Origin of the sequence: Leptolyngbya sp. AN02str (assembly GCF_050565595.1) — a bacterium.
Taxonomy (GTDB): domain Bacteria; phylum Cyanobacteriota; class Cyanobacteriia; order Elainellales; family Elainellaceae; genus Kaiparowitsia.
This window is the reverse complement of sequence record NZ_JBNXVR010000016.1, coordinates 1-57,671: the sequence shown is the minus strand read 5'-3', so window position 1 is coordinate 57,671 and position 57,671 is coordinate 1. Positions and strand designations below refer to the sequence as shown.

The window sequence follows — 57,671 nt, the reverse complement described above, 5'->3', positions numbered from 1 at the left end:
CTCATGCAAACTCCAAAGCCTTTCGATTCTGCACAAACTGCGTTAGGTGTGAAGTTTTTGGGCCGTGGTGTAACACAATGGCGAACTGCGACACAGAAGAGTACAAGCCACCCCCCCGCTCAGGAGTATGCTCCGTGAATCGCTTTTTGATGAACCGCCCTACCCATCTCGCTACAACTTTTGCGGCAGAGCCGATCTGGCCCAATGCATTACCGTTGAGTCGTCCCGATCAGATTGGTCAATTTGAGAATCTGGTGTTGGTTGATGCGCCCTTCTTATCACCAGGATTGATTGATTTGTTGCAAGATGCTGGGCATGACTGGATTTGTGCGCTACAGCCTGATTGGGCAGTGGAACATCAGCGCTGGTGTCTGTCTTCCCACGCTGTGGTACTGAGCGAGTCATCGATTGGCTCTGGCACAATTCGCGACTATGTGGCGGCGCTGGCACCAGAGCGGTATCAATGGGTACGGATAGAGGGTGCTCAATATTGGGTGCACACCTGCTGCTTGAATGTGATTGGCATGGGGCGGGTGCGTATGGTGGTTGTGGCTGAGGAGGGAGGAGGCGATCGCCATTGCTGGGTACTGGCTACCAATCGTTTGGGCTGGTCTCATCGCCACATTTTGAGCCAATGGCAGCAAATAATGGGGCACTTGGGGCGATCGCCCAGCGAAGCACACCTGAGGATTCCGCCGTCTGCAGCACGCCCTATTCATTCATAAACAGGGCTTACTCAACACAAACACACTAGATTGAAGGACTTGCATCGGTTCTGATCTAATGGGCACGCGATCTGTTCTAAAGATCATCCCGGAATCAGTTTGCGACAGCGTGTAGTAGATAACATTCACGCTTCAACACGTTGTGGCTCTCAGTTTCCCCCAATGGAGGTGCCCATGCAGTCTCATCTTTACACTTCCTCTTCAGCCAAAACGGAACTACCTTTGTTTCTTCAATCTGCGGCTGGTATTGTTGGTTTTTTGGTCTTGGTCTGTTTGATCTAGTTCATCGCCCCACTCTTCTTCGCTTCCAATCCTTTCGACATTTGCATTCCACAGACCACAGGGTCTCCCAAGATCCAGCCGTTCCGTTTCATTAGAACTGACGCACTTCATCCATCATTCAACTACGTAAGTCCTGTCCGTTTTGGATGGGGAACATTATCGGAAAGCGCATTCACAGCTCGTCACGTGAATGCGCTTTCCATTTTTGAAAGAATAGTCTGTGGGCAGGATTATTTTGTTGGAAGTAACTGCAAACTTTTAGCAAGACAATTTACCGATCTCTTTATTGTACTCCCCACTTTAAATAGATGAATTCGGTGTCTAATTTTTTAGGTACTTCCTAGAAATATCTCAATACACATCATTCGTTTTTACGTGGACCCAGGCGATCGCTCAGCAAATTATTTCTTGCATAGGTCTTTATACTGAATGGGCGATCGCACTCATCTTCTATCTTTAACCTTCAAATAAATACAAACTGTTGACAGCATTAAAGTATCCCTTCCCTCACTGATGAGCTTGTTTTACAGGCGTTTCAGCTAATCAGAGCTCCATCTCTAGGTAGATGAATAGACGAAAATGAATCAAGGTAACGATCTCGATTTTTGCTTTCAAGCAATTAAATTAGCTTGAAAAATATCTTAATTTAATATCAATAAATATAATTATTTAAAGTAAATCAAATATTAGCCTTTTCATCTTTGGTTAGACTCAAGTATTTCCTTATTTAAGTCAATGGAGTGATGAAATTATCAACAATAAAATCTAACTTGTATGTAGAGATTTAGATGTGCAAGAGGAAAATGTAATGGCTTTACATAAAATTAAAGACTTCTATCCCGACTATCCAGAGCTGTTTGGAAATCACGACATTCTGGGATACAGCGTATACGCTACACCTGATGATAAGGTGGGTTCTGCTGACAACCTGATGGTGGATGAAGACGGTCGTTTTCGCTACTTAGTGGTTAACACTGGCGTGTGGATCTTTGGAAAGAAGGTGCTGCTGCCTGTGGGTCGTGCCCGCATTGACTATGACGATCGCCGTATTTACGTTGATGGGCTAACCCGCGACCAAGTCGAAAACCTGCCCGAGTTTGATAACGACATGACTGTCGACTATGACTATGAAGAGCGTGTGCGCAATGTCTACCGTCCGGGTGCTGCTACAGGCGTTGGTACTGACCGAAGCATGACAGCTGATAAGAAAGGGGTCACCCGAGATCGCACAGCTTCAACCAGCCAAACCGACACATATGATCGCAACTCTTATCGCTATGACGAAGAGCCAGGATTGTATGGGATCAACGAAGGCTCGCACGGCAGCCTACGTTTGTACGAAGAGCGGTTAGTTGCAGACAAGACTCGTCGCAAAGCGGGTGAAGTTGCTTTGGGCAAACATGTAGAAACCAAGCAAGCCAACGTGTCGGTTCCAGTTGAGAAAGAGCGCGTTGTCATTGAACGTTCTGGTGGCGCTGCCAATCAGGCTGTTACTCCAGGGGCTGATGCTTTCCAAGAAGGCGAAGTTGCCCGTGTTGAGGTTTACGAAGAAACACCCGAAATTCATAAAGAGGCTTTCGTGCGGGAAGACGTTAGCGTTCGTAAAGTGGTTGATCGGGATACCGTTGAAGCCAACGAAACGCTACGCAGAGAAGAATTGGATTTAGACACGCAAGGCAACCCTGTGGTTCGCGATAGCAAAAATCCAGGAGTTGATAAGCGACGAACTGAGCGCCGCTAACTTCTAACTGCTGAGCACTAATTGGCACCAGGCATAGTTTTATGCCTGGTGCTAACCCGCTCTATCTAACGATCGTAAAAAAGAGCGTGAAGTTATTTGAAACTTGAGTACGCATTATATCTACAGAAAGAAAAAGCAAGAGAAAATCAAATTTTTTGGAAGAGATTTACCTGTAGTTTATAACCCATTAAGAACAAGCCATGAGTTCAATTCACTTAAATAAATCAGATGACCATCGAGGTTACATGTTTTCCGATGCAGACCTAACAATTTTAGATGTTTATTCTAGCAATAACGATCGCGTGGGTAGGGTCGTTGAGGAAGTGATTGATCGAGAGAGTCAGTCTCATTATTTGCTAGTTCGTTTAATTAATGGAGCAACGAATAAAGAAGTACTTCTTCCAGTAGAGCAACTGAATGTAAATCTAAATCGGCAACGAGTTGATGTGGAGGGATTAACGACGATCCAGCTCTACCAGTTACCTTCGTCATCTAGCTACAGTCCGGTGAGCGATCGCACTCCTCCTCCAGCCTCTACTCAACAGAGCTATGCTTCTCCTCAGTTATCGACCCAAGCTTTGGAAAACGAGCAACCTTTGGAAAATTCTACGCCGTTAGAAGGGCCGGTTGCCGTAGAGTCGGTTGTGCGGCTTCAGCCATCTACCGTGCTTTACCAAGATTCCCAGGCAGAAAGGGTAATGCCTCAATCTAGGGTGGACTCTACTAATCAATCCACACCAACGGCTGCTCAACTTTCAACCCATGAACCAGCTGTGGCCGAGGAATCTTTGCAAGAGCAAACGATTCAATTATTAGAAGAACGAGTTGTCAGCGATCGCCAACGTCGAAAGGTTGGAGAGGTGGTCATTCGAAAGGCAATTGAAACCAGAATGGTGGAGGTTCCCATTCGCAGAGAGGTGCTAATTGTAGAGCAGGTCAGTCCAGATCGGCACAATTTAGCGACGATAGATCTAGGCTTAGAAGCTCAATCAAGCGATCGCGATCGCCTATTCCAGACGAATGCTAGCGATTCGTTGATGTCAACCACAGGCCAGCCAGACCAAACTCTACAAAACATTCAGTATGTTCCGATCACAGCTGCTCAAAAACTCATAGATAGCGTTATCAGCAAACCAGAAACTCAATCAACCCGAGTAGCGCTCATTTTTGAGGAAGATTCTGTCCAACAAGCCTATGAGCAATGGCTTCAACGTCAAACGAGTCATCAGTAAGTCTCTTTAAAGATGGTAGAGATACCGTAGCCTGTTTACACATTGCTCCCTCGTTGATGAATTGGGTCAACAATTAAAAATGGCGTACTGGAGCCTATGTTATTTATAGGAGCCATACGCCATTTTTGCTAAAAATATTTGAAAGCCTGCGTGCGATCGCCATTTTCTCTGCAATTCATTATCTATTTCTCAATAGATAAAAAATCATCTTAATAAACGGTAGATAAACCACACTCCTGCTGTCGTAAACCGACGACAGGCACCTAATAAAGTATTAAAAATAAAGTAAAAAGATCTAAGATTCTGAGTGCATCAGCAAAGTCAGAAAGCTAATCGCTTTTTTTGTTTGCAGATTTATTAACGTCTATAGCTCTCCCAAAATTACGTGGACTTAAATAAGCAGCCATTAAATCAATCCAAAATCATGCAGAACTTAAGACAGAGCTTTAGGAGTAGCCCAGCAGATGAATCAAATTTTCTGCCTAAAGTGAGATTGGAACAAATCGACGCAATCGCTATGATTAACCCATTACAAGAGCCTGTTTTTACTCCTCTTTAATACAGGCTTTGACGAAATAGTGGTTCTTAAATTTGCCAAAACTGAGTTGGTCTTTTCGTGCTTCATCTTAATAGGCTCACTCCTATTTGTTAGCTGAGCACAACATACAATGACGAACTAATATGGCAAACCAAAATTGACACTAGATTTAACGATAAAGAAGCTGTCAATTCCGTTTTTGCTGAATTGACCACTAGAGATTTGCAGAAACTCAGGAGAAAGTTACCCATGTCATATGCAGATAGACCTGTAGATTACGTCGCTGAGCGTACGGCTACTGTCGCTGTAGCAGATTATCATGACCGAGTTCGTTGGGGTCCAATATTTGCTGGTTTAGTCATTTCATTAAGTACTCAGCTTGTTTTGAGTGCTCTTGGAGTTGCAATTGGGTTAACGACGTTTGCTGGTTCTGCTCAGGCAAATGCTGGAGAAGTTGGCTCAGCAGTGGGCATTTGGTCAATCATTAGCTTGCTTATTTCACTGTTTGTGGGTGGATGGGTAACGGCTCGTGCCTGTGGTCCGATGAACCGCAATACAGCCCTTTTGAACGGGGCTATTCTTTGGGCCACAACGTTGGCGATTAGTGCTTGGTTGCTTTCATCGGGGGTATCGGGTGCTTTTGGGATTGCAGCATCCAATGCTGGTGAAATTCTCAACCAAACTCAGCAAGGTGGCGCTCCGTTACCTGGGGTAGATCCCAATGTGAGTGATGCAGAGGCTCGTAATATTGCTGGCAATGCCGCTACGGTGGGCTGGTCGTTTGCCTTGGGTTCTCTGTTGGGATTAGTTGCTTCGCTCATTGGCGCGTCTGTAGGCGTTCGCCGCCCTCGGACAACCGCTGTCGATGACCGCTACTAGTACGGTTCTCATCTGCTGTTTAGGAGTCAATTCTTACGAGGCTTGCTCCTAAACAGGGTCTTTTAAGTAAATGATGGGATGGACAGAGTAATGTAGAGCAATTTTCGTTTTTCTTTAGCGCTGTTTTACGTTGATGTTTTCTTTCATCTGTAGGGCAAAGCGTTTAGTTACGATTGCTTTGCTACACCCCATTTATTTTTTTGAAAGGTGTATATTTCAGATATTCCCTCTGAATTGCGCTTTATCTCTACACCCCGCTATGGATTAAGAAAAACTAAGGAGTTCTTATGTTTTTACAAGACAAAAAGAGTAGCGTTTTAGTGAAAGTCTTAAACCTGGAAGAGTTGTTTGATCCGATGCAGGAAGAGATTTCGGGTCAAATTCAGGATGGACAAGAGGAACAAGACCCAGCGCCGATGCCCAAACAGCATTTGGTGTTTCCGTCGGGGGAAAGTTTGCCTCAGTGTTGGTTGGATAAAGACTACCGCAGCCATTAAGTGCCTTGTCAACCCGTATGGAGCTAGCTCTCAACTGGTGCGGTTGAGCTAATCACTCTTTGATAAGAGATCTCTCATACGGCATTGAGAGGCCACATCTCAACCTGTGGTTTTCCCGTCATATGTGTTTTACGGTGTGGCCTTTCGTCTCAATCAGCTCCTGATTTTTTTGGAACATAATCAGGCTGCAAGCAGTAGGAAGAGAGATGATTAAAAGCGTGTTTTGGGATGGCTTTGTTGCCAATTCCAAAACACGCTTTTGATGGTTGCATCCGCTCACGCTCTCAGCGATGGGATGCTTCATTAAGCACAAATGTGCTAACAGGTTGACATTAAGCAATCATCGTTGTTAACGATTGGCTTGCAGTTAGTACTTGCTGCCGGGCCCACTGATCAGCTGCAATAATGTCTTGCAGGGTGGGTTGGACGTGGTTGTCGGCTTGATGGCGATCGCACACTGTTTCAATCACCCGTGGGATATCCAAAAATCCAATCTGCTCATTGAGAAATAGCTCCACAGCTTGCTCATTAGCAGCATTGAGAACCGCTGGCATCGAACCTCCGGCACGCCCGGCTGCATAGGCCAGCCGCATACAGGGATACTTTTGGTGGTCGGGTTCGCGGAAGGTGAGCTGAGCACACTCCACCAAGTTTAGGCGCGGCCATTCAGTAGGAATGCGATCGGGATAGGCCATTGCGTACAGAATGGGCAAACGCATATCTGGCAGACCCAACTGCGCCAACACTGACGTATCTTCTAGCTCAATCAGCGAATGGATAATGCTTTGGGGATGAATGACAATTTCGATATGGTCATAGTCCACACCAAACAAGAAGTGAGCTTCAATCACCTCTAGGCCCTTGTTCATAAGGGTGGCGGAGTCGATAGTAATTTTGCGCCCCATCGACCAGTTGGGATGCTTCAACGCATCCGCAACGGTTACAGTGGGTAGTTTTTCAACTGGCAAGTCGCGAAAAGCCCCACCCGAAGCGGTGAGTAAAACCCGTCGCAACCCGCCCGCGGGGACTCCCTGCAAGCATTGAAAAATGGCAGAATGCTCAGAATCGGCTGGCAGCAGCTTGACTCCGTACTGCTCAATCAACGGCAGAACAACTGGAGCGCCAGCGATCAAGGTTTCTTTGTTGGCCAGGGCAATGTTTTTCCCTGCTTCGATGGCGGCGATGGTTGGCAACAAGCCAGCACAGCCAACAATTCCTGTAACGACAACTTCCGAATCACCATAGCGGGCGACTTCAGCAACACCTTCCTCCCCTGCTAGCAAAATCGGAGGCTGATCCAGGTCGGCGATCGCTGCTTGGACAACAGGCAACTGAGTTTCATCGCAAATAGCCGCAATTTGAGGACGAAATTGCCGGATTTGTTGGGCGAGCATGTCGCCATTGCGCCCAGCGGCTAAGCCGACTACCCGAAATCGATCGGGATACTCACTCACAATATCGAGGGTTTGAGTGCCAATAGAGCCCGTTGAACCAAGCAGTGTAATCGCTTTCACAATCGCTTAAGAATTCGGCACCTCCAATTCTATCTTCAATGGTGACAGCGCAAAAGCAACCACAGCCGCAATTCCTAGCCATTCAGCATGAATCACCCATGTTCTATACGCAATGGTTCAAACTATGGGTGATTGAATAGATTCATTCAACGGCTTAGCCGTTAGTACAGCTCATCCTCGGCTTCATCTTTGGTGTTGGTGCGGCGCTCGGGTGTTTCGCGGTTGAACTTCATGTGAATGGAACGGGTTTGCTCGCCATCTGATGCGATCGCCAAAATGGGGAAGTCAATCAGCCCATCCTGGAACGACATTTGAAAGCGGAATGTGCCGTCGGGGTTGAGCGGAACTGGCCGTCCGCCAATGTAAACGGTGGCATCGGGTTCCGTTGCGCCGTACACAATCAGCTCGGCATCGGCCACGAGCCAAAACTTGCGCGATCGCAGTGGTGGCATCGACGCCGAGAATCCAATCCCCGACATCGATAGACCCGACATTGTTGGCAACGCCCACAGCCCCATCCCCGAAGGAAACACAAACGAGCTAATGGATTCTGCTGGAGCAAACTGGGCCGAGCGTTCAACCATTTGAGCTGAACCAAAAATTGACCCTGCAACATGCTGCATCGAACCAAAGAGCGACCCCGCAACCTGCTGCGCTTCTACCGATTGGGCTTGGGCAAACATTTCGTCGTAGATGGGGTTGGCGGCGGCGGCGGCGGCGGCCCGCTTTTCGGGAGGCACCAACTCCAAGAAAGTCTTGCCCCGCAGATCTTCATTCCAGTCGATGGTGAGAAATTGCTCTTCGTACCAATCGGATGGATAGACAGGCGGCACCCGCACCATGTTGGAGCGTGCCAACACAAGCCAACGGCCATCCGCAGCCAAGTAACCAATCTCAACCAGGTAGTCGCGATCGCTCACGGGAATTGGCAAGTACCAGTCTTGCGCCAGCTCATCGCAGTCAAACTGTTGTAGGCTGTGGGGCCGTTGATGGCCCAGATCCACATCTGTGACATCGTATAGCCGCAGCGCCAACCGTTCGCCCCCTTGACGGCGCAACTCTTCCTTGTGCTCGCTGGGGACATCCCAGTAGGTGTAGGCCCACTGCGGATCGCGGGGCATCAGCACAATCCGGCTTTGGCCATAGCCACCGGGCAAATCCGCCAACCCTTCATCCACATCCGCCAACGCCTCAGCAGACAGATCCGATTGGCCCACATCAAACTTCGTTGCCTCGACATTGGACTGCTCTTCCTGTTCCGATAAAGCACCCAATGCACCCAACCCAGTGGCGGCCGCAACGCCACCCACCACCATGCCCAGCCCTAGCATCTCGGTATCCTTGACCGCTGGCGCGTCAACAGCCAGGGTCATTTCCTCTATCACAATCTCTTCTGTTACTACCTCTTCTGCCGGGGGTTGAGGCTCTGGCATCGGTTCTGTTTCACTGGACGCACCTGGAGTTTCCACCACAGATTCTTCAAGGGTCAGCTCTTCCAGAACTGGCTCTTCCAGAACGGTCTCTTCAACAACTGGCTCCTCAACCGAGACCTCTTCCAGAACGATGTCTTTTGAGCTGACAGGCTCTGTCGTATCCTCTGATTCAGGCATGGCATTTGCAGCGAGAGTCGCCGCTGCCAGCATGGCCGATGCTTCAGCGATCGCAGGAGGCGATTCTGGTTCTTCAACAGGTTCCTCAGCTGCGGGTAAGTCCACAGATGGCTCTTCTAGTGCGGGCTCTGCCGCAGGGGGTGCCACTACCGGAGGAACCGCCGCCGCTGGAGCTTCAGGAATGCGAATCTTTTCAGACCGAGCCAGGGGAAGCCAGCGTCCATCTTCGGTGGTGTAGCCAATTTCTGCCAAGTAGTCGCGATCGCTCGCAACAGGAACATGGCGATCGCGCTCGTAGTCTGCAACGGAATACCAAGTCGGCTGAAGGCCGCTCAGCGAGGCATTTTCCGGATCTGCCACATCGGTTACATCATAAATAGCCAGCTTCAGATCCTTACCACCGTCCGCTTTCACAGCTTGCTTGTGGTCATCAGGCGTTTCCCAATAGGCATAACCCAACTGGTGATTGCGCGGTGACAAGACAATTCGACTCTTTGGCTCCGATTGACCCAGGGCACCCAACGCCGCAAGACCGCCAGTTCCCGCTAGCACCCCTCCTACCAACGTCGGATCAACATTAGACCGGGCAGCGCTAGCCGAGCGAGTGGCCCGATCGGACGAAATCACCGATTCCGCACGGGAAGCCAGGGGAGGCTCAGGGGCAGCCGCCGGAGTAGTGGATGTAGGCCCACCAGCCAGCGGAACCGTTGATCCACCATCGGCGATCGCGCCATCTCCTCGTCTGCGGAATAGGGCCATCAGCAGGGGCAATAGGCCCAGGCCAATTAGGGCAATCCAGGGTAGTATCTCAGCAAATGAGCGCGGGGCTGGTGCTGCCGTCGCGGCGGAGTCTGGCTCTGTCGGGCTGGAGTCTACGACAGGGCTGGAATCTACGACAGGAACTGGGTCTACAGCAGGGATAGGAGAAGCATTGGGACTCACCGTAGAAGCAGGGCTGGCCGTTGCGGTTGAGGCTGGTGCTGCCGCAATGGTCGATACGGCCCCGGCCACCGCCGAAATCTGGTCGCCGGATGTATCGGCTAAGCCCACAAAGGCAAGCGCAGCAGGCGGTGCTCCATCCTTATATATGTAATACCGGGGCTGCGAATAGGGATATCTGGGATCATCCGGCAGGGTTTGGTGCATGGAAATGACGCGAACATCAGCGCGATCGCCCACCTGGCTGGTCACCGCATAGCCAATGCCATCCTCTCCCAACGCATCAACCACGGCATCGGTTGTATCCTCATCAATCTGAGCTACCGTTGCTCCAGGTTCAAACCCACCTAGCGTTTCCCAAATGCTGTATTGGCTGACGGCAAGGCGTGTATCACTCTCATCAGGGCGATCGACAAACCGAATTGCCCCTGCCTCATCGCCCAGCTCAGACCAATCGGTAATTTCACCCCGAAAAATGCGGGCAAATTGCTCAAAGGTCAAATTCTCGCTAAAGGCATTGTTAGGGCTGACAAAAATCGCAATTTTTTCGCGCTCAAGTGCGATCTGCTGCAACCCTTGAGCAAGCTCAGCTTGAGTTAACGGGCGACCAATCGCTGCAATCTCAATCTCATCGTCCAGCAGCTTGCGCAAGGCTTCGTCGGTTCCAGTTGTGGCTAGTTCAACCGTCGTCCCCTCATAATCTGCTTCGTACTGGGCCTTGAGCGCTTGGTTCGTCACCGCCATGCTGCTCGATCCATCAATACGAACCACCGAGCCAGCAGGAACCGAGGGGAGTGGCACAGGTGAAGCGGCTGGGGCTTGTGCCAACACGAGCTCGGCAGCAATAGCCCTGGACAGTGGCTGAGCGGATGCCAAAGCTAGGAGCAGTGCCAGAGTCAGAACCGGAGTACTTTTACGTTGCAGCATCATATTTGTTAAAAGGGGTCAGCCTAACTTTCCCTGACTAAAAAATTAACTTTTGCAAAAGACGAGATGATTATAAACACCTTACGATAAATAACAAAGTGTTTCTTCATGCGGAACTGTAAAAAACTGATTTTGCAAAAAATGCCAAAATTGGCTAGATTCTCCCATCCATGGCATTTTTATGCATTTTTAGAGGCTGTGGTTACTATCTTAGGGGGGAAGCTTCGCGCTCAGCTTTAAACCAGTCCCCATACCTGCTGGCAACGGGCCAAGAGTTGTGCTCCACCCCAAAGATTCCAAGTCCTCCCACCTCAACAGGGCCGCACCAACTATTCTCAGTTTTTGTCGTTGGTTTATCCAAGTTCCTGGTTTGCGTGGTCTAAAAACATCAGTGCTTGAAACCGATATGGGAACGAAAGCCCAGCTTTTCTGCTTCCGAGTGGGTGGTGCTATGGAAACGGTGTGATGTGCCAGTTGCACAAAAAAATTACTCCATCAACAACCCCATATTTGAAACGCGATCAAGCGCGATCAAGGGATTGCATCCTGGATCGAAGACATCACGGTGTATAGCTGGGTGACAGCGTATGGCAAGTCCTTTATTCATCTCCAATTCGTTTTGGCTCACCGACGGTGTGCATCACCATCAGCAAACGACCGCTCAGTTGCCTTCTGCCGCTGAAGTTGTGGTGATTGGTGGCGGAATTTCGGGGGTGAGTACCGCCTATTGGCTGAGCCAAATGGGTCTTGAGGTTGTGCTGTTGGAGCAGCGCGGTTTGGCTGGGGGCGCGACAGGCCGCAATGGTGGCCACTTGGCCCTTGGCACCAATCGCTCGTTTGGCAATGCGATCGCCACCTATGGATACGACGCCGCATGGGAAATTTGGCAATTTACTCAACAGGTGGTTGAACAAATTCAGCAGTTCATTCACCAGCATCAGATTCAGTGTGATTTGCGCATGAACTCATTTGCCTCATTAGCCCAAACGGAAGCAGAAGCAGAAGCGTTGCAGCAGTCCTTTGAGTGGATGCAAAAAGCAGGCTTGGATGTGGAGTTTTGGGATGGGAAGCAAGCCGCTGAGCATACACACAGTTCGCGCTTTTTAGCCGGGTGGCACTATCAAGAGCATGGACAAATTTGGCCTGCCAAGCTGGTGGTGGCGATCGCCCAGGTTGCCATGGAGCAGGGTGCCCTCATTCATACTCACACTCCGGTCGAAGCCGTTGAAGCGCATGGAAACGGCTTCAGCGTATACACCCCCCAGAGCACGATTCAGGCTCAGGCGATCGTGCATGCTACCAATGCCCATGCGCGCCGTTTGCGTCCTATTCTTCAGGAAATCATCGTTCCTGTACGAGGACAGGCGCTGGTGACTCAGCCCGTGCCGCGCTTGTGGGAATTTGACTGGATTACTAATTACGGCTATGAGTACGGGTTGCAACGGGTGGATGGCCGAATTGTGTTTGGTGGTATGCGCTGGCGATCGCCCACAATGGAATGGGACATAGAGGACGATAGCCAGATTCATCCCACCATTAGCCAACAGTTGCGTGAGTTTTTGCCCGCGACATTCGATGCCTTACGAGATGTTCAAATTCAACAAGAGTGGACGGGAATTATGGCCTTTAGCCCAGATGACAATCCACTCATTGGTGCGTTGCCTGGGTATCCCAACGAGTTCATCATTGCGGGCTATAGCGGTCATGGCATGACCATTGCCTTTGGAGCCGGCAGGGCGATCGCCCGCATGGTGGCCGGATATCCGCCAGAATTGCCCAGTGCCTTCTTCCCAGATCGGTTTAGCCAGCTACAGCAGCCAATGCCCACGTAGTTTTTCCACGTTCTGGGCTCAGTAGAGTTTCCGCCACGTCATAGACTTTTTGCCCGAATCATTGCGCAGAGCTGCACAACGATTCGGGCTGAAAAGAACCACTCGCTCAGGATATTGAATGATTTGCGCAGGAGGTCTTGTAAATTCAGCCATACAGAAATCGCCCTATGCCAGAGCGTGCTCATGGGCGATAGGGCGATTGAGTGAGTTATTTAGACTGAGTTATTTAGATTGGATGCAGAGCAGATGAGGCAACCAAGTGCGCTCGCCCAGTGTCGTTTAATATAGACCGCGAACCGGGCCAGCGGGTGGAGCCGGAGGCGCAGCCGGAATAGAAGGCACCAACACAGGGCGGTTAAACCCAGCGGGGAATTGGCCTGGTGTGGCTTCTTGATAAGAGGGTAAAAACATGAGAGACGTGCCAAAGGGATTGGCCAAGTCAGCGGTGCGAATGGTAGGGTCGCTGGTGCCTTGGTAGCTCAACGCATTGGCATACACTTCGTGTACATCCTGAGCATCTAAGGAAATGTTGGCTTCGGGGAAGGGGCCAATAATCCACGTTAGGTTGTTGGGAATTTGGCGGTTGCGCCAGTAGGTGCCGCTCAGTCCAAAGTAGGCGTCTTCAAATTCGGATTGCAGCGTTTGCTGTCGCTGGAGTGTTTCGCGATCGCGAGACTCGTCGGCTGGTATTTGTGCGATCGCGCTGCTGGCCAACAGTGCGGACGATGCCACCAGTCCTACAGAGACCCAAAATCCTGTTAGTAAGCTGTTGCTCCTCACGCCCATACCAAAATCCTCAAATTTTGACTTTCATCCTAGCTCATGTTTCTCAAGAGATCTCACTTTTTTTGCCAGCTTGGTTGATTCTACAGACTGAGTTGAATTGAGATTGGTTATGGGTATGCTAGAAGCATTTAAGCAGGAATGTTTACGGAGGTTTCTGCTAGAAAAGATCTCTGTAAGCCAGCCTGCCTCGCCTCTGTTGACAGCGGTGAACCATCGTTCGATGAGTTCGGCCCGATGAGTTGAGCTTGAGATGATGTGATGTTGAGGATATGAGAATCAACAAATTTTCCCCCATGAATTCTGCTTGGGTACTCGGTTTAAATCGCTGGATGAGGCGAGCGCTTTCGGTAGGGTTTGCGATCGCAAGTGGTGTATTTGTCACACAATCGGTGGTGGCGCAGGAATGGAACCTGAGCGACGAATCTTTGTATGAATCGTTTCCCATGGGTGACCTGAGTTCGCCCGCAGAACGAAACTTGCGCATTGAAATTGCCCTGAGCGATCGCCGATTGGTCGTGTACGATGGCGACACCGAGCTGAAAAGCTATCCCGTTGCGGTAGGACGGCAGGGCTGGCAAACCCCCGTTGGGAGCTTCGAGGTCAAGCAAATGATCGTTGATCCGGCGTGGCAACATCCGTTTACCGGCGAAGTGATACCGGGTGGCACTCCCCAAAATCCACTGGGCAACTACTGGATTGGCTTTTGGACAGATGGTACAAATTGGGTGGGCATGCACGGCACCCCAAACCCCGAAACCGTTGGCACAGCAGCCTCCCACGGCTGCATCCGCCTGTACAACGAAGATATTCAAGAACTGTTTAATCTGGTGAGTATGGGCACTCCGGTTGTGGTAGAGCCGTAAGATTTGGGGGAAACCCAACAAACCTCAATCCCCAATGCCCATCGAGCATCTCATCCTGTTTACCCGATATCCTGAGCCGGGTCGCACCAAAACCCGGCTCATTCCGGCATTGGGCGCAGAGGCCGCTGCCAACGTGCAACGAGCCATGACAGCCCATGTCTTGCGGCAGGTACAAGCCTTGCAGCAGGAGCGATCGCTCCAGGTGTCTCTGTGGTTTGCTGGTGGTTCCGTTGCGCAAATGCAGGCTTGGTTGGGGAATGGGTGGCAGCTCAAGCCTCAGCCAGATGGGGATTTGGGCGAGCGCATATTGGTTGCGATTCAATCGGCCTTGGCCAAGGGTGCAGAACGGGTTGTGGTGATTGGGGCCGACTGCCCAACGCTGGATGCCCCTTGTTTAGCGCAAGCGTTCAATGCGCTGCATCATCATGACTTGGTGCTTGGGCCAGCCACCGATGGCGGCTACTACCTGATTGGGCTGACTAAAGCCATTCCCGAACTGTTTCGCTCCATCGATTGGGGGACTGAGCGAGTCTTTGCGCAAACGATGGCGATCGCTCAATCGTTGAACCTGACAGCCTCTACGCTGGTTCCGCTTACGGATGTAGACTACCCTGCCGATCTACCCACTTGGGAGCAGGTTCGGCAGCGCATCGTTTCCGTCATCATTCCAGTGCTGAATGAGTCGGCAACGCTCGCAAATTGCTTAGCCTACTTCCGCTCTGTGCCAGAGATGGAAGTGATTGTGGTGGATGGCGGCAGTGGTGATGACACGGTGGCGATCGCCCAGTCTTTGGGGGTGCAGGTGATGACCTCTCCACCAGGACGCGCCCACCAAATGAATGCTGGAGCGGCGATCGCGACTGGGGATACGCTGCTGTTTTTGCATGCCGATACCCGTTTACCCGCCAACGCTGCTCAGCACATTCGGCAAACGTTGGCCCAACCTGGGGCGATCGCTGGAGCATTTGATCTCAACATTGCGGGTGCAGGTTGGGGATTGCGAATAGTGGAATGGGGGGTGTATTGGCGATCGCGCTTGTTGCAACTTCCCTATGGTGACCAGGCCATTTTTCTGAGCAAGCAAACGTTTGAAAAAATGGGTGGCTTTGTGCCCATACCGCTCATGGAAGACTTTGACCTGGTGCAGCGGTTAAAACAGTGGGGAAGCGTGGCGATCGCCCCTGCTGCCGTCACCACCTCAGCCCGACGCTGGCAAACCCTGGGTACATTGCGCACAACGCTCCTCAACCAAGGGATTGTGCTGGGCTACTATCTGGGCGTTTCTCCCGAAACCTTAGCTCGCTGGTATCGCGATCGCAAAGGTAAACTCAAACCCCAAACCAAAGGGCAAAAATAAGTGAGCACCACATCGCTTTTCAGTCGGCTTCTCAGCTTAAACACTGGCAGAATTCCACTGGAAGACTTTTTTACTGAACTCGTTGCTTATCTTTTCAGCCAGAACAAAGAGATTTTGTATGCTTGGCTTCAAGCGCTCAAATTAATTGATGCAACCGCTTGCTTTGATGCCCATGTGTTCACACAGCAGGAATTTAAACGGCTTGACAATCATGATTCAGAGAGCCGCCCCGACATATTAATCAAACTCATCGGCAAAAGCGGTCAAAGCATGATTTTTGTTGAGAGCAAGATTGGTTCTCACGAAGGCCATGAACAGCTTTCTAGATATGCAGAAATTCTAGATAGCTTTGCAGGCTTCCATCAAAGTGTTCTCATTTACATCACTCGTGATTTTGAACCAAAAAACAAATCAGACATTTTCAAAAATATTCCCGAATCTCCTGTTCAGTTCAAGCAGGCGCGATGGCATCAGTTTTATCAATTTCTCAAACCCTGGAGCAAGACAGCGCTAGTTCCAGAAATTATTGCATTTATGGATGAAAACCGTATGGCACGCAATAACCAATTCTCCTCTATCGACATCATTGCATTAGCAAATCTTAGAAACTCAATTAAGCTTTTGGATGAGGCACTGGGAGAAGAAGTGAGTCAAAAATTTGATCAAGTTTTGAGTATTACTAGACGCAAGAAACAAAAACCAATCATAGACGGACAATTTAATGACCATGGAAGATATGTGATATCTGCGTCCCTCTTGGGCGGCTTTTGGTGTCACATGGGTTTCTTCTTGCAAACACCAAACCTCACAGATTATCCAACCGTCCGGCTTATGCTTGAAGTTGACTCTATCTCTGATTGGAAAAGCGATATTGTCGCTGCCATGAATAAGATTTCTGAACAATATGGCTGGGCTTGTGATGATTTGAATAACTCGGGCGGTTGGCCAAAAGTATTTCGAGAAAGCAGTTTGCGAGATTTCTTATCTGAAGACGATCACATAGCTGCAATCAAACGATTTTTTCTACAAGCTTTAGATGAGTTGAGTGCGATTAAAACGCAATATCCACAGTTACCGTGGGGGGTCGTGCAAGATCAGGATAGTGAAGAGACTTCTCCAAATCCATCGGATATCTATCTGAATAGCCAATTTGAATAGGAATTTCTGAATAGCCTTTTTGTCACCTGCCAATACGGCTATGTTTCATTGCTGTTGGCAACCGCAATATGACGTTTTTTACCAATTCGCCCAAAAACAAATAGCCTCTCCAAGTGGAGAGGCTGTTTGTTTCACAATGCTTTAGCTAGCTGCTAAGCAAGGGGATGAAGTTAGATGAGGCGTAGTTCGGGGTAATTGGCCAACACTTCTTCGGAGGACATGGTTTCGCCTTCGGCTTGAGGAGTCCACAGCACTTCCAAGGCCAACAGGCGATCGCTCGACACAGAGCCCAACTGAGTTAGCGCACGGCGCATATCTGCTTCGCTGTTGATGGCAGGCAATTGCAAATCGCCCTGAGTTGCCACCAGCAACGTCGCCACAATGTACTCTCCAGGCTGGGTTTCGGCCAATGCTTGCTCCCCACCGTCGGAAACGGCGATCGCCGCCCGCTTCACCTGGCTATTCACATTCGACAGCGTTTCGCCGCTGAACTTGCTGCGCTCAGCCAGAGCCAATCGGTTGAACTGAGCTTCGGCAGAGTTGAGCGCGATCTTACTGCTTGTGGAACCACCATAGGCCCAATATTCGGGATGGCGCATCAGTGCCAAAGTTGACTCTTGCAGCACTTGGCTCAAGCCAGCTGCCGTGCTGGTATTGGCCTTTTCGGCAAGGTTGTTGAGGTCGGCTTGCAGCTCACGAGCATCCGCCAACAGCCCAACCTGCACCTTGGCGACCGATACCTTGGGATTGCTGGTGTACCCTAGCTCATCACTCGACTCGGCGGTTGCATTGCGGAAGCTACGTACCAGGAAGCTTGCCAGCGACAAGAACAGCAGAATGGTGAATAGGCCACCAAATCCGCCGCCAATGCCAAAGATCGGCATGATGAAGGGGAACCCAAAGCCACCACCGGGATAGCCATAGCCATACCCGCCGCCATAGCCACCCGGAGACGAAGGCCGAGGCGCAACACGGGTCGGCGCAGGGGCTCTAAAGCTACCACCGCCAATCCGTCCGCCACCGCGTACGGCTGCCATGGCGTTGCTGGCATTGCCCAACACCAGCGTGGCAACCAAAGAGAAAATGACCAACGTTTTGAACAGGGGCTTGATTAAATTCACAAATTTTCTAGGCATAGACTTTTTGCCCATCCAAAGCAACAACCGCTGATGTCTGCTGACCCATGCCATGAGGGATGTGCCAGCCATCACAACAGCTTTACGATAATTCCTCTGTTCAGGTTTTAGCGGCAAACTGGAGAAATGAATCTGCCGAACACTCGACGGTGTGCAGCGTTGCCCTACGCCTTAACCAAACGTTACATCGCAAAGCCTCACTTACTAATCTACCGCTTTCCCGCCGTTGAGGCGAATTGCTACAGGCAGATTTAAGGTGGGATACCCGTACTCATGAGTAGGGGTTTGGGGTCGTGACGGGTCTAAAACATCACCGGGCTTAGGTAAGAATGGCAAACGAGCTTAGCCGCCTCCCACAATGGTGACAATTTCGAGGCGATCGCCCTCTTTCACATAGGTCTCATCCCAGTACTGACGATGCAAGATATCACCGTTATATTCCACCGCAACCAAACGAGGATTCATGCCCAGCGTTTCTAACAGCGTTGGCAGCACCAAGTTGGCTTGGCATTGGCGAGGTTCACCGTTGATGTGCAGATTGATGGTTTGCATGGATGAGATTTGGAAATAGGGAGTAGAGAGTGGGGAGTAGGGAGGAAAAGTATTAAAAGCGGGAGAGAAGGTGTTGGGTGGTGAGGAGGGGGTCGGGGGCGGCCATGATGGCGCGGACGACGGCAACGTGGGTGGCTCCGGCTGCGAGGACATCGGATAGATTATCGGGGTGGATGCCGCCGATCGCATACCAGGGCAGGGTGGCATGTTGGGCGGCGTAGCGTACGTAGTCGAGTCCGGCGGCGGCGCGTCCGGCTTTGGTTGGGGTTTCATAGACGGGGCCAACGCCAATGTAATCGGCTCCTTCGGCGATCGCCCGGTGTAGGTCGTCGGGGCAGTGGGTTGAGCGGCCAATCAGCTTGTGGGTTCCGATGAGGCGACGAGCCACCGCGATGGGCATGTCCTGCTGACCGAGGTGAACCCCATCCGCATCCACGGCGATCGCCAAATCCACCCGGTCATTCACAATAAACAGTGCCTTGTATTGATGGCAAAGCTGTTTTAACTTTTCGGCAAGGGGAAAGCGTTCGTCGTCATTGCGGTTTTTGTCACGATATTGCACCAACGTGAGCCCACCTTGCAGGGCTGCTTCCACCGTTTCAAACAGGCGATCGCTGGGAGATGTGACGAGATAGAGGGGCGATCGCTTCAGCCGTTCCAAAGCCGAGTGATTGGGCTTGAGTAGCTTGCTTTCTAGCGTGTACACGCGATAGCGCAACTGCTTGCAGGCCGTGGCCATCTCTAGCCAGTACAACTTGCCGTACTCCTCCAGCACGCGCAGTGCTTCTTGCACTCGGCACAGGTTCACCAGCAGCACATCGTCTACGCTTGTGCGCTGTTCTTCATCAGGATGGGTCATGCCTGTGCCGACATCACCGGGGGTATTGCGCGCGGCCCGCAGCTCGGCACTATGCCACTGGGCCAGCTCTTGCCGCATGGCCTTGCACTCGGCGGTCAATGCCACATCATCGGCACCAAATCGGCACCATTCTTCCACAATGCGCAATCCTTCGCGGGCGCGATCCAAGTTGGCATCGAGAATGCGATAAATTGCGGTGGTTGTTGTGGGAGATGGAGCCGAGCTGGACTGGATCTGCTGATGCATGGTGGAAACTGTAGATTGCAATTGGAATGAGCGCAGGTTGCCAAACACCAAAACATCACAGCACCCTGTGGATCGGTGGCTGTGATGTTCGCTGTATCCATGATATCGAAGTGTTTGATGGATGTGGCGATCGCATCTAGATGACCCACCGCCATAGCCGCTTGAGGCGACGCCTGCCCAGCATGAGGAAGCTAGGAGCGTTTAGGAACCTTGAGGTTGAAGCAGTCTGAGAAAAAAGTGAAGCATTTTCTGCACGGTTCGCTATGATGATTGGCCAAATGGAATAGCCACCAAAGACAATCATTGAACTCGTATTTTTGAGGTCAAAACTGGTTTAATTTGGCTTCTTTAGAGAGGTTTTTTGGCATGTTGAAGTATGGTTTGGGTCGATATTCAACGCAGCAAGTTGGAGCACGTTTGGCTCGGTTTCTATGTTTAAATCAGGGCCAAACGCGAGTGATAGCTCAGGTAATTTGTACCGGATTGGTGAGTGTGGGAAGTGTGGCCTATGGCTCTATTGCCATAGCATCTGAGGCGGGCGATCGCACGGGGCAACCGATGTCGGGTTCATCCGTTTCAGAACCCGTTTTGGGGCCAACATTGATGGCACAAACCCAAGTTGCTGCCGCCAACCAGCTATTATTTGTCAGTCCGGTAATGGGCAATGATTTAAGTGGCGATGGCAGCCAGCGATCGCCCTTTCGCACCATTACCCGCGCGTTACAAATGGCTCGACCCAATACTGCAATTGTGCTTGGCACAGGCACCTACAGCGCCGAAACCGGAGAACAGTTTCCGCTGCGATTACCCAATGGAGTTGTGCTGATTGAAGACCCAACCACCAACGGGCGGAGTGTGGTGATTCGAGGCGAAGTTCAGGGGCAAGCGGCGATCGCCACACAGCCCAGAGTGAATGCAGGGCCAACAGCGAATGCAGAGCCAACCGTGGCCGTTCCCGCGACGATTGCAGGGGCGGTTCCTGTCCCGTCTGCCGTTCCGGTAATGTCGGCTGTTCCGGCGCGACCTGCCGCTCCTGCCCGCACCTTTGGTTCGCGAACCGCCCAGCCTGTCGAAGTGGCACCCAGCCGTCCGGCAGCACCCCAGCGTACCTTTTCCTCTCGTCGGCGATCGCCCATCTCAACCTACGAAACAACAGCTTCTATCTCTTCAGCAGCAACCCCCGTCCGGCAATCTACCACTGGCACCGCCATCGAAATTCCAGTCCCACCGCCCGAAAGTCCGGGTTGGTCGGTCGCAGCAACGCCCCAGCCTGTGCGATCGCAGCCATCTCAGCCGCCGCAACCTTCCGTGCCGCCACCGCCCTCTGGGTTGCCTCAGCTCTCGGCAGCCCCGACCTTCAATCCTGATCTGTTGCCCGTACCCAGCGCCAACATTCCGACTGGCTATGTGGGCGACACACCGACCATTGGCGTTCCTAGAGTAGTGGCCAATTCTCTGTCGTTTAACAGCGGTGGCCCGGTGGCTAGCCGCGCCCGCGAAGTTGGGTTGCGCTACCGCGTCATTGTGCGAACCCGCAGCGATGCCGAGCAAAGCTTGGTGCGATCGCTCGTACCGGGTGCCTTTGCCACATTTTCGGGGAGCGAGGTGGTCATGCAAACGGGAGCCTTTGGCAACCGCGACAATGCCCAAGCTGCTGCCGATCAGCTCAGCCAGAGCGGGCTCCAGGCCATTGTGGAAGATGTGAATTAGAGACCGTTATCCGTTCCTATTGCGCCGACCCATCTCTGGTTAGATTTTGGGTGCGATCGCGCTATTTGGCTCAAAACCGTCAAAATTTCGGTAGAGTTCGGGATTAAGCTAGAGGTGACAGAAGAGTGTAGAAAGCGGTAATGGCTTTCTGATGTGATGGCTTTCTACAAGGCAACGGTTCTCATTCACCCAAGTCATGACGGATAGAGGTTCTATCACGCGTAGCTTTATGGTGCTGTGCTTTGCCACGGCGGGCCTGTTGCTATGGGCGCAAAACCTAAACCGGGCCGAGTCAGCCGGAGGTGGAGCCGCACCCCCGACTGACTCGGCTACGTTGAACGTTTCGGTAACTCCGGCGCGCTCCTCCACCTCATCCACAGCCGAGGCACTGGATGACTCCAAGGCGACCTCTCCCCTGGCGGGCGGCTGGATGCACCAGCTGTTGTCTCAGGTGCGATCGCCCTTCTCTCCTCCATCCGCAAAAGATACCCACTCCACCCTTCGTCCAGAACCCGACCCCAACGGATTTGTGGCTGCGGTTCCGGGACTCCACACTACCCTTCACACACTGCCCGACTCCGTTGCGCAAATTGTTGTGGATTTGAGCGATCGCCAAGTGTCCTTGTACAAAGGGGCTGAGCGCATTCGCAACTACCCCGTGGCGATCGGGCAAGATGGCTGGGAAACGCCCACAGGCCGCTTTGCCGTCACCGATATGCAGGTCAATCCCCATTGGCAGCACCCTATTACCAAACAAGACATTCCACCCGGCCCGGGCAATCCATTGGGCACCCGCTGGATCGCCTTTTGGTCGGATGGGCAAGGGGTGGTGGGCTTTCACGGCACCTACGATACCGACCTGATCGGGCAGGCTGTTTCCCATGGCTGCATTCGCATGCACAACGACGATGTGGAAGAACTGTACAAGCAGGTGGCGCTAGGTTCACCCGTCATTGTGCAGCCCTAGATCTACGCATGTTTGGTGGATGCCACCCATCCACCAAACATGACCCGATTATGGGGCTGGTCGCATGTCTTCGCCTGTGGCGCATTCGTACACGAGCGTTGCCACCAAGCCGGTCCACCCGGTTTGATGGTTGGCTCCCAGTCCCGTGCCATTATCGCCGTTGATATATTCGTAAAACAGCAGCAAATCGCGCCAGTGCGGATCGGTTTGGAAGCGGGGATAGCGACCGTGAATGGGGCGATCGCCACTGTCCTCATCATGCTCAAAAATGTGAACCAACCGTCGCGCAATCTCCATGGATACCTCCTGGAGGGTGGCCCAATTGCCCGACCCAGTAGGGCACTCCACCCGAAAGTCGTCACCCAAATACCGATGAAACCGCTGCAACGCCTCAATGATGAGGAAGTTCATGGGAAACCAGATGGGGCCGCGCCAGTTGGAGTTGCCGCCAAACATACCGCTGGTGGATTCTGCGGGCTCGTAGGCCACGCGATGCTCCTCACCATTGGTGCGAAACGTGTAGGGATGCTCGGCATGGTGCTTGGACAATGAGCGAATGCCGTAGGGACTAAAGAACTCATGTTCATCAAGCAATCGTCGCAAAATGGCGCGCAGTTTGGTTGGAGAGGCGATCGCCAACAGCCGATTGCGGTTTTCTTCAGTTTCCTTGAGGGAGGCAATATTTTGTTGCAGGAGCGGGCGGTTTTCAATAAACCAGTCCAGTCGCTGCTGAAAGTGCGGAAACTGCTCCAGCGTTTCGGGCTCGATCATTTCTACCGCAAATAGGGGAATCAACCCCACCATCGATCGCACCTTGAGGTGATGCCGCGTATCATCAGGCGCGTGCAGCACATCGTAAAAGAACTCGTCGGCTCCATCCCACAGGCACACATCGCCCACGTAGTTCATCGCATCCGCAATGTAGAGAAAGTGCTCAAAAAATTTGCTGGCAACATCCTCGTACACCGGGTTGAACTTGGCTAACTCCAGGGCGATCGCCATCATATTCAGGCTATACATCCCCATCCAGCTCGTCCCGTCCGACTGTTCTAAATATCCCCCCGTCGGCAATTCCGAGCTACGGTCAAAAATCCCAATATTATCTAGCCCCAAAAAGCCACCCTGAAACACATTGTTGCCGTCCTTGTCCTTGCGGTTGACCCACCAGGTAAAATTCATCAACAACTTTTGAAACACCCGCTCCAAAAAGGCCGTATCCGCTTTGCCATACAGCGACTTTTCGATCTGGTACACCCGCAGCGTCCCCCAGGCATGCACGGGTGGATTCACATCGCTAAACTGCCATTCGTAGGCCGGAATTTGCCCATTGGGATGCATGTACCATTCCCGCGTGAACCGATCCATTTGCCGCTTGGCAAAGTCGGGGTCAATCATCGCTAGGGGAATGACGTGAAACGCCAGATCCCATACCGCATACCAGGGAAACTCCCACTTGTCGGGCATGGAAATAATGTCGTCGTTGAACAGGTGCCGCCATTCGGCATTGCGGCAATAGTCGCGCTGCGGCGCGGGCTGGGCCGGGTCACCCGTGAGCCAATCCTCTATCACGTAGTGGTAGAACTGCTTCGTCCACAGCAAGCCTGCAAATGCCTGGCGCTGCACCTGTTGCTGCTCGGGGTTGGCTGGGGCAAAGCGTTGATAAAACTCGCCAGCTTCCTGTTGCCGCTGCTGAAATACCGCATCAAAGCGATCGCCAAAGGGTTGGCACTGCTCGGGTGGCGTTTCCGTTAGGCGCAGTCGAATCACCCGAGTTTCCCCCGCCTCCAGCATCAGGGAATAGTAGGCTGCCATTTTGGTTCCGTAGCCATCGGGGTTGACAGCCTCGGTTTTGCCCTGCACCACATAATCGTGAAAGCCATCTTTGACATAACAGGTAGAGTTGGTGGTACCAAACAGGCGCTCACGGTTGGTTTCATTTTCGGTAAACAGCAGTGGCGTTTCGGGATGGAGATGGGGGGTGTCGCAATAGAGCCAGCGATCGCCCAACGTGGGATGCATGGCATGTACCACCGGAACATCGGCTCCATCCACCGCCCGAAGCTGAGGAATATCGGTTCCTTCGTACCAAGACCAGGTGTTGCGAAACCACAGCGTGGGCAACAGGTGCAGGGGTTTTGGCGCAGCCGCCCGATTGGTCACGCTAATTTTTACCAATATGTCTTCGTCGGTTTGTTTGGCGTACTCCACCAGCACATCAAAGTATTCATCCCGGTCAAAAATGCCCGTATCCAACAGCTCAAATTCGGGATGGTGAAAGCCAAGCCGCTGGTTTTCCTCAAGCAGCTGAGCGTAAGGAAATGCTGCCTGCGGGTACTTGTACAGGTACTTCATATAGGCGTGGCTGGGCGTATTATCCAGGTAAAAGTAGTACTCCTTCACATCCTCGCCGTGATTGCCCTGTGACCCTGCCAACCCAAACATCCGCTCCTTCAAGATTGGGTCTTGCTCGTTCCATAGGGCGATCGCAAAACATAAGCGCTGGTGGTTGTCGGAAATGCCCGCAATGCCGTCCTCCCCCCAACGATAGGCGCGCGATCGCGCATGGTCATGCGGAAAGTATTCCCAAGCAGAGCCATCGGCACTGTAGTCTTCGCGGACTGTGCCCCACTGTCGCTCACTCAGGTATGGCCCCCAGCGTCGCCAATAGGCTTTGCGTTCTCGATCTTCAGCCAACCGCTTTTCTTCTGCGTTCATGGTTATTAGTCTCCAGTTTGCAATTTTGGATTTCGGATTTCGGAAGCGCAAATTTTGCCGCCCATGGCCCAATCCAAAATCAAAATTCAAAAATCAACGGGGTCTTATAGCAAGTTTTTGAACAACAGGCCAAATCGGCCTTGTGCCTGCTCCCAAATGGGCCGCTGTTGCCATTGCTCGTAAGTAAGGCATTGGCTGCTTTGCAGTGCGGTTGAGAAGAATTGCTCCAAATTTTGTACCAATTCGGGATGGGAGGCTGAAATATTCAGCTCGTCGTTGTGGAAATAGCTGCGCGGATCAAAATTGGCACTGCCAGTGCTGGCCCAATTGCGATCGACCAGGGTCATTTTGGCGTGCATCATGCTGGGTTGGTATTCGCAAATTTGCACCCCTGCCCGCAGCAAGTCTCCATACATTTCGCGCGAGGTGTAATGCACCAGTTCCTTATCCGTTTTCTCGCTCATAGTGAGAATGCGAACATCCACTCCCCGATTCTGCGCATCCATGAGGGCACGGCGCGTATTGGCATCGGGAATGAAGTATGGACTGCTAAGCCATAAGCGCTCGGTGGCGGCCAGGGCGTTGAGTTGGGTGAGCATTCGTACCGATGATTCCCCCAACGAAGCGGAATCGTCGGTAATGTAGAGCGGTTCCACAGCTGCGGTTGCTCCGGTGGTTTCGATCCCGGTTGGGTTTGTATTGCTGGCTTCGACCTGCACGCCAGCTGCGGTTGGGTCTGGCTCTGGGACGAGATTGGTGGAATCAGGGGAATCAGGCTGTGGCGCAGATTGGGTTGAGCCTCTGGGCTGCAACGCTTCTGCCAGGTCAATGGAGCCGCCCTCTTGCACCCAGTTTTGCAAAAACAGCCCCTCTAGTAATTGGGCGATCGCACCCTCATACCGCACTTCAAACTCTAGCCAGGGAGCGCGATCGTCAATTTCAGGATCGCCATCCCACTCATCCGAGACTCCAGCACCGCCAGTCAGCACGGTTTGCCCATCAATAATTAGCAGCTTGCGATGGGTGCGTGAGTTGTAATCGGTGGGTGATCTCCAATCAAACTGGCGAAAGAGACGCACCTCAATGCCTTCATTTTCAAGGGTTTGCCAATACTCATCGGGAATATCGTCGCTACCGTGGTCATCGGCAATAACTTGCACCTTGACTCCAGCTTGCGATCGCTCTATCAATGCAGCAGCAAAGTCATCGGCTCGTTGTCCTGGCTGCATGTAGTAAGTCTCGAACCGGATGGAAAATTGCGCCTCACGAATGGCGGCCAACCGGGCGGCATAAATATCCTCGGCACCCACCCAAAAGCCGGTCATGGCTCCTTCCGAGGCGATCGCATTGCCCAAACTCACCATCGCCAGTGCAAAACGAGGATCTTCCGCAGCAGGCGCATTCTCCAGCTCGTACTCTGCCGAAGTGCGAAACGCACCTCGCATGTACATCACCCCTAAAACGCTCAAACCAGACACAGCCACCCCAAGCGCCACCAACCCCAACAGCGATCGCACCACAGAACCCAATTGAAATCGCTTTTGCTGTTGACGCATGAGAAATCCTATGAGGGTGACGGATGGAAGGTGTAACGGATGAAACAAGTGCAAGTCAAACACGCACGGCTAACAAACCAACGCAAAAACACCCTTGCTCTAAGCCGACCAAGGCTCCTGAAAATCGGCATAGAGCGACAGCCCCCCATCAATAAACAGGGTTTGCCCGGTAATATAGGCTGCTTCGTCCGAAGCCAAAAACACAACCGCTGCGGCCATTTCATCGGAGGTGCCCGCACGACCCATGGGAATGTGGCTTTCAACTTCGGCCTGCTTTTCGGGATCTTCCGTCCAGGCGTCGTTAATGGGGGTAATGGTGGCACCAGGGGCGATCGCATTCACTCGAATCCCCCGGCTGGCATACTCCAGCGCCAGCGTTTTGGTCATTCCCTGCATGCCAAACTTACTCATGGAATAGCTGACATACCTAGGTCGAGGAATCAGCTCATGCACACTCGACACGTTGATAATTACTCCGGGGCGTTGATGGGCCACCCAATGTTGAATCACCTCACGAGCACACAAAAATGAGCCGCGCAGGTTCACATTTAGCACCTGATCCAAATCTTCTGCCGTCAGCTCATGCGAAGGCTTTTCAGATTGAATGCCCGCATTATTAATCAAAATATCCAAGTGGCCAAACGTGCTCACCACTTCATTCACCATATCGACAATGTCAAACTCTTGGGAAATATCTCCCTGTACCGGCAGCGCACGAACCCCGCAAGCGTTGACATCTTCACAAGCTTTTTGCATCACCAGTTCACTAGTTTCGTCGCCCCGTTCTGGATCTTTACGGTAGTTAATGGCAACATTGCAGCCTTCTTGAGCGAGCCGAATGGCGATCGCCTGACCAATGCCCGAGGTTGCTCCGGTCACGAGTGCTGTTTTTCCATCAAGCCGTTTCACGATGACTGCCCTCACTGCTTGTGCCAACTACTGAGATAAACCACAAGCGGGATATACAGAACCCAACCCATTCCAGTACGTTGTTGGAATCTGTTGGAATCGACAACATCCGCATGTACCTCGTCAATGACGCAATATAATCTCCCCAAAAAGATATCAGGCATTACAATTTCATATCCCTACCTATGGGGAGATAAATGAGGCAATATCAACAAACGATAAAAAATTACGTCATTGCATAATTAGGATTTCCTACGGTGCACCCCGATCAAGAAGCCTCACCTTTATGAAAGAGCCACGACTAAAACATTTTTGGGATCAACTCGATAATTCAAAACTCGTCTACTATCTGCTGCTGTTCGCTTTGGGCTGGGCGATCGTGCAGGTGCTCGTGTATTTCGATTCGGTTATTGTCATTTTTACCTTCTCTGCCATTCTTGCGTTTTTGCTCAATTACCCAGTCCGTTGGCTGAGCCGATACATGCCTCGAGGGGTGGCGGTGATTGTCATTTTTTTGATTGCACTGCTGGCCGTTACGGGGCTTGTTGCCACGCTAGGATTTGCACTATTGGCTCAAGCCCAACAGCTTGCTGAGCAGTCTCCTAGGCTGTTGGAGTTTGGGTTTGATTTATTGAATAATTTGCAGCGATCGTTTCAACGGTGGAATATCTCGGTTGACCTCACCACGATAGAAGAGCAAATTCGAGATCAGTTGGTCACAGGCATTGCGGTTGGCCTAGCAACGCTGCAAAACGTGTTGGGTAATTTGCTGAATTTAATTTTTATCTCAGTAATTGCGTTTTTTATGTTACTGGATGGAAATCGACTGTGGCGGTTTTTGTTAAAGCTGGTGGATGAAGACCAGCGCGATCGCGTCACCTCGGCAATTCAGCAAAATTTTCTCGGATTCTTTTGGGGGAGGTTGTTACTCTCTATTTTTTTTGGAGTATCTTCGTTCCTCGTGTTTGTTATTCTTCAAGTTCCCTATGCTTTGTTATTAGCTGTAATTGCAGGTGTGTTCGATCTCATTCCGGGTATTGGTGCAACATTAGGGATTTCGCTTGTTGCCATTATTTTGCTGCCCCAAGGTTTTTGGACAAGCCTCAAGGTCATTGGCATTTGTATTGGGCTTCAGCAAATTGAAGAAAACCTGCTCATGCCGCGTATTATGCAAGGTTCCATTAATATGAACCCGGTGGTGATGTTTTTTGCCCTACTGGTGGGGGCACGAGTTGCCGGTTTGGTTGGGGTCTTTTTATCAATTCCCATCGCTGGGGTTGTCATTAGCCTCCTTCAGCTCAACGAAATGAAAGCCAAAGAAGAGCCGCCCCCGGAAGAAGTTTAACCCCCTGTTCAAGCCTTACCCATCCAGTCAACATCGAGCTTAAAGAGCGATGAACTCTAAGTAACCAGTCATTATTAAACCTAAAATTCTAAGCCCTGTGCCGCCCGCTATGTGGGCAACACAGGGCTTTAGAATCTGATTTTTTTTAATGGTATCGAGATGATATTGAGGTACTTGGCAATTCGATCGGCAATGGGGGGTGTTCTAGGTCTATGCATGCGGGTTGTAGAGAAGAGGTGGAGTCGAGCCTCTACAATCAACATCCCCACGTGTGAAACACAACCTGCCCGTGATTTGTGATTGAACGGGAGTTATGGATAAGCGGAAGCGCCCAATTTTGCGTGCGCGTTGCGCACGCAAAAATGGGCGCTTCTGAGGGTTGCGCGACGCGTAACCCTCAGAAAAGCCTTTAACCGAAACTGGCGTTACTGAGGTAGGGTACGAACAAAAACACTCGTTTGCCTTTCGTGGCGTAATCCTAAATCTGCCAGCTCACGACCGATTCGTTCTCGTTTTGTCCGCTCAAGCTCGACTGGACTGGGTCGGCTTTGTAGCCATGCAAACATGGCTGATGCTGCAATCAGCATTAGCGTGATGAGGGACGCTAATTGCAACATGATGCTATACCGCATAGGTTCTACACCTCATTTAATAAAGTAAATCAATCGGATTGGCTAATTCAGTCTTGGATGGAATTGGGAAAGCTCTATCAAGCTGGTGGACAACGATAGCCGATGGGGATGGATGATCAAGGGAATGGCGATCGCACAACCATCCCAAGCGTTCGCCTAAACCAAGTTGAAATGTTCCATATGAATATTGGTAGCAGGCACATCTAGCTCATGCAGCGCTCGTTCGACAGCATCCATCATGCGTGGTGCAGCACAAATAAAGTACTGCCGGGTGCCTCGCCGCTTGGGAATGTAGCGCTCTAACAGATCGCGATCGACATAGCCCGTTTCGCCCTCCCAGCCATCGGGAGGATGGCGCAGCACATGCACAACCGTCAAATCCATGCGCTGCTGCATCGCCTCCAACTCTTCTCGAAACGTTACATCATCCCAACTACTGCTGGCATAAATCAGCAGGTAGGGGCGTTCGTCGTCGTGGCGTTCGCCATGGGTTTTGAGAATGCTCATGAATGGAGTGATGCCTATGCCCCCAGCAATGAACACAAAGCCCGCTGCATCTTCGTAGCGATCGCTCGTAAACACTCCATAGGGGCCATCCAAGTAGGCTTTGGTCCCTGGTTGTATATCCTTGATTTGCTCGGTAAAGTCACCCAAGGCTTTGATCGTAAATTCCAGTCGCTCGGAATTATCACCATTCGACGACATGGAAAATGGATGCTCACGCATGCGAAACGGCGAAATATCCAGCGTAATCCAGGAAAACTGCCCTGGGTCAAATGTAAAACCCTGGTGCCCGTGGGGGCGCAGAGCCAGGGTCCACGTGTTCCCCCGTTGGGGAGTTACATCCTCAACCAAGTAAGGCTTCTTAGTCATCAGGGCGGGCTTAATGAGCCGCACATAGACCAGCAGCCAGAGAGCCGTAAGCGCGATCGCCGCCCAAAGAACTGTCTTCCAAAACAGCGATAAGTAGTAGTTCACCCCAACCGCATGCGCAATGCCAAACGACAGAGCCAACACCGCCATCGTGCCATGCAACAAGCGCCAGGGTTCATAAGGAATGTGGAGCTGAGTTCGCCAAATGGATGTGACGACTAGCACAATCAGGGCCGAGGTAGCCGTTACAGCAAATCGGGCTCGCCATGGCGCTTCCAGCACATTCAGCAAAGCCAACGTTTCGGGTTGGCGAATAAACAAAATAATGGGATGAATCAGGATAAAGCAAAACGCAACGATGGAAATGTAGCGATGAAATTGCAGAATAATGTCAATTCCATAGGAAGATTCGATGCGGTTGATGCGGGCCGTGAGCGCAAACTGGAGCGCCATCATGGCTAGGCCAATAAAGCCCAAAGCTACCGAAAACTCAATCCAAAACCCGCGCTCTATGTTGGGGGCGGGTGGATAGAGCAACAACACAAACAGCGGAAACAGTGTTAGGCACAGGTAAATTCCAATCCAAAACACTGCGATCGCAATAGGACTGCGCATCAACAGGCTTCTCATAAACCCCAGGTGAACTAAATGGTGCAGTCTCACCTTAGGTAGGTTAGAAGGGATTGTCATCTCTCTGAAAGAAGAATACAGAATCAGGAAACGCAAACGAATGTTGGAAAGTGTGCTCTGGGTTTTGTTGGTTGGCTTTTTTGCGGGGCAACTCGCTCGGCGCGTGAAGCTGCCAGAACTCGTTGGCATGATTGCGGCTGGAATCCTGTTAGGGCCACAGGTTGCCAATCGTCTGGGGCCAGAGATGCTAGAAGCTGCCAGCGGACTGCGTACGATCGCCGTGATGGTCATTCTCATGAAGGCTGGGCTGGGGCTCGATCGCGACAAACTGGCACAACAGGGGACGGTTGCCCTCCGCCTCGGATTTTTGCCCGCCATTGGAGAAGCGATCGCCACTGCATTGCTATCCATGGTGCTGTTTCAGTTTGATCTTGCAACCGGGCTCATGTTGGGCTGCATTATTGGAGCCGAGTCTCCTGCTGTGATTGTGCCGGGAATGCTGCGGCTCAAAAGTTTGGGCTGGGGCGTTGAGAAGGGAATTCCCGATGCAATTTTGACGGGCAGCGCTTTGTCGGATGTGCTGTTGCTGCTGGTGTTTAGCCTGCTGTTGGCTTTTTTGACCCAGAGTACCTCAGGGCTGAGTCTGCCCGGAGGTGTCACGCTCAGCCCTGTGCAGCTACTTCCTCTGCAAGTGGTGTCGCAAATTGCGTTGGGGTTGCTGTTGGGATGGCTAGTGGCACGGCTGGTGGTGCGCCTACTGGCCAACCAAAACTGGACTCAAAATGCGGTACAAGATGCGATCGTGGCTGCCAGCATTGCCCTACTGTTGGTCGTGGTGGCCGAGGTGGTGCCCATTTACTCGGGTTATTTAGCGGTCATGGCAACTGGTTTTTTCGTGATTGAACTGGATGGCCCCCTGGCGCGGCGATTGCGCAGCGGATTCGACAGTTTGTGGGTGGTGGCGCAGCTGTTTTTGTTTGTGCTGCTGGGGGCGAGCATTCAGCTCAATGTGCTAGAGGGGGTGCTGCTGCCGGGTTTACTGTTGCTGGTGCTGGGTACCCTGGTTGGGCGGGGCATTGGCTGGTATCTCTCTACGCTGGGCAGTAATTGGAACTGGAAGGAGCGGCTGTTTTTGCTGCCGGGAAACTCAGCCAAGGCGACGGTGCAAGCGGCGATTGGGGCGATTCCCCTGGCTCAGGGAATTGCGGGTGGAGACACGATGCTGGCGATCGCCGCTCTCTCCATTTTGGTTACTGCGCCTTTGGGTGCCTGGGCTATTCCCACCTTTGCCCCCAAACTGTTGACCCGGGGCGATGTTGACCCAACCAAAGTTTCTGTATCCAAAACGTTGGTGTTGCTGGCGGCTGTGGATACCTCACCGCTCGCAGTTGCGGTACTGACCAAAACTGCCGAACTCGCTCGCCGTAGCGATGCCAGCGTGATTGTGCTGCATGTGGAACGTGCTGAAGATCGCGATCGCACCCTCGATCTACAAGCCACGGCTCAACGGCTTCTGGCGGATATTCGCCACCAGTTTTTGGTTGTCAATGGTTCTATGCCCGAAGCGATCGTGACGACGGCCCTGCATCACAACGTGGCCGAAATTGTGATGGGCAAACGGGGCGATCGCTCACAAGATGGGCGATCGCATACTTTGGATAGAGTGCTTATGGGGTCGGTTTCGCAAGCTGTCCTGGAGACCAGTCCAATTCCAGTAGTGGTGGTGGAAGAGGGGCAGTAAGGGGGAGTCGGGAGTCGGGAATAGGGATGGATGGAACAACGAACACGGGTTTTGATTTTAGGGGGAACGGCGGAAGCGGCTGAACTGGCGCAGCGGTTGGAGGCTTTGAGCCATGTTGATGTGATTACGTCGCTGGCAGGAGTAACGTCGCAGCCGAAGCCATTGCCAGGAACACTGATTCGCGGAGGATTTGGCGGGGTGGATGGATTGGTGGATTACCTCAAGGCGGAGGCGATCGCTCTCCTCATTGATGCGACTCATCCATTTGCGGCTCAGATCTCGCACGCGGCGGCAGCGGCGGCAGAGCGGTGCAAGATTCCCCGACTGATGGTGGTGCGGCCTGCGTGGAAGCCAGAAGCGGGCGATCGCTGGATTGAAGTTCCAACAATTCAAGCGGCGGTGGAGGCAGTGTCCTGTTTGGGGCGGCGCGTATTTTTGACCATTGGCCGAAAGGAGCTATCTCGATTTGCAGACCTGACCTCGTGTTGGTGTTTGATGCGGTTGCTTGAATCACCTCTGGCCGATCGTCCAATGCCTTTGGGCACAGCGGTTTATGACCGTCCGCCCTATACCGTGGAGGGCGATCGCCAGCTCATGGTTGAGCATCGCATTGATACCGTGCTGACCAAAAATAGCGGTGGCGCGGCTACTGTGTCAAAGCTGGTGGCCGCACGCGAGTTGAATTTGCCGATGGTGATGGTTCAGCGACCGTCTTTGCCAGATGGAGTGCAGGTATCGGATGTGGAGAGGGCTGTGGCGTGGGTGCAACGGTTGGGTGAGTCTGCATAGTCGGCTCCAGCGAGAGGTGTTGTGCAACCGTGCTGCGTAACATTCTTGCTGCCATAGGACTTACGCAGTTGAATGATTTTGGGAGCGTTTAGCACTCCCAAAATCATTCAACCCCCTGTTTTTTTGTCTGAAGTGCGTCAGTCCTATGTACAAGCCGTTGGAGCAGGAGCGATGAATCGGCTAATGGCGCACTAGCTGATGGTCGAACTAGCTGATGGTCGAACTAGCTGATTGTTGAACTGACTGATAGAAGAGCCGACTGAGTGTTACTGGAGCAAACTTGTCACCCAGCGTTCGTCTCCGGTTTCTGTCCGCTTGAGTTGGGCGAGTCGCCACACTTTGCTTTCGAGTTGCTGCTGCACATACACCTCAAATGGATTTTTGCGCTGAACAACGCGATGGTCGGGGTAAGCGATCGCAACGTCGTAGGTGCCGCGCACTCGATAGGATTTCAGGTCGGAAATGGTGAGGGGTTGACGTTCCGAAATTTTAACGTGGCTTACAGAAAAATTTGGCGGAACCATGTTAGGCTCTGCCAGCTCTGCCTCAAGCTCTGCCTGAGTTTGGCTCAGTTGTAGTGCGATCGCCTTTTCAACCACATTTGGGTTAGGCAGGGCGCTACAGGCCGTTAACAGCACGGCCAACATTCCAATTAAGATCGCTCGCCACATGGCTCTTGGTGTTGTGTTCATCACCTATGATTGTGCCATCTCTTTCAACGACCACGGCAATTGCCAATTCACCTCAACCAGTTGGACTATGAGTAGCAAAAGTTTAGGGCTGAGCGAAGGTTTGCACAATTATCTGCTGTCGGTATCGCTGCGCGATGCGGATGTGCTGCGGGAACTGCGCCAGGAGACGGCACAGCATGCGATGAGCATGATGCAGGTAACGCCGGATGAAGGCCAGTTTCTAGCGTTTTTGGTGCAGCTCATTCAGGCTAAAAAGACGCTTGAGGTTGGGGTGTTTACGGGCTACAGCGCTTTGTCGGTGGCGCTGGCGTTGCCGGATGATGGGCAAATTGTGGCGTGTGATATCAGCGAAGAGTATACGGCGATCGCCCGTCGCTATTGGCAAATGGCTGGGGTTGCTCACAAAATTGATTTGCGCATTGCCCCCGCGCTGGAAACGCTGGATCGGCTCATTGCTGAGGGTCAAGCGGGTCGTTTTGATTTTGCGTTTATCGATGCGGATAAGACGAATTACTGGAATTACTATGAGCGATCGCTTCAGTTAGTTCGTCCGGGTGGGTTGATTGTGGTGGATAACGTGTTGTGGTCGGGGCAGGTTGCGGATGCGAGTGATCGCAGTGACAGCACTCAGGCGATTCGTGAATTCAATCAACGGCTGCATCATGATGAGCGCATTACGTTGAGTATGATCCCGGTCTCCGATGGGTTGACTCTCGCGATTCGGCGCTAATTTAACTCCAGGCATGGAAGATAAGGCTTGTGCTTGGGGGTGCGTCACCCCCTACCCCCTTGACTGGGAGGGACAGCAGCCCGTCTTCCCAGACCCCCCTCGGCAAATGGGTTGTCGGTGAGCGGTGTTGAGCCGCTTCGCATCGGTGGGGTTTGGATCAGGTGTGGGCTTGGGTGGAGTGGTGGCTGGAAGGTAGGGGTTGGTGAGGTGGGTTGGTCAACGTCAGTTTCGGTTAAGAGCTTTTCTGAGGGCGGCGCGACGCGCAACCCTCAGGTTGTTTAGGGTTGGGGGGTGTTTTCGACTGGGTTTTCTTGGGCTAGGTCGTCCGAGGCGATGGCTTCTGCCGTGTCTGCGGGGGTTGCTCGTTCTAGCAGCAGGCTTCCGCCTAGGGCTGGGTCATCGTCTTGCAGTTGGGGATGGAAGTATTCGTAAATGGTTTGCGCCATTTTTGGGCCAATTCCGGGCACTTCGGCAATTTGCTTGGCGGATGCCTCTCGCAAATAGTCAATCGACCGGAAGTGGGCCAACAGCAGCTTTTGCCGATTCAAGCCTAAGCCGGGGATATCTTCTAGGCGCGAGCGCCGCATACGATCGCTCCGTTGTTTGCGGTGAAAGCTCACGGCAAAGCGGTGGGCCTCGTCTCGCAGGCGACGCAAGAGCTGTACACCAGGCTGCTCGGCCTCGGTAACGAGGGGCGACGATTCACCGGGCAAAAAGATTTCTTCGCGCTGCTTGGCAAGGCTGACGACCTTGACATCCTCTAGCAAGTTCATTTCGCGCAGTGCGGCCACCACCGCCGAAAGCTGGCCTTTGCCCCCGTCTATCATCACCAAGTCTGGGAAGTCGGGATTGCCCAACCGCTTCAAATCGGGATTTTGGGCATAGCGCCGAAACCGCCGTTGAATCACCTCGGCCATGCTGGCAAAATCATCGGAGTGGCCAGTGCGCACCGTGGGGTTTTTGATCTTGTAGTGGCGGTAGTGCTGCTTGGCGGGCAGCCCATCCACAAACACCACCTGCGATGCCACTGCATCGGAACCCTGGATGTGGGAAATGTCGTAGCCCTCAATGCGGTGGGGCAAGTCGGGCAAGTCCAAAATTTCGGCCAGATCCAGCATGGCTTGATTGTTGCGATCGGCAAAGCGTTGCGTCCGCGCCAGTTCGTACCCGGCGTTGCGCTCCACCATTTCGATCAGGTCGGCTTTGCTTTGGCGCTGCGGCACAATGATGGAGGCTTTGCGGCCTCGTCGTTCTGTCAAAAACGTAGTCAGCATGCCAGTTTCGGGCAATTCATGCTGCACCAAAATTTCGGCTGGAATTTCAACGGTCTCTACGCTGGAGTAGTGCTCTTCCAAAACTCGCTGCAAAATGGCCCCTGGCGTACCCGACTGGGCATCAGCGACAAATCCTAGGCGACCCACCAATCGGCCTGCCCGAATTTGAAAGAGCTGTACACAGGCGTGATGATCGTCAGCCATGAGGGCGATCGCATCTCGGGATACAGTATCGTCTGGTAGCGCCACTTTCTGGTCTGCCCCCAGGCTTTGCAATCCGCGAATTTGATCTCGAATCCGAGCCGCCAGCTCAAAGTTCAAGTCTTCGGCGGCTTTTTCCATCTGCACTTGCAAAATGTCTTCTAGCTCTTTGGTGCGCCCTTGAAAGATCATGGCTACCTTTTGCATGATCTTATGGTAATCCTCGGGCGAGATGAGCCGCTGGCACACACCAGGGCATCGGCCCATGTCGTAGTTCAGGCAAGGGCGATCTTTGAACACGGGCTGGGGCCGCTGCCGCAGGGGAAAGACCCGCTTCACCAAGTTCAGCGTGCGCCGCAGCGACCCCACATCGACATAAGGCCCGTAGTAGCGGTCTTTGGTTTTGCCAAGCCGCCGCTTGCGGGTGATAAAGATGCGCGGATAGTCTTCGCTCCAGGTAATGCACAAAAAGGGATACTTTTTGTCGTCCTTGAGCAGCACGTTGAAGTGAGGCTGGTGCTGCTTGATTAGGTTGGCTTCCAGGGCCAGCGCTTCGGCCTCGGTATCCGTCACGATGAATTCAATTTCCGCCACCTGCATCGCCATCAGGGCAATTCGGGGATCACGGTATTGATCTTCCCGGAAGTAGGACCGAACGCGCGATCGCAAACTTTTCGACTTGCCAATGTACAGAATGTTGTCGGTCACATCCCGCATAAAATACACGCCGGGCTCCTGGGGAATTTCCTTCAAGCGCGTTTCTAGGCGTTCCGGGTCTTTGAGCAGGGTCGATGGAGAAGAAGACAGAGTCACAGGGAAATTGGGGAGTAGAGAGATGAGAGCGGGAGGAAGAGTGAGGGACTAGGAGTTAGGGGCTAACAAGCTTGAGTTACATGTGGAGGCGATCGCCCGCTATTTCTAGCTTAATTTTTCTTCGAGAAGGGCTTTCTGGCAGAATCATGAGCCTTCTTCTTTTGAGTCTAGCGTTCAAAAACCTGCTCCATTTGCTTAACGTGCCATCCAAACGTGATACCATCCCTTTTGCTTGCCAGAACCGCATCGAGTTGCCAAAGCTCAGGCAAGTCCCCCTAACCTTTTTGCTAAAAACTAATCCTTATCTAGACTTCTGGAACGCACATGTCATTGCACAACGCTATTCGCCGAACCAAGATCGTCGCCACTATTGGTCCCGCCACCAGCAGCCCAGAAGTCCTCAAGAGCTTGATTGAAGCGGGAGCCACCACCCTCCGGCTCAACTTCTCCCACGGCAGCCACGAAGACCACCAGCGCAATATTCGTCTGATTCGTCAAGTCTCGTTTGAACTCAACCAGCCTGTTGGCATTTTGCAAGACCTGCAAGGCCCCAAAATTCGCCTGGGCAAATTCGAGAATGGTTCAATTGTATTACAGAAGGGCGATCCGTTTATTCTCACCAGCGAGAAGGTGGTAGGCACCCAGGCCATAAGCTCTGTCACCTACGAACCCCTGGCCGAAGAAGTGCCCGAAGGCGCTACCATTCTGCTGGATGATGGCCGCGTTGAAATGGTGGTCGAAAAGGTTGACAAGGTCAAGCGCGAGCTTTACTGCCGGACGGTTGTCGGTGGTGTCCTGTCCAATAGCAAGGGCGTCAACTTTCCCGGTGTGTACCTGTCCATCAAGGCTATGACCGATAAGGATCGCACCGACCTCATGTTTGGGTTGGATCAGGGGGTAGACTGGGTGGCGCTCAGCTTTGTGCGCAATCCCCAAGATGTGCTGGAAATTAAAGAACTCATTGCCAGCGCTGGCAAAAATGTGCCCGTGATCGCCAAAATCGAGAAACACGAGGCGATCGAGCAAATGGAGGCCGTGCTGTCGCTGTGTGATGGAGTGATGGTGGCTCGGGGTGACCTAGGTGTGGAGCTTCCAGCGGAGGATGTGCCCATTCTGCAAAAGCGCCTGATCGCCACGGCAAACCGGCTCGGCATTCCCGTCATCACCGCAACCCAAATGCTCGACAGCATGGTGAATAATCCCCGGCCTACCCGGGCCGAAATTTCGGATGTGGCCAACGCCATCATTGATGGTACCGATGCTGTCATGTTGTCCAACGAAACGGCGGTGGGTAAGTTTCCCGTTCAAGCGGTAGAAACCATGGCCCGCATTGCCGTTCGCATTGAGCAAGAAATTCCGCTGACCCGCAATTTGGAAGCGTCGCCCGGTCGCACCATTCCCAATGCCATTAGCCAAGCTGTGGGCAACATTGCCGACCAGCTCAACGCGGCAGCCATTATGACACTGACGAAGACGGGAGCCACCGCCCGCAACGTATCCAAGTTCCGACCCAGTAAGCCGATTCTGGCAGTCACGCCCCATGTGGATGTGGCCCGACAGTTGCAGCTCGTGTGGGGTGTGCGTCCTTTGTTGGTATTAGATTTACCCTCGACTGGCCAAACGTTCCAGGCGGCGCTTAACGTTGCTCAGGAAAAGAGCCTGCTGACAGAAGGGGACTTGGTGGTAATGACGGCAGGCACGTTGCAAGGCGTGTCGGGTTCAACCGACCTGATCAAGGTAGAACTGGTGACGGCTGTGCTGGGGCATGGGATTGGCATTGGCCAAGGGGCCGTTAGCGGTCGCGCCCGCGTTGCCCAAAGCATTCAAGAAGTGAGCAACTTCAACCCTGGGGAAATTCTGGTAGTTTCCAAGACGAATGTGGAGTACGTGGATGCGATCCGCAAAGCCTCAGGCATTGTGACCGAGGATGACAATCTGACTGGCCATGCGGCGGTGATTGGCCTGCGGTTGGGGGTTCCTGTGATTGTCGGGGTGAAGGATGCCACATCGGTGATTCGGGATGGCACGATTTTGACGCTGGATATGCAGCGAGGCCTGGTGTACTCCGGTACGGTTGGAGCGGCCCAAACTGATATGGCCCTGAATACTCGTGTAGAAGCCTAAGTCGCAACCTGTAGAGTCGTTATAAAAAAACCTGAGTTTTGGATAAGCTGAATCGCCCAATTTTGCGTGCGCGACGCGCACGCAAAATTGGGCTTTTCTAAGGGTTGCGCGTCGCGCAACCCTCAGAAAAGCTCTTAACCAAAACTGACGTTAAAAAAAAGTTTGGGTGGCGTGGTCTGACTACACCACCCAAACTTTTTGTTTCGTTTTGGGTGAAACACTGCAAAATGATGGAGAGCAACTAGTACGATTGTTTTCTCTGTTAAAAGAAATAAAGAGGGGAAGCGATCGCCGGCTGCATTAGTCAGCACTCGCGACTTGTGAGCGAACACATTGGGCTATGGGGCATGATCAAGGTTCTCCATCTGTCAGATATTCATTTGGGTAGTGGGTTTTCCCACGGTCGGGTCAATCCAGAAACCGGCTTAAACACACGGTTTGAAGATTTTGTGCACACGCTGAGTGTGTGCATTGACCGGGCGATCGCCGAACCTGTGGATTTGGTACTGTTTGGCGGAGATGCCTTTCCTGATGCAACCCCGCCGCCAATTGTACAAGAAGCCTTTGCCACCCAATTTCGCCGCCTAGTCGATGCCCAAATTCCCACGGTGCTGTTAGTAGGCAATCATGATCAGCATGCTCAGGGCTTGGGTGGGGCCAGCCTGTGCATTTATCGAACGTTGGCAGTGCCTGGATTCATTGTGGGCGATCGCCTAGAAACTCACCGTATTCAAACGCGCAATGGGCCAGTCCAGGTTGTGACCTTGCCCTGGCTCACCCGCTCCACCTTGCTCACCCGTCCTGAAACCGAAGGGCGATCGCTAGCAGAAGTCAATGATCTCCTCATCGATCGGCTGCGGGTAGCCCTAGAAGGCGAAATTCGCCAGCTCGATCCAGCGATACCAACCGTAATGCTGGCGCATCTCATGACCGATACTGCACGGTTTGGGGCCGAGCGTTTTCTCGCAGCCGGCAAAGGCTTTACGGTACCCATGGCTCTGTTGACTCGCTCGTGTTTCGATTATGTGGCACTGGGCCATGTGCATCGGCACCAAGTGTTGTGCGAGCAGCCGCCCGTTGTGTATCCCGGCAGCATTGAGCGGGTAGACTTTAGCGAAGAAAAAGAAGACAAGGGATACGTACTCATTGAACTGGCGCGCCATCAAACCCGATTTGAATTTTGCCCGGTGTCGGTGCGGCGCTTTTACACCATTCAGGCTGACGTATCCCATGCAGAAGACCCGCAATCAGAGCTTTTAAGGGCGATCGCCCATGCCCAAATTCATGACTCCGTGGTGCGGTTGGTGTACCAACTCCACTCACAACAGCTCGAACACATCGACAACATTGTCCTGCACGAAGCCCTGGCCACGGCTCATACTTACACCATTCATCCCGAATTGGTTAGCCAACTAGCCCGCCCTCGCCTTCCCGAACTGGGCGTGGGCCATAGTGTCGAGCCTATCGATGCGCTCAAAGCCTACTTAGCTCACCAAACCCATTTGCAAGAGCTAGAAGCAGATATGGTGCTTGCAGCACAAAGCTTACTGGCAGATCACGTCGATACAGACTTGGATTGGAGCACCACACCCGAGATCGACATCGAAACCCAAATGCCAGATGCACAACTTCGCCTGTTGTAACCAAAGCTGACTGGCACAAAATTGGCTTACCTGCCGCGCATCCTAAAAAGAAAGTCCTAACAAGAAAGAATTAGTGGGGCGATCGCTCGGTCAGCACCTAAGCCCATAGCTCACCTCATCTGCACGAGTCATACAAGCTTTAACCGACCGCAGAGCCCTTCCCGAACCCTCATCAATTCGCCAACAGCAATGGGCTACCGGTACAAATTGCCCAGCAAATACTTGTGCTTTTGAATACATCCCCTTTCTCCAGGAAGATGATATGAGAAGGATAAATATAATCAGTTTTTATCTAAACGCTTGATTCAACGGTTTTTAAGGTGCAATCTCCTAATTCCGATCAGCCGTTTTTACTTATCAAGACCAGATTAAGTTGCCACCCAAACCCCAAAGCCCCTATGAATCGAGCATCTTGCCAAGATCTGCCAAGCATAGCTGGGTAGGGCGATCGCTTTCCACTCTAATGGTTGCTCTACCCCTTGAGCCAAATCGGAGAAAGGCTCATGAGCGCTGTACTTGAAGTAAGAACTGCCAAAAGGCACTTCCATGAAAAGCTCTCATGCAAGCCGATGGAACAGCTGAGTGGTTTTGACTGCCATCGGGCGATCGCAAGTGGCCACCCCAGACTCCACAAAGGATAAGTTTTTCTTTCCTGGCTAATTAGTTTTTCGAAATAGATCGATGGTTAAGGGGATGTGAAGCGTCTGTGATCAATATCACAGGAAAACTGGAAGAACCTTAACAAAAAAGAAAACTTCAATGAAGATTTCGTAAAGCTATTTATCACGGGATTTCGACAAAACCCTTTTCTAAAGGTCTGTTTAACGAAATGTTGAATATAAAGTTTTGATGAAGTTATCGCCCTTCCCAAAGGCACCCTGATCCCCATCCCGATTTTTTCGTGATAGGGTGTTGCAGTTCCACAACCCAAAGAGTGAACACATAACGAGTACGAGTTGAGAGGGTTGCATCTCGAATTTTCTGCTTGGTCTTCCGTTTTGGTTGTCCAGTTCAGAAGTGGTGTGCGCTGTGATGAACAGTTCCCTAGTGTCCGACAGGTACTTGTGCGGTTGAGCAATCAACCCCCTTGGCATAACAGGTCTGGTTGTTCTGAGGTTACAAGTCCTAGGTCTCGGCTCTCTGCTGTCTTTCACTTATGGAGTGTATGAAGCAAGCAATTTGGGGCAGTTTAGCGACTGCTGCGGTCATGGTCACAGCTCTTGGAGTCGCGCCGAGTCAGGCAACGCTCCCCGGAGAGGGTGACGAGGTTCCTCGAAGTCGAGTTTCCCAGCAAGAACTCGGTTCCAACGAAGTCGTTGAAGCTGAGCCTGCATCTAAGCTCGGTTCTTCGCAAGAATCGACCCACGGTGGCTCCAGTACTGCCGATTTGGGTTCCCTGAGCGTGGGCTCATCTAGCGAGGTGAGCAAGGTCGGAGAATACCAGTCTCAAGAAGAGGCTGATTCCGCCGAGTCCACTATCGTCATGATTTTTCCTCACACTGTAGGAGAACGTCAGGCTGCTACGCTGCGGGTTCGCAGCATCCCGGTTTTTACATTTCTGGGATCGGTCTCGGCGGCTGAAGTGAGTGTATCCCCAAAAACTTATGTTTTAGCGGGAGTGCAAACCTCAGAGGCTGAAACAGGTATCAAGCTTCCAACCCCCCCCTCTGAATCGACCGCCACTAAGGCAACGGACCCGACTGAGAGTTCTGATTCAGCAAACCTGTTAGACCCGGTTCAGCAGGCGTCGGCGATCGCTACTCGCATCAACCAGCTCTACCAAGAGGGTGTGAATGCTGAGTCCATCATTGCAAGATGGAATGCTGAGCAAGAGCAGTACATCATCTATGCCAACGATACCCCCCTCATCAGCATGGGTACGGATGTCATTCTGCCCGATACCACGCAAAATCCGGCTGAAGACGTTCTACAGGCTACAAATCGGTTGCGCCGTCTCCTTGGCGGAGCTGCTCCCCTAACCGAAATTGAAGGTCAGCCTCGCCAAGTTGCCCAGGCACGTACAAGTGGCAACCTTCGCGGCATGGCTTCCTGGTATGGCCCTGGATTTCATGGCAATCGTAGCGCTAGTGGCGAAGTGTTTAACCAAAATGCCATGACTGCTGCTCATCGGTCGTTGCCGTTTGGCACTCAGGTGCGGGTCACTAACCTCAACACGGGTCAATCGGTTGTTGTACGAATCAATGATCGAGGCCCCTTCTCAAGAGGTCGTGTGATTGACCTGTCGGCAGCTGCAGCCCGTGCGATTGGCCTTATCAGCTCTGGCATTGCACCCGTCACCCTAGAAGTTCTGCAGTAGCAGCATCCTTAACGCTACAAACGCTCAGATTGCATCTGTCAACCTATATTCGGGTTGTGGAACAGAGGTGTGATCTGGGCGTTTGGCGTTTGAAAAGCTTTTCTCGCTGATGTGCTGATAATGTCTAGATTTTGGCATTCCCAAAACAGTCAACGGAAATCGAGTGTGACAGTTCTCAAATATGCACGATGCTCATAGATTTGCGCTCATATACTCACCTTCACGTATTCACACTCATGCTGGGCGGTGATCCTCTTAAACCCATCGTGAATTAAAAGTCCGCCTGATCTCCTGCCTGATCCTGATGGGATTTCGTGGCATCGCGCTGAGAAAACGGTTAGACCACTGGCGTGAATTGTAGTGCGACGGAGCCGCACCACAATTCATGTTTCAAAAAGCTATCCAGATAGGAGGCCATTGAGAACATCCACCCGCAAATCTTCTAAGTATCTCGACACGATTCAAAACCAGATCCCAAAACTCTGTGCCGCCCGCTGTGCGGCACAGAGTTTTGGGATTTTATGTTTAACGTCAGTTTTGGTTAAGAGCTTTTCTGATTTTTGCGCGTCGCGCACGCAAAAATCAGCTTTTCAGCTTATCCAAAACTCAGGTTATGTTGAATCATGGCTGCCTACTTATGAGCTAGTGGCTGGTGGTGATGCCACGTTGGCGGAGTTGCTGCACAAAAAAATCTTCGAGACTGAGCCGTGCCAAGCTCATACTCACAAGCTGAGCGTTCATCAGCTGCAAGCTGGCTAAAAAGTCTTGGGGTTGGCCGTTGAGATGGCCCTGCCATAACCCATCATGAAATTCCAAATCGGGAAGCCATTGCTTGAGCCGATCGGGATGAGCATTGCGAACTTTGACTTGGTAAAGATTGGCAGTGCCTAGCAGTTCATTGAGTCCGCCAACACAAATCAGCTCGCCTCGGGCCAAAATGGCAATGCGATCGCAAATTTGCTCCACATCGGATAAGACATGGCTATTGAAAAAGATAGTTTTGCCCTGCTTTTTCAAAGACACAATGATTTCTCGAATTTGGTAGCGGCCAAAGGGATCAAGCCCAGACATCGGCTCATCTAAGAAAACGACTTCGGGATCATTGATCAGGGCTTGAGCCATGCCAACGCGCTGCAACATGCCTTTGGAATATTGCCGCAAGGGTTTCTTTTGAGCAGCCGAGCGCGCAAGCCCTACCATATCCAACAGTTCGGGAATGCGCTGGCGCTGGACACTGCGGGGAATTTGAAATAGACCCGCGCTATATTCCAAAAACTCCCATCCGGTGAGGTAGTCGTAGAAGTAAGGATTTTCTGGAAGATAGCCAACCCGACGCTTGACAGAGCGATCGCCCAGTGGCTTGCCCAGCAGCATACCCTGACCAGATGTGGGCCGAATAATTCCCAACAAAATTTTGAGCAACGTCGTTTTACCGGCACCATTTTGGCCGAGTAAGCCAAACGTTTCTCCCTCATGCACGCCCAGGGTACAACCTTGCAAGGTAGACACTTTTTGATTGAGCCAAAAGCCAGTGCGATACACCTTCCACAGATCTGAGACCTGAACCACCATTGGTGGCTGCGTTACGCTAAGGTTTGTTGAGTGTTGAGTATTGCTATCCATATCTCCGTCCCTTCACTCTGTGCGATCGCTCCTGTAACTCGGTTTTGCCAAGTTGCATGGCACTCTCGTGTGGCACTGTAGAACAATATATCGAGCAATGGCCATTGCGGTTCAGACGATAGGTATAATCGTCATTCTGCACCGTATTTGCGAGCTAGTTTGCGAGGAGGCTCTATGGGTCGGTCAAAAATTGTTGCCATCATTACAGGAGCGATCGCCCTATTGCTAGGGTTTGCCTATCTATTGTTGGTTCAGCTGCTCGACTTTCGGGGCGACATGGTGCCCGCTCCCGTAGATGTATCAATGTGGATGTCGTTTTGGGTCTAGCGATCGCCCCTATTCAGGCGATCGCTCTGTGCGTCCCTAAAATTTGCAATGCTCTGGCCCTCGTTGTGTTCCCTCTTTGTTTTAATTTTGTATTTGCCCTATTTGTTTTAGCCTGATCTGTTGCAAACTTCCACGACCGATAAACCTTTAACCCTGACGGTCCTTGGGGCAGGGGCATGGGGCAGCGTACTGACTGAGCTGGTCCACCGCAACTCCCATCGCCGCCAGCAAAACGTGCACCTATGGTCGCGTCAGCATGGCACCCCGTTGGAAACATTGCTGACATCCAGCAATATCGTTGTTTCTGCAATCTCAATGAGTGGCGTTGCCGAGGTGGCCAGCCGCGTTGCGCAGCATGGTTTACCAGCCAATACCATTCTGGTGAGTGCAACCAAAGGGCTGGATTTAGCCACAACCTGCACAGCCTCTCAAGTTTGGCAAACGATGTTTCCTCGCCATCCGGTGGTGGTGCTGTCAGGGCCAAATTTGGCGAAGGAAATTCAGCTGGGGCTCCCTGCCGCAACGGTTGTTGCGAGTAAGGATGAAGCTGCTGCCCGGCTGGTGCAGCAAGCCTTTGCATCCGATCGCTTTCGGGTATATACCAATACCGACCCCTTGGGTACAGAGCTAGGGGGAACCCTCAAAAACGTAATTGCGATCGCCGTTGGAGTCTGCGACGGGCTACAGTTGGGCACCAATGCTAAATCGGCCCTAATTACGCGATCGCTCACCGAAATCATTCGCGTGGGAACGTACCTGGGAGGCGACACAGAAACCTTCTTTGGCCTGTCGGGCTTGGGCGATTTGTTGGCAACTTGCAACAGTCCGCTAAGCCGCAACTATCAGGTTGGGTTTAAGCTGGCTGAGGGCAAAACTCTGCCACAAACCCTTGCTGAAATTGGCGAAACTGCCGAAGGAGTCAACACAGCCAATGTACTTTATGCCCTGTCTCAGCGGGAATCCATCCCCATGCCGATTTCATATCTGGTGTACCTGTTGTTGAATGGCAACATCACCCCTCAGCAAGCCGTCGAAGCGCTGATGGAGCGCGACCTTAAAGCAGAAAAGTAACCGGCCGTGGCTGTTTCTCCAAGCTAAACGGGCGATCGCGCCATTGCCCAACGCTCAAATTCCTTAGATTGACCTAAACGCCGATAACCATGCCTGTTTCAAAAGCCGAAGCCAAACAGTTATTAGAACGCCTAATTTTTGACGATGAAAAGCCTCGTGACTGGGTGCAAGATGTGTGGTACTTCAGCCCGACATTGGGAGAAAGCGCCGCCAAGCTGCTGGATTTGTTTGAGGCACTAGTTGAGTGCTGTCCCGACGAAAAGCTGGAAAATCTGCTGCACACGCTGTACCGCCAGCTAGAACATACGGAATAACCATGACACAGCGGTTCACCCCGCTGATCGTTTCATAGGTGATGCTCTATGGGTGATGAGTAGGTAAACACCAGGGCTGATCAGTGGCGATCGCCTATCGAATTGGGTTTCCCTTTAGCGCTTTGAACTCTTTGGGAAAGTAGTACTGCAAAAATTCAGGCCGCACATTGAACTGTTGCAGCGTGTAGAACAAATCTTGCCGCCGCACTGATTGCACCAAGCTTTGGGTCGCCGTAATTTTGTCATATAACGACGTTTCGCGCAGCGCTTGGTCGATCGCCCTCAAAAACGTTTCTTCTTCCTCTGGCGACAGGGAAATATCGGCACTAAAGTAAGCACGCAAGTCCTTGAGACCTTCTTCCAGCATGGCCGTGGGCTGCATCAACTCCCGCTCAAATTCGCGCAAAAACTGAGCCGTGCGGCGAGTTTCCTGCGCGGCAATTAACCGAACGCCAATCACAATCAAGCGATTGTAAACGCTCTTAATGTCGATGGTGAGAAAAACCGTTTCCGTACGGGCATTGAGAAACGCCACAAAACTGAGGCCAACCCCAATCGCTTTTACAAACAGGGGAAAATCAATGGGGGGTTCAGATGTAAAAAAGTCAGTTACCCACGCCAAAAAAATGCCAGCTGGAAATAGCACCTGGATGATCATCAAAATCCAAAATCCCAGGCTCTTTAACGGTTCAAAAAATAACAGCCCTTTGCAGGTTTCCCTTAACTTCTCATACGCTGCAGGAAGGTTAAAAAGACCTGCAATGAGGGCTGCAATTCCGAGTAGGATTCTGTAGGTTACAACATTCACCAATACCTATCCTCGCGCCTACCGATAATGAATACTGGGTGCAACAAAAAGTGCCCCTTACTGGTAAGTGTCAGGTAGGTATCTGGATCGATGGTTTCGTTCTCGCGATGCCTCCCACCAAACATGGCGGATAGACTGCTGAAAAAGTTTCCAGTGAAGCGATCAATGTAACCCTCCTTCCAGAGATATTCCACGATGGAGCGGGATTGGTCAACCGACAGACCCACCACATGGGGCAAGTTGCGTGGGGTCAAAGGTCGCTTTTCAATTGCTTTGAGAATGGCGATCGCCTGAGCATGGGCTTGGGCCACCGCCCGTTGCAGCGCACTCAAAAATACCTTGACATCTCCTGAAGCTTTAACAGCATCCCCTTGGGCATGAGCCCGCTTGAGTAAAGCTTCTGCCCCCGCCCGAAAATCATCCTGTTTAAGGACTGCGGCTGCAATATCGTTCCAGGTAATAGCTTCTGGATCGTTGTGGTGGTGTCCGCTGATGTAGCCATTCAGCCGTTTTGCTCGCTGCTGCGTGGGGTATAGCTCTTGCAGATTTTGGCACTCAACGTCATACAGCTCTTTCAGCCGCCAGTGTTGCTGCACGAGCGATCGCACCTCCTCGGCCACCTCAGGTCGATGGTGCGTTAGTGCATCGCCAACTTGATTGACGGCCTCATGTAGTTCCGGCGAAAGAGGCACATCCAGCTGAACCAGCGCCAGCATAAAAGCTTGTAATGTAATCGCGTCTGCGGAATCCATATGACGATTTTCGAGTGGTCATCTCATGCCTGTGTGTCTAATTTCTGCTAATGCCATTGAAAAAACAAGCACCAAACGGGTAGTCCTCACTCCATCTTTGGGGAAATGATCCACAGTTCATCAACGCAACCAGGCTCAAACCTTGCTGCAGGTTGGGTTTTGCCCATGGCAACACTCCAGATTGAGAGAAGCGCCCTATCCAGAAATTAAAAAAATTAGAATTCACTGATTGCCCGACTTTCATTCTATCGAATGCTTTTGGGGAGTGGTAGCGATCGCTTTACCGCAAAACCCGCCTCCCATCAGTGATTTCGAGGGTTCAACCCCGCTTTAATTTTTGTTGAACTTAATTTGTTGAACTTGAAAAGCTGCTGAGACTGAACCCAGATAGACAATCAAGGGCAAGAAACCGATCGCAGACCTCTATTGCAAAAAACTGGCAGGCACCACAATCAAGGTATTGCCCTGCCGACCCACCACATGAACCGTTTCTCCAGCGGCGATCGCCACATCTGACACTTGGCAACGGGCCGACCAAAACGTGCCTTCATAGGAGACCTCGCCAACTCCACCACGAGGAATATCGGTAGACACTTCAGCCTCGGTGGGTGGGTCAAGATTCCGAGACTTGGGTGGCACAAAGCCGCGCAGCACCAACGCAATAGTGACGGAAAGAACTCCCCACAAGAGCGTTTGCACAGCAATATCAGGCACGCTGAGGGCGGCGATCGCCGTGATTAGGGCGGCAATGCCTAATGCGGCCACAATCGGTTCAAATGCAATCAGGCTAATGGCAATTAAGCCAAAACCAAAAATTGCCCACAGAATGTACGGGGGCTGGGTTGAAAATCCTTGCACGGTAGACTCCCTTCAAAGCGTTGCTCTGAAAAATTAGCGTGTAGCTGATGAATACATCAGTTGATTGGGCGATCGCGGCAACCCTTAACGAACTGACAAACTTGTGCAGCGTGCGCAGCAGAAACGCTCAGGGTTGGTCAGTATCGTTGGAGCGATCGCGCTTGAGGCGATACCAATCTCGTCGGAACAGCCGACTATTGGGCGATCGCCAGTTTCCCGGCAAAATAAACAGCACAACGGGCACAGAGGCCAACAGTCCAGTAACGCCTAGTAACGCAACGTTAAGGGTTAAGCCCTGGCGAGGCTGGGGCGGACTTGGCATGAGGGTCATCTGTTCTAATGGTAGCGCTGCCATGCCCAACCATTTGGAGAGATTGGTTGACAGGGTAGAGTTGAGCCGCAGCTTGAGGTCGGCCGTGGAGAGCGACTGGGCATAGGCCTCCGACAAGAATGGGTGATACGTGTGCGCGTCGGGCGTATCTTGCTTGATAAACGAGAGGGCAACGCCTTTGGTAAGGGTACGCATGGCTTCGGTTTCGTGGTTGGGCCGCTCTCGAATGAACAGGCTGTCGGTCAACGCGTGGTTGAGGTTCTCAGGATCACCCACACTCAGGTGGGTCGCCCCAATCGCGGTAAGCAAATATTTTTGCTCGGTTTGCAGTTGGGCAAAGGGTAAAAGTTGCTGGCTGACCGCAGGCGTAATGGCATCGCTGGTGGAGGACGTGATCAGCACGGGAATGCGAATGTTTGCAATGCTGTTGGGGTTGAACAAGCGACCCACAACCGGGTTGAGAGCAATAATGCGCTTGACGCGGCGATCGCTCAAACCCTTGGTATCCTTAGCTGCCAGGTCAGTCGCAGTACATTGCAACCAATCCGATACCGACAGGCCATACTTGCTAGCACTGTCACAAAACTGATCCAGCTTTTGCAGATCGAGCTGGGCTCCGGCTAGAGCCAGGGCGGTATACCCGCCTAGGGAGTGACCAATTACCGTTACCTGCTCTGTATTGAAGCGTCCCTTCAAGTAGCGAGAGCTATGGTTGAGTTGCTCCAACTCACTCAGCAAAAAGCTAACATCCTGTGGGCGATCGACAAATTCGCTCGCGGGCAAAATGTCCGACACATTGCGATACAAAAACTGATTATTCATGACGGACGAAAGCCACGTCACATTGCTGCGGGGATGCTCCAGCGCAACCACGGTAAACCCATGCGAGGCCAAATGATAGGCCAAATATCCTAAAAAGCGGCGATCGGCTCCAAACCCGTGGGACAGCACAATGAGTGGTCCTGATGTTTTGCGAGCCCAGTAAATATCGACCGGAATCGACCGATGGCGATCGCGATCGCGAAAATACATGGTTTGCTGCCGAACCCATTGCCGTCCACGCTCTGCCGGGTTTAGATCGGTTTCCAAGGTATCGACATCGGCAACCGTCAACTCCCGCTCCAAAATGGAGCTAAGGGCCTTGCTTTGCCAGTAAGGAAGGTTCATTTGCGAGGCCAGCCGAATTCCCGCCGACAGGTCGATCACCATCTTTTGATGCGGAAACTCCGCCACAAATCCCAAAAAGCTAAGCCCTTCGGGGCTGGCGGCAGCGCGGGCGAGCGCTTGCTGCAAGTCTGCTTGGGTTGAGTTGGGAATGACAGAATTTAGGGTTTTTAGCAACCGCTCCCCAGCAGAGGTGCTGAGCAACTCATCAACCAAGGCACCCCCACCGTGGCTTTCTAACGGCAGATGGCTACCAATGGCTTGCTGTACCTCTGGAGTCATGAGTGGGGCATACAGCCACAACGAGGCGGGTACACGGCCCGTTTCGGCAAATGTTTTGAGGTCTTGAATGGCGATGGTTTGCTGAATAGGGCCTAGCTTGAGGGCTAGTTCTTCGGCAGCATGGGCCGCATGCCCACCCATGCCCAGCACAGCCGCCGAGCTCAACAGTAGACTGCTTCCGACACGAGAGCACCATCGTTTCAACAAGGGCTTGAGGCCCTGTGACCGGACGGCAGGGTTTTGGCCAGCAGAGCTTTGAACAGCAGGACTTTGACCGGCAGATCCGTAGCCCTTGCCATTGGTGCAATGCGTTTGAGCCTGTATTGAGTTGAAAAAGTTTTGCTCGGATGAACTCACTGGAATTTCTGTTGAGGGGGCAAACACAGCACGTGCAGAATTGAGGAGAGCCAGAACTTGCTGAATCGGATGGCAATCCACAACCAAGTTCTTCCAGGATTCCCTAAAAAAATTGAAAACGCAACACGTCGTTTCTCTGCGGTTTGGGCATCATTCTTTGGAAATATTCATACTTCGTCATCGGACTTAAAACAAGGGTGGGACTGGGTTTTATCTATCCTCCTTGGGAGGTAGGGCGGGATCAAACGATCGCCCAAGGGGAGATGTGCCCTCTGCTGCCCCTGCCAGCGCGATCGCCGACAATACCAATCCAACATGGGATCAATGAGTGACGACACCATTGGCTGCCCTCGCAGTCTAGCAATTCCTGCTGTAGGAAGGGTCTTTAGCCACCAGCGCCCTATGCCGCGCACGAACGCTGTCCAGTGGAGAGATGGCATGAGCGGTACTCCATATAGCTCGTGCAGGTAGCGATTGGATGCGCCATAGCGTTGCCACTGCTGAGCCAAGCCTTGCAGAGTAGAACGATGTCGATGATGCACAATAGCCTGGGGTGCAACTTCAATCGCCCAGTTGCCCCGTTGCAAAATTCGCCAGCATAGGTCAGCGTCACCCCCGGTGGTTATATAGGGACGAAACAGGCCAACTTGTGCGATCGCGCTACGTCGTACCGCTAAGTTGGCCGTTTGCCCATAGGGCAAAAAAGGATGAGACAGCGTATGGGTTTGCGACAGAAAGGCGTGCCGCATTGCATAGGCTTCTATCCAGTTGCCGCCAGGAACCGCTGCAATTTCTCCAGCAACAATGCCCACAGAAGGATTGGAAAACGGTATCACCATCTGCTCTAACCAGTGGGGATGGGGCCGACAATCTGCATCGGTAAAGGCCAAGATCGTACCCGTTGCAGAACAAATACCCCGATTGCGCGCCGCGTAGGAGCTTTGAATCGCAGTCTCTTTCAAAACCTGGACGGTTAAATTGTGCGCTTTGGCCTGTTGCTGAAAGTGGATGAGCTGTTTCAGACTGTCATCTTGACTGTGGTTATCAATCAAGTACAGATTCCAATATGCTTTGTCATAACTTTGGGCTAGCAGGGAATGAAACAAACTGGAGAGCAAAGCCGCACTGTTGTAGATGGGGATAATGACAGAGACCTGAACTGACATAACCACAAGCCCCAGTTGTTTTGGACAAGCCTGGTCTGATCCATCGTTGTTGGCGAAAAATTTGCTGGCGAGGTTGTTGCTGGTGAGATTCGTTGCTGGTGAGATTCGTTGCTGACGAGAGTTTTCAGAGGATGCCATCCCTCAGTTAACGCGATAACGGCAAGAGTGAGAGCAACGGCGTGAATTTAGCGAGAGAGAATGAGCTGCTGCACCTGGGCAGCGGTTGCTGGGGCCAGCAACACGCCGTTGCGATAATGCCCCGTTGCAGTAATGACGTTGGTGTAGCCAGGAAAATTCTCAATCACGGGAGCCGGACGATTGAAGGGACGCGGACGTAGGCCATACCAAGTTTGCAAACGAGTAGCAGAGGCAAGGTTGGGCCAAATGGCGATCGCCCCCTGCCATACTTCTTCCAACTTGTTAGGTTGGGCGGCGATCGCGTCTTCTTGATTGGCAAACTCCACCGTTGCACCGACCCAATACTCGCCATGAACCAAGGGCACCAGGTGAATATCGTTGCCAGTCATCACAGGCTGAAACGTCGGATCGCCCAAGGAATCTGCCAGCCGAATGCGCATGGCTTGTCCCAGTACAGGCCGAATATCCAACGGTTGGGGCGTGGCTTGAGTGAGCTGGGATGTGCCAATGCCAGAGGTGAGGATGAGCCAGTCAGTTTCTATCTCTCCCGCAACGGTGACGATGCGATCGCACCGCTCAAGCTGGGTTGGATCCGCCTCATGGGCTTTGGGCAACGGCGACATCGCGCAATTGAAATGAAAGGTTGCCCCATTTTGGGTTGCGGCCTGTACCAAGGCCAACGTGAGCGCGGTGGGGTCAATCTGGCGATCGCCCGGTGAGTAGACCGCTGGCACCCACGGAGCCACCTGCGGGCAGTGGCGATGCAGTTCATGAGCATCCCACAGGTCAATCTGCCAGCCCTGCTGGGCACGAATGGCTGCAAGACGAGTCCAGCGATCGGGGTCGGATTCTTCCTCTAGCCGCAGCAGCACAATGCCCTGGCGGTTGTAGGGAATTGATTGTCCAGTGATGGCTTCTAGCTCTGGGATCAGAGTTTCGTAACGGTGCAAACTGTCTTGTCGCAAATTCCAGGCGCGGCCTTTCACTTTTTGGCTAATGGCCCCCATCAACACCCCCAAGGCAGCCCCTGTGGACCCTTGAGCGGGCGATCGCGCTTCCACCACCGTCACAACAAATTGTGGGCTGCGAGAGAGTTCGTAGGCGATCGTCGCCCCAACTACCCCACAGCCCACAATCAGTACCCGAATCGTATCAGACACGTCGGTAAACCGTTCCCTTAACTGGCCTGAGTTGGAATCAGCTTCAGGAATTCATCAAAGTCGCGCAGCGCTTCGTTGTAGTTCAACAGTGCCTTACGAGAATCTAGGGTTTGTACGCCTTCGTCAATCACATTCAAGTGGCCAAACACGTTTTTGGCAAGCTCCTGAGCTTGGGCCTGAGTGTCTTTGGGTTTGAGGCTACGAGCCAAGGTGCTCATCTTAAAGCGCATCTCTCCCAACGGGCCGTGAATGTAGGAGCTAACGTCATTCCAATCGCCTTTTTGAACCAGGGGAGGAATGCCCAACATCCGCTCACGAATGTCTTCAACATCGGTAGCCAACTTTTGAATTTGGGCAAGCTGCTCAGTAGTATACAAGGGGCCTTTGGCCACTTTGGGGCTACTGCAACTTACGGTAAATATGGCGATCGCCGCGATAATGAGAGCCAGAATAGACCGAACGCGAATCATAGACCTATCTCTACTATTAACCTTGCAGCAAGACCATCTTAAAGGTTCTATGGGGCAGAACCCAAATGGTAGAGACCTTTGCAGAATGAACCACTAGAAGTTAGCGGTGATCAATCATGAGGTTAGATTCAGGTAGAACCTGTGACCAGAGTAGACATTCTGTGCCTCCGTTCATCACTGTAACTCGGGTTTGGCCCTGACTCAAAGGCAAATTTTCGAGATCAACACCCCTTTAAGTGAGCTGTCGCCGCAAAAAGGGAATTAGCACTTCGTTCACTTTTTCGTGCCAGTCTTCTTGCGGGTAGTGTCCTACTTCTTCAAATTTGGTGAATTCTGCCTGAGGATAGGCTTTGGCGGCGGCTTCGGCCTGGTCGCTGGGCAGCCACGGGTCGCGATCACCCCATCCCATCAACAATGGCTTCTCCCAATTGGTCAGCCCGGCTTCAATTTCGGCAGCAACCTTGGGAACTTGCAGTTGGCGCACCAGGGTAAACAGTGCCCGCCCCGCATCCGAGCTTTTCAAAAAAGGGCGTCGATAAACATCCAGGTCGGCATCTTCCACCACGTAGCCACCGCCGCCTTCCAGCGTGCGATCGACTAGTAGAGGATCTTGGGTCAGCATTTCGCCCACCAGGGGAATCCCAAACTGCTGCATCTTCCACGGCAGCTTGGCACCTGCCCAGGCCGGAGTATTAAACAAGGCTAAACGCTCGACGCGATCGCGGTTGAGTAGCGCATACTGCACACCCGCCGAGCCGACAAACCCCTGCGCCACAATGGAAACCTGCTCCAATTGCAACGCGTCGAGCAATTGTCCTAACCCGGTGATGTATGCCTCGGGAGTATAGGCAAACATGCGGCGATCGGGCTTTACTGAGTAGCCGAAGCCAATCCAGTCGGGGGCGATCGCCCGCAAGCCCTGCTCTGCCAGTGCCAGCATCACATTACGCCAGCTATAGCTTTGAGACGGCAGCCCATGCAGCAATATCACAACGGGTTTGTCACTGGGGTTCATCGGCTCTGCTTCTCGATAAAACCACGTCAGCCCGTTCACATCTACTGTTTTTTCCTGTAGCGCCAATTCAGTCCCCTTTTTTCGCTGCTTGCAAAACTTGCGTGATGCTGAGCTTATCGCTTTGTGCGATCCCCATTTGGTAAAGATATATAAATTTTATAAAAATACACCTTTTTGTAGTCATTGATACAGAAGTGTTTGCTATAGTAAATCAGTGAGCAAAAAATATCAGAACAAACAAAGCAAGGAGTAATTCCCATGTCTACTCAAGATCAAGCTCGGGCACTCATGGTTCGCCATCATCAGCTTGTTAAAAACCGTCAGCAGTCCATGCTGGGTCGCGTTGCAGCAGAAATCGGCTGTGAAGAAGAAGTTAATGGCTACTGGAACAGCATTCAGGGGCAGCCTCATCCCACCTTTAGCAAGAACTACGATCGCAGTGGTGGTTCGATGAGCTAGGCTCTGGCTGGAGTTTCTACATCGTTGCTGCAAGCTGTAGCCTGATGGCTCCTTGCAAGGGATACGTTCCCGTTTCGTTTGTTTGGTTCCTACACTTGTGCCAGGGTTCTACCGGGCTGGAGGCAGTCCAAAGCCTGAGCTCGGGAGCGCTGGCTCTGATGTAACCCTATGATGACTCAACCGCAATGCCTCTCCATCGTTACTGGAGGGGCATTTTTCATGGTGAGGAGTTGTGCCGTTATCGGACTTAAGCATTTCATTCGAAAAACCAGGGGGCTGAGTGACTTTTGGGGCGATTAACGCTCCAAAAATCACTCAACTGCGTAAATCCTGAGTTAGAGAATTTTGAACAATGGGCCTTGGGCTGGATCTACGAGAAAAACCATCCAAAACCTTTCAAATTCGATACAAAGTGCATTAGTCCTGGTTTGTTGTCATGTTTTGCCAAAAACTCACGCTAAACTAGGCTTCATCTTTTGGGAATGCTCTTTTGAAAAGACTGGACTTACGCGTTGGTGTGGAGGGAGTACCCTACACCCCACACCAGCAAACGGGCTTGGTGTGAGCTTGTGTTAAGCCCTAGACCCTTGGGTTCAAAAGGAGTGTTTGAATTTGCGATGGCAGCATGGGAGGCGACATGACAGACTGGCATGAGATTTCGGGAGGGGTAACGGCTCCCAAAGGATTTAAGGCAGGGGGAATTGCTGCTGGACTAAAGCCGTCTGGTGCGCCTGATTTGGCTCTGATTTGGTCAGAGGTGGAGGCGATCGCCGCTGGGGTATTCACCACAAGCCAGGTGCGGGCCGCCTGTGTTGACTACTGTCGGCAGCGGCTTCAGGCAAAACCCAGCGTCCACGCGATTTTGTGCAATGCGGGTCAGGCCAATGCGGCAACGGGTGCCCAGGGCTGGGCCGATGCCCTAGAAAGTGCGCAACTGTTGGCCAAGGCGATCGGCACTACGCCAGAGTCTGTGTTGGTCGCTTCGACCGGGGTGATTGGTCAGCGCATTCGCATGGAGCAACTGCGGGCTGGCATTCCCAAGCTGGTGACTGCTGCCAGTGCAGAAGGGTCAGATGATGCAGCAAAGGCGATTATCACCACAGACTTGGTGCCGAAAACGATCGCGCTAGAAACGACGATTGAAGGGCGGCCTGTGCGGATTGGCGGCATCAGCAAAGGGTCGGGCATGATTCACCCCAATATGGCGACGATGCTAGCTTTCGTCACCTGCGATGCGGCCATCTCTCCTCACCTGTGGCAGCAAATGGTGAGCCGTGCTGCCGACAAATCGTTTAACCAAATTACGGTGGATGGTGACACCAGCACCAACGATACCTTGCTGGCTCTGGCCAATGGCGAATCGCGCACTCCCGCCATTACCGAGATGGATGCCCATGCCGAAAAACTGGAGGCGATGCTCACGGCAGTCTGCATTCACTTGGCAAAGGCGATCGCTCGTGATGGGGAAGGAGCTACGTGTTTGATTGAGGTGCAGGTTTCGGGTGCAGCGGATGATGCAGCGGCTCGGCAGGTGGCCCGCACGATCGCGGGTTCGGCGTTGCTCAAGTCGGCCATCTTTGGTCGCGATCCAAACTGGGGACGGATTGCAGCGGCAGCAGGTCGGGCGGGTGTGCCCTTTGACCAGGGCAACTTGCAGATTAAGCTGGGCGACTTTTTGCTAATGGAGCATGGCCAACCGCAAGCCTTTGATCGGGATGCGGCCAATGCTTATCTCAAAGCGGCGGCAGCGGGAACCTACTTAGAAGATGACACGGTTCTAATTTCGGTGAACTTGGGTAGTGGTCACGGCGCAGGCGTTGCCTGGGGCTGCGACCTCAGCTACGACTATGTAAAAATCAACGCTGAATATACGACTTAGGCGATCGCACCGTAGGAACGACACGCAATCAATCTTAGAGGGTGTTTGAGAAGTCAGGAAGGGCGTAAAAAAGCTCACTCAGTGTAGGCTGCGAATAGCAAATATCTACAGCCCTGAGTGAGTCAGATGAGTAAAGCATATCCCAGCAACCTAACCCGTGCTC

The 57,671-nt window shown here is 52.2% G+C and carries 46 protein-coding genes; 23 read left to right on the top strand and 23 right to left on the bottom strand.

What is annotated here, in order from left to right:
• Positions 1–134: 134 nt before the first annotated feature.
• The 5 genes from ACQ4M4_RS14040 to ACQ4M4_RS14020 all read left to right on the top strand — a co-directional run bounded on the left by ACQ4M4_RS14040 (position 135) and on the right by ACQ4M4_RS14020 (position 5,894).
• Positions 135–725 (top strand): hypothetical protein, encoded by a 591-nt coding sequence (locus tag ACQ4M4_RS14040; protein WP_430685123.1) that lies wholly within the window; start codon positions 135–137, stop codon positions 723–725.
• A 1,090-nt stretch (positions 726–1,815) separates the two neighbouring features.
• Positions 1,816–2,748, top strand: coding sequence for a PRC and DUF2382 domain-containing protein (locus ACQ4M4_RS14035; protein ID WP_430685122.1), 933 nt, complete (start codon positions 1,816–1,818; stop codon positions 2,746–2,748).
• Positions 2,749–2,948: 200 nt separating this feature from the next.
• Positions 2,949–3,980, top strand: a complete 1,032-nt coding sequence (locus tag ACQ4M4_RS14030) for a PRC-barrel domain-containing protein (protein WP_430685121.1) — start codon at positions 2,949–2,951, stop codon at positions 3,978–3,980.
• A gap of 787 nt (positions 3,981–4,767) precedes the next feature.
• Positions 4,768–5,397: a hypothetical protein gene (locus tag ACQ4M4_RS14025; RefSeq protein ID WP_430685120.1), complete on the top strand. Its 630-nt coding sequence runs from the start codon at positions 4,768–4,770 to the stop codon at positions 5,395–5,397.
• 287 nt (positions 5,398–5,684) lie between these two features.
• The gene (locus tag ACQ4M4_RS14020) at positions 5,685–5,894 is read left to right on the top strand and encodes an acetyltransferase (RefSeq protein WP_430685119.1); all 210 of its coding nucleotides are present in this window, start codon (positions 5,685–5,687) and stop codon (positions 5,892–5,894) included.
• Between the two features lie 332 nt (positions 5,895–6,226).
• On the opposite strand, the gene dxr is transcribed toward ACQ4M4_RS14020, so the two are convergent.
• Complete coding sequence (gene dxr / locus ACQ4M4_RS14015; protein WP_430685118.1) at positions 6,227–7,408, bottom strand: 1-deoxy-D-xylulose-5-phosphate reductoisomerase; 1,182 nt, start codon at positions 7,406–7,408, stop codon at positions 6,227–6,229.
• Between the two features lie 161 nt (positions 7,409–7,569).
• On the bottom strand, positions 7,570–10,887 hold the full coding sequence (locus ACQ4M4_RS14010; protein WP_430685117.1) for a DUF4912 domain-containing protein: 3,318 nt from the start codon (positions 10,885–10,887) through the stop codon (positions 7,570–7,572).
• 584 nt (positions 10,888–11,471) lie between these two features.
• Between ACQ4M4_RS14010 and ACQ4M4_RS14005 the strand changes: the two genes are divergently transcribed.
• The gene (locus ACQ4M4_RS14005) at positions 11,472–12,716 is read left to right on the top strand and encodes an NAD(P)/FAD-dependent oxidoreductase (RefSeq protein ID WP_430685116.1); all 1,245 of its coding nucleotides are present in this window, start codon (positions 11,472–11,474) and stop codon (positions 12,714–12,716) included.
• Between the two features lie 279 nt (positions 12,717–12,995).
• Here the strand turns inward: ACQ4M4_RS14005 and ACQ4M4_RS14000 are convergent, their stop codons facing one another.
• The gene (locus tag ACQ4M4_RS14000; RefSeq protein ID WP_430685115.1) at positions 12,996–13,502 is read right to left on the bottom strand and encodes a hypothetical protein; all 507 of its coding nucleotides are present in this window, start codon (positions 13,500–13,502) and stop codon (positions 12,996–12,998) included.
• Positions 13,503–13,795: 293 nt separating this feature from the next.
• Here ACQ4M4_RS14000 and ACQ4M4_RS13995 point away from each other — a divergent pair, with 293 nt between their 5' ends.
• Genes ACQ4M4_RS13995 through ACQ4M4_RS13985 form a run of 3 tightly spaced genes read left to right on the top strand, consistent with a single transcriptional unit; the run spans position 13,796 to position 16,880 of the window.
• Positions 13,796–14,365 (top strand): L,D-transpeptidase, encoded by a 570-nt coding sequence (locus ACQ4M4_RS13995; protein ID WP_430685114.1) that lies wholly within the window; start codon positions 13,796–13,798, stop codon positions 14,363–14,365.
• Between the two features lie 34 nt (positions 14,366–14,399).
• The gene (locus ACQ4M4_RS13990) at positions 14,400–15,722 is read left to right on the top strand and encodes a TIGR04283 family arsenosugar biosynthesis glycosyltransferase (protein WP_430685113.1); all 1,323 of its coding nucleotides are present in this window, start codon (positions 14,400–14,402) and stop codon (positions 15,720–15,722) included.
• Positions 15,723–16,880, top strand: coding sequence for a PD-(D/E)XK nuclease family protein (locus ACQ4M4_RS13985; protein ID WP_430685112.1), 1,158 nt, complete (start codon positions 15,723–15,725; stop codon positions 16,878–16,880). It begins immediately after the preceding gene.
• Between the two features lie 170 nt (positions 16,881–17,050).
• Here ACQ4M4_RS13985 and ACQ4M4_RS13980 read toward each other — a convergent pair whose 3' ends face one another.
• The 3 genes from ACQ4M4_RS13980 to ACQ4M4_RS13970 form a co-directional block, all read right to left on the bottom strand.
• Positions 17,051–18,016, bottom strand: a complete 966-nt coding sequence (locus tag ACQ4M4_RS13980) for a DUF1517 domain-containing protein (RefSeq protein ID WP_430685111.1) — start codon at positions 18,014–18,016, stop codon at positions 17,051–17,053.
• Between the two features lie 342 nt (positions 18,017–18,358).
• Positions 18,359–18,568 (bottom strand): sulfur carrier protein ThiS, encoded by a 210-nt coding sequence (thiS, locus tag ACQ4M4_RS13975; protein WP_430685110.1) that lies wholly within the window; start codon positions 18,566–18,568, stop codon positions 18,359–18,361.
• 52 nt (positions 18,569–18,620) lie between these two features.
• On the bottom strand, positions 18,621–19,673 hold the full coding sequence (locus ACQ4M4_RS13970; RefSeq protein ID WP_430685109.1) for a thiamine phosphate synthase: 1,053 nt from the start codon (positions 19,671–19,673) through the stop codon (positions 18,621–18,623).
• A gap of 366 nt (positions 19,674–20,039) precedes the next feature.
• Here ACQ4M4_RS13970 and ACQ4M4_RS13965 point away from each other — a divergent pair, with 366 nt between their 5' ends.
• Entirely contained in the window at positions 20,040–21,383 is a 1,344-nt protein-coding gene (locus ACQ4M4_RS13965) for a DUF1565 domain-containing protein (RefSeq protein WP_430685108.1), read from the top strand.
• 196 nt (positions 21,384–21,579) lie between these two features.
• A complete protein-coding gene (locus ACQ4M4_RS13960; protein WP_430685107.1) occupies positions 21,580–22,350 on the top strand; it encodes a L,D-transpeptidase in 771 nt (256 codons plus the stop codon).
• Positions 22,351–22,398: 48 nt separating this feature from the next.
• On the opposite strand, the gene ACQ4M4_RS13955 is transcribed toward ACQ4M4_RS13960, so the two are convergent.
• The 3 genes from ACQ4M4_RS13955 to ACQ4M4_RS13945 all read right to left on the bottom strand — a co-directional run bounded on the left by ACQ4M4_RS13955 (position 22,399) and on the right by ACQ4M4_RS13945 (position 27,530).
• Complete coding sequence (locus ACQ4M4_RS13955) at positions 22,399–25,065, bottom strand: MGH1-like glycoside hydrolase domain-containing protein (RefSeq protein WP_430685106.1); 2,667 nt, start codon at positions 25,063–25,065, stop codon at positions 22,399–22,401.
• A 104-nt stretch (positions 25,066–25,169) separates the two neighbouring features.
• Positions 25,170–26,621, bottom strand: a complete 1,452-nt coding sequence (locus ACQ4M4_RS13950) for a phospholipase D-like domain-containing protein (RefSeq protein WP_430685105.1) — start codon at positions 26,619–26,621, stop codon at positions 25,170–25,172.
• A 99-nt stretch (positions 26,622–26,720) separates the two neighbouring features.
• Entirely contained in the window at positions 26,721–27,530 is an 810-nt protein-coding gene (locus tag ACQ4M4_RS13945; protein WP_430685104.1) for a glucose 1-dehydrogenase, read from the bottom strand.
• A 286-nt stretch (positions 27,531–27,816) separates the two neighbouring features.
• Between ACQ4M4_RS13945 and ACQ4M4_RS13940 the strand changes: the two genes are divergently transcribed.
• A complete protein-coding gene (locus ACQ4M4_RS13940; RefSeq protein ID WP_430685102.1) occupies positions 27,817–28,875 on the top strand; it encodes an AI-2E family transporter in 1,059 nt (352 codons plus the stop codon).
• Positions 28,876–29,300: 425 nt separating this feature from the next.
• Here ACQ4M4_RS13940 and ACQ4M4_RS13935 read toward each other — a convergent pair whose 3' ends face one another.
• Positions 29,301–29,492 (bottom strand): hypothetical protein, encoded by a 192-nt coding sequence (locus ACQ4M4_RS13935; protein WP_430685101.1) that lies wholly within the window; start codon positions 29,490–29,492, stop codon positions 29,301–29,303.
• A 171-nt stretch (positions 29,493–29,663) separates the two neighbouring features.
• A complete protein-coding gene (locus tag ACQ4M4_RS13930; RefSeq protein WP_430685100.1) occupies positions 29,664–30,995 on the bottom strand; it encodes a ferredoxin reductase family protein in 1,332 nt (443 codons plus the stop codon).
• Positions 30,996–31,110: 115 nt separating this feature from the next.
• Between ACQ4M4_RS13930 and ACQ4M4_RS13925 the strand changes: the two genes are divergently transcribed.
• Together ACQ4M4_RS13925 and ACQ4M4_RS13920 are read left to right on the top strand one after the other, a co-directional pair.
• Positions 31,111–32,751, top strand: coding sequence for a cation:proton antiporter (locus tag ACQ4M4_RS13925; protein ID WP_430685099.1), 1,641 nt, complete (start codon positions 31,111–31,113; stop codon positions 32,749–32,751).
• Between the two features lie 30 nt (positions 32,752–32,781).
• The gene (locus ACQ4M4_RS13920; protein WP_430685098.1) at positions 32,782–33,540 is read left to right on the top strand and encodes a cobalt-precorrin-6A reductase; all 759 of its coding nucleotides are present in this window, start codon (positions 32,782–32,784) and stop codon (positions 33,538–33,540) included.
• A 266-nt stretch (positions 33,541–33,806) separates the two neighbouring features.
• Here ACQ4M4_RS13920 and ACQ4M4_RS13915 read toward each other — a convergent pair whose 3' ends face one another.
• Positions 33,807–34,211, bottom strand: a complete 405-nt coding sequence (locus ACQ4M4_RS13915; RefSeq protein ID WP_430685097.1) for a hypothetical protein — start codon at positions 34,209–34,211, stop codon at positions 33,807–33,809.
• 88 nt (positions 34,212–34,299) lie between these two features.
• Between ACQ4M4_RS13915 and ACQ4M4_RS13910 the strand changes: the two genes are divergently transcribed.
• The gene (locus ACQ4M4_RS13910; protein ID WP_430685096.1) at positions 34,300–34,962 is read left to right on the top strand and encodes a class I SAM-dependent methyltransferase; all 663 of its coding nucleotides are present in this window, start codon (positions 34,300–34,302) and stop codon (positions 34,960–34,962) included.
• A gap of 278 nt (positions 34,963–35,240) precedes the next feature.
• On the opposite strand, the gene uvrC is transcribed toward ACQ4M4_RS13910, so the two are convergent.
• Entirely contained in the window at positions 35,241–37,250 is a 2,010-nt protein-coding gene (uvrC, locus tag ACQ4M4_RS13905; protein WP_430685095.1) for an excinuclease ABC subunit UvrC, read from the bottom strand.
• Between the two features lie 324 nt (positions 37,251–37,574).
• On the opposite strand from uvrC, the gene pyk reads away from it, so the two are divergent.
• Together pyk and sbcD are read left to right on the top strand one after the other, a co-directional pair.
• Positions 37,575–39,374, top strand: coding sequence for a pyruvate kinase (gene pyk / locus ACQ4M4_RS13900; RefSeq protein ID WP_430685094.1), 1,800 nt, complete (start codon positions 37,575–37,577; stop codon positions 39,372–39,374).
• A gap of 320 nt (positions 39,375–39,694) precedes the next feature.
• Positions 39,695–41,017: an exonuclease subunit SbcD gene (sbcD, locus tag ACQ4M4_RS13895; RefSeq protein ID WP_430685093.1), complete on the top strand. Its 1,323-nt coding sequence runs from the start codon at positions 39,695–39,697 to the stop codon at positions 41,015–41,017.
• 368 nt (positions 41,018–41,385) lie between these two features.
• Here sbcD and ACQ4M4_RS13890 read toward each other — a convergent pair whose 3' ends face one another.
• On the bottom strand, positions 41,386–41,565 hold the full coding sequence (locus ACQ4M4_RS13890) for a hypothetical protein (protein ID WP_430685092.1): 180 nt from the start codon (positions 41,563–41,565) through the stop codon (positions 41,386–41,388).
• Between the two features lie 617 nt (positions 41,566–42,182).
• Here ACQ4M4_RS13890 and ACQ4M4_RS13885 point away from each other — a divergent pair.
• Positions 42,183–43,334: a septal ring lytic transglycosylase RlpA family protein gene (locus tag ACQ4M4_RS13885; protein ID WP_430685091.1), complete on the top strand. Its 1,152-nt coding sequence runs from the start codon at positions 42,183–42,185 to the stop codon at positions 43,332–43,334.
• A 642-nt stretch (positions 43,335–43,976) separates the two neighbouring features.
• On the opposite strand, the gene ACQ4M4_RS13880 is transcribed toward ACQ4M4_RS13885, so the two are convergent.
• Positions 43,977–44,957: an ABC transporter ATP-binding protein gene (locus ACQ4M4_RS13880; protein WP_430685090.1), complete on the bottom strand. Its 981-nt coding sequence runs from the start codon at positions 44,955–44,957 to the stop codon at positions 43,977–43,979.
• Between the two features lie 174 nt (positions 44,958–45,131).
• Between ACQ4M4_RS13880 and ACQ4M4_RS13875 the strand changes: the two genes are divergently transcribed.
• The 3 genes from ACQ4M4_RS13875 (at position 45,132) to ACQ4M4_RS13865 (ending at position 46,669) form a co-directional block, all read left to right on the top strand.
• Positions 45,132–45,284: a hypothetical protein gene (locus ACQ4M4_RS13875; protein WP_430685089.1), complete on the top strand. Its 153-nt coding sequence runs from the start codon at positions 45,132–45,134 to the stop codon at positions 45,282–45,284.
• A gap of 120 nt (positions 45,285–45,404) precedes the next feature.
• Entirely contained in the window at positions 45,405–46,355 is a 951-nt protein-coding gene (locus tag ACQ4M4_RS13870; RefSeq protein WP_430685088.1) for an NAD(P)H-dependent glycerol-3-phosphate dehydrogenase, read from the top strand.
• Positions 46,356–46,444: 89 nt separating this feature from the next.
• Positions 46,445–46,669: a hypothetical protein gene (locus ACQ4M4_RS13865; protein ID WP_430685087.1), complete on the top strand. Its 225-nt coding sequence runs from the start codon at positions 46,445–46,447 to the stop codon at positions 46,667–46,669.
• Between the two features lie 94 nt (positions 46,670–46,763).
• Here ACQ4M4_RS13865 and ACQ4M4_RS13860 read toward each other — a convergent pair whose 3' ends face one another.
• The 8 genes from ACQ4M4_RS13860 to ACQ4M4_RS13825 all read right to left on the bottom strand — a co-directional run bounded on the left by ACQ4M4_RS13860 (position 46,764) and on the right by ACQ4M4_RS13825 (position 55,209).
• On the bottom strand, positions 46,764–47,477 hold the full coding sequence (locus tag ACQ4M4_RS13860) for a hypothetical protein (RefSeq protein ID WP_430685086.1): 714 nt from the start codon (positions 47,475–47,477) through the stop codon (positions 46,764–46,766).
• Positions 47,474–48,229, bottom strand: a complete 756-nt coding sequence (locus ACQ4M4_RS13855; protein WP_430685085.1) for a hypothetical protein — start codon at positions 48,227–48,229, stop codon at positions 47,474–47,476. Before ACQ4M4_RS13855 ends, ACQ4M4_RS13860 begins: the two co-directional genes overlap by 4 nt.
• Positions 48,230–48,652: 423 nt before the next feature.
• The gene (locus ACQ4M4_RS13850) at positions 48,653–49,087 is read right to left on the bottom strand and encodes an NfeD family protein (RefSeq protein ID WP_430685084.1); all 435 of its coding nucleotides are present in this window, start codon (positions 49,085–49,087) and stop codon (positions 48,653–48,655) included.
• 127 nt (positions 49,088–49,214) lie between these two features.
• Positions 49,215–51,302 (bottom strand): alpha/beta hydrolase, encoded by a 2,088-nt coding sequence (locus ACQ4M4_RS13845; protein ID WP_430685083.1) that lies wholly within the window; start codon positions 51,300–51,302, stop codon positions 49,215–49,217.
• Positions 51,303–51,388: 86 nt separating this feature from the next.
• Entirely contained in the window at positions 51,389–52,387 is a 999-nt protein-coding gene (locus tag ACQ4M4_RS13840) for a glycosyltransferase (RefSeq protein ID WP_430685082.1), read from the bottom strand.
• A gap of 185 nt (positions 52,388–52,572) precedes the next feature.
• Positions 52,573–53,685: an NAD(P)/FAD-dependent oxidoreductase gene (locus ACQ4M4_RS13835; protein WP_430685081.1), complete on the bottom strand. Its 1,113-nt coding sequence runs from the start codon at positions 53,683–53,685 to the stop codon at positions 52,573–52,575.
• A 17-nt stretch (positions 53,686–53,702) separates the two neighbouring features.
• Positions 53,703–54,155 carry a photosystem II protein PsbQ gene (gene psbQ / locus ACQ4M4_RS13830; RefSeq protein WP_430685080.1) on the bottom strand — a complete coding sequence of 151 codons (453 nt, stop codon included), beginning with the start codon at positions 54,153–54,155 and terminating at the stop codon, positions 53,703–53,705.
• Positions 54,156–54,387: 232 nt separating this feature from the next.
• Positions 54,388–55,209, bottom strand: a complete 822-nt coding sequence (locus tag ACQ4M4_RS13825; protein WP_430685079.1) for an alpha/beta fold hydrolase — start codon at positions 55,207–55,209, stop codon at positions 54,388–54,390.
• A gap of 219 nt (positions 55,210–55,428) precedes the next feature.
• Between ACQ4M4_RS13825 and ACQ4M4_RS13820 the strand changes: the two genes are divergently transcribed.
• Together ACQ4M4_RS13820 and argJ are read left to right on the top strand one after the other, a co-directional pair.
• Positions 55,429–55,629 carry a hypothetical protein gene (locus ACQ4M4_RS13820; RefSeq protein WP_430685078.1) on the top strand — a complete coding sequence of 67 codons (201 nt, stop codon included), beginning with the start codon at positions 55,429–55,431 and terminating at the stop codon, positions 55,627–55,629.
• A gap of 637 nt (positions 55,630–56,266) precedes the next feature.
• On the top strand, positions 56,267–57,508 hold the full coding sequence (argJ, locus tag ACQ4M4_RS13815; protein ID WP_430685077.1) for a bifunctional ornithine acetyltransferase/N-acetylglutamate synthase: 1,242 nt from the start codon (positions 56,267–56,269) through the stop codon (positions 57,506–57,508).
• Positions 57,509–57,671 lie beyond the last annotated feature (163 nt).

Bases quoted from the DNA above. Each gene is read 5' to 3' on its own strand.
- ACQ4M4_RS14035 (WP_430685122.1), top strand. From the start codon at position 1,816: ATGGCTTTACATAAAATTAAAGACTTCTATCCCGACTATCCAGAGCTG.
- ACQ4M4_RS14030 (WP_430685121.1), top strand. From the start codon at position 2,949: ATGAGTTCAATTCACTTAAATAAATCAGATGACCATCGAGGTTACATG.
- ACQ4M4_RS14025 (WP_430685120.1), top strand. From the start codon at position 4,768: ATGTCATATGCAGATAGACCTGTAGATTACGTCGCTGAGCGTACGGCT.
- ACQ4M4_RS14020 (WP_430685119.1), top strand. From the start codon at position 5,685: ATGTTTTTACAAGACAAAAAGAGTAGCGTTTTAGTGAAAGTCTTAAAC.
- ACQ4M4_RS14010 (WP_430685117.1), bottom strand. From the start codon at position 10,887: ATGATGCTGCAACGTAAAAGTACTCCGGTTCTGACTCTGGCACTGCTC.
- ACQ4M4_RS14005 (WP_430685116.1), top strand. From the start codon at position 11,472: ATGGCAAGTCCTTTATTCATCTCCAATTCGTTTTGGCTCACCGACGGT.
- ACQ4M4_RS14000 (WP_430685115.1), bottom strand. From the start codon at position 13,502: ATGGGCGTGAGGAGCAACAGCTTACTAACAGGATTTTGGGTCTCTGTA.
- ACQ4M4_RS13995 (WP_430685114.1), top strand. From the start codon at position 13,796: ATGAATTCTGCTTGGGTACTCGGTTTAAATCGCTGGATGAGGCGAGCG.
- ACQ4M4_RS13990 (WP_430685113.1), top strand. From the start codon at position 14,400: ATGCCCATCGAGCATCTCATCCTGTTTACCCGATATCCTGAGCCGGGT.
- ACQ4M4_RS13980 (WP_430685111.1), bottom strand. From the start codon at position 18,016: ATGCCTAGAAAATTTGTGAATTTAATCAAGCCCCTGTTCAAAACGTTG.
- thiS (WP_430685110.1), bottom strand. From the start codon at position 18,568: ATGCAAACCATCAATCTGCACATCAACGGTGAACCTCGCCAATGCCAA.
- ACQ4M4_RS13970 (WP_430685109.1), bottom strand. From the start codon at position 19,673: ATGCATCAGCAGATCCAGTCCAGCTCGGCTCCATCTCCCACAACAACC.
- ACQ4M4_RS13965 (WP_430685108.1), top strand. From the start codon at position 20,040: ATGTTGAAGTATGGTTTGGGTCGATATTCAACGCAGCAAGTTGGAGCA.
- ACQ4M4_RS13960 (WP_430685107.1), top strand. From the start codon at position 21,580: ATGACGGATAGAGGTTCTATCACGCGTAGCTTTATGGTGCTGTGCTTT.
- ACQ4M4_RS13955 (WP_430685106.1), bottom strand. From the start codon at position 25,065: ATGAACGCAGAAGAAAAGCGGTTGGCTGAAGATCGAGAACGCAAAGCC.
- ACQ4M4_RS13950 (WP_430685105.1), bottom strand. From the start codon at position 26,621: ATGCGTCAACAGCAAAAGCGATTTCAATTGGGTTCTGTGGTGCGATCG.
- ACQ4M4_RS13940 (WP_430685102.1), top strand. From the start codon at position 27,817: ATGAAAGAGCCACGACTAAAACATTTTTGGGATCAACTCGATAATTCA.
- ACQ4M4_RS13935 (WP_430685101.1), bottom strand. From the start codon at position 29,492: ATGTTGCAATTAGCGTCCCTCATCACGCTAATGCTGATTGCAGCATCA.
- ACQ4M4_RS13930 (WP_430685100.1), bottom strand. From the start codon at position 30,995: ATGCGCAGTCCTATTGCGATCGCAGTGTTTTGGATTGGAATTTACCTG.
- ACQ4M4_RS13925 (WP_430685099.1), top strand. From the start codon at position 31,111: ATGTTGGAAAGTGTGCTCTGGGTTTTGTTGGTTGGCTTTTTTGCGGGG.
- ACQ4M4_RS13920 (WP_430685098.1), top strand. From the start codon at position 32,782: ATGGAACAACGAACACGGGTTTTGATTTTAGGGGGAACGGCGGAAGCG.
- ACQ4M4_RS13915 (WP_430685097.1), bottom strand. From the start codon at position 34,211: ATGTGGCGAGCGATCTTAATTGGAATGTTGGCCGTGCTGTTAACGGCC.
- ACQ4M4_RS13910 (WP_430685096.1), top strand. From the start codon at position 34,300: ATGAGTAGCAAAAGTTTAGGGCTGAGCGAAGGTTTGCACAATTATCTG.
- pyk (WP_430685094.1), top strand. From the start codon at position 37,575: ATGTCATTGCACAACGCTATTCGCCGAACCAAGATCGTCGCCACTATT.
- ACQ4M4_RS13890 (WP_430685092.1), bottom strand. From the start codon at position 41,565: ATGGAAGTGCCTTTTGGCAGTTCTTACTTCAAGTACAGCGCTCATGAG.
- ACQ4M4_RS13885 (WP_430685091.1), top strand. From the start codon at position 42,183: ATGAAGCAAGCAATTTGGGGCAGTTTAGCGACTGCTGCGGTCATGGTC.
- ACQ4M4_RS13880 (WP_430685090.1), bottom strand. From the start codon at position 44,957: ATGGATAGCAATACTCAACACTCAACAAACCTTAGCGTAACGCAGCCA.
- ACQ4M4_RS13875 (WP_430685089.1), top strand. From the start codon at position 45,132: ATGGGTCGGTCAAAAATTGTTGCCATCATTACAGGAGCGATCGCCCTA.
- ACQ4M4_RS13865 (WP_430685087.1), top strand. From the start codon at position 46,445: ATGCCTGTTTCAAAAGCCGAAGCCAAACAGTTATTAGAACGCCTAATT.
- ACQ4M4_RS13855 (WP_430685085.1), bottom strand. From the start codon at position 48,229: ATGGATTCCGCAGACGCGATTACATTACAAGCTTTTATGCTGGCGCTG.
- ACQ4M4_RS13840 (WP_430685082.1), bottom strand. From the start codon at position 52,387: ATGTCAGTTCAGGTCTCTGTCATTATCCCCATCTACAACAGTGCGGCT.
- psbQ (WP_430685080.1), bottom strand. From the start codon at position 54,155: ATGATTCGCGTTCGGTCTATTCTGGCTCTCATTATCGCGGCGATCGCC.
- ACQ4M4_RS13820 (WP_430685078.1), top strand. From the start codon at position 55,429: ATGTCTACTCAAGATCAAGCTCGGGCACTCATGGTTCGCCATCATCAG.
- argJ (WP_430685077.1), top strand. From the start codon at position 56,267: ATGACAGACTGGCATGAGATTTCGGGAGGGGTAACGGCTCCCAAAGGA.